Below are 57011 nucleotides of genomic sequence, written 5' to 3' on the forward strand. Positions count from 1 at the left end.
CGGCCGATCCAGTTCCTGTCGGGCGGCAACCAGCAGAAGGCGCTGCTGGCGCGCTGGCTGGCGACCGAACCGCGGCTGCTGATCCTGGACGAGCCGACGCGCGGCATCGACGTCGGGGCGCACGCCGAGATCATCCGCCTGATCGAGCGGCTGTGCGCCGACGGCATGGCGCTGCTGGTGGTCTCGTCGGAGCTGGAGGAGATCGTCGCCTACAGCCGCCGCGTCGTCGTGCTGCGCGACCGCCGCCATGTGGCGGAACTGAGGGGAGGGGAGGTCAGCGTGGAGCGCATCGTCGCCGCCATCGCGTCTGAAACCGGATCGGGAACGACTGCCGGAGCCGGACCTGCCGCGGAGGCGCGGCAATGAGCCTGTCCGTTCCCGGCGCGGCGCGCACCCTGCCGCAATATGGCGCGCTGGCCGCCGTGCTGCTGGTCAACTGGCTGCTGTTCCCCGATTTCTTCGCCATCCGCCTGCAGGACGGCCGGCTTTTCGGCAGCCTGATCGACGTGCTGAACCGCGGCGCCCCGGTGGCGCTGCTCGCCATCGGCATGACCATGGTCATCGCCACCCGCGGCGTCGACCTGTCGGTCGGCGCGGTGATGGCGATCTCCGGCGCGGTCGCCGCCACCATGACCGGGGCCGGATGGGGGCTGCCGGCGGTGCTGGCGGCGTCGCTGGCCGCCGGCCTGCTGTGCGGGCTGTGGAACGGGCTCTTGGTGGCGGTGCTGCGCATCCAGCCGATCATCGCAACCCTGATCCTGATGGTCGCCGGGCGCGGCATCGCCCAGCTGATCACCGAGGGGCAGATCGTCACCTTCACCAGCCCGGCGCTCGCCTTCATCGGCGGCGGATCCTTCCTGACCGTGCCGATGCCGGTGGTCATCGCCGCCGCGGTGCTGGCGGTGACGGCGCTGCTGGTGCGGGCGACCGCGCTGGGGCTGATGATCGAGGCGGTCGGCGTCAACCGGCTGTCGAGCGCCGGGGCCGGGGTCAACACCCCGGTCGTGCTGGTCGCCGTCTATGCCTGGTGCGGGCTGTGCGCCGCTGTCGCCGGGCTGATCGTCACCGCCGACATCCGCGGCGCCGACGCCAACAATGCCGGGCTGTGGCTGGAGCTGGACGCCATCCTGGCGGTGGTGGTCGGCGGCACCTCGCTGCTCGGCGGGCGGTTCGGGCTGCCACTGTCGGTGGTGGGGGCGCTGATCATCCAGGCGATGAACACCGGCATCCTGCTGAGCGGCTTCAAGCCGGAATTCAACCTGATCGTCAAGGCGGGCGTCCTGATGCTGGTCCTGCTGCTGCAATCGCCGACCCTGACCCTGTTCCTGCCGGCGCCGAAGGCCGGGCCGCGGACCGGGACCGTCAAGCCGCCGGTGGCGCCGACAAGCGGAGGGGTGAAGCCATGAGGGGAAGCCATACAACCGGTGCGCTCCAGCGCTTCCTTCCCCTGGTCGTCACCAGCGCGGTGCTGGTGGTCGGGTTCCTGCTGTGCGCCGCGCAGTTCCCCAACTTCGCCTCCTGGCGGGTGGTGGGCAACCTTCTGACCGACAATGCCTTTCTGGGGATCGCCGCGGTCGGCATGACCTTCGTCATCCTGTCCGGCGGGATCGATTTGTCGGTCGGGGCGGTGATCGGCTTCACCACCGTGCTGCTGGCGGTGCTGATCGAGCAGGGCGGCTGGCATCCCCTTGCCGCCTTCGCCGTGGCGCTGCTGGCGGCCGGCGGCTTCGGCGCGGCGATGGGGGGCGTGATCCATGTCTTCCGGATGCCGCCCTTCATCGTCACGCTGGCCGGCATGTTCATCGCCCGCGGCCTGGGCTTCGTCCTGACCACCGATTCGGTGCCGATCGACCACCCGCTCTATGGCGAGCTGAACGACATCGCGCTGCGCTTCGGTGCCGGCGGCAAGCTGACCCTGCCGGCGATGCTGATGCTGGGGGTGGTCGCCGGTGCGGTGGTGCTGGCGCACTGGACCCGCTTCGGCGCCAACCTCTATGCGCTGGGCGGCAACCGCCAGTCGGCGGAGCTGATGGGGGTGCCGGTCGGGCGGACGACGGTCGCGGTCTATGCCCTGTCCGGGCTGCTGGCCGGACTGGCCGGGATCGTCTTCTCGCTCTACACCGGAGCGGGCTATTCGCTGGCGGCGACCGGGGTGGAGCTGGACACCATCACCGCGGTGGTGATCGGCGGCACCCAGCTGACCGGCGGCTACGGCTATGTCGTCGGCACCTTCGTCGGCGTGCTGATCCAGGGGCTGATCCAGACCTACATCACCTTCGACGGCACCTTGAGCAGCTGGTGGACAAAGATCGCCATCGGCGTGCTGCTGTTCGTCTTCATCCTGTTGCAGAAAGGGCTGCTGACGGTCTGGTCCGGCCGCGGCGGCGAACCGGCGGAGGCGTGATGCCCATCGAGAGTTTCCTGTTCGACATGGTCGATGGCCAGCCGGTGGAGGGGTTCGTCCTGTCCGCCGGCGGGCTGGAGGCGACGGTGATCGCCCATGGCGCCCGCCTGGTGCGGATGATGGTGCCGGACCGCGACGGCAGGACGGCCGACGTCGTGCTCGGCTTCGACCGGCTGGCCGGCTATCTGGCGAGCGACGCCTATTTCGGCGCGACCTGCGGCCGCTACGGCAACCGCATCGGCGGGGCGGCCTTCACGCTCGACGGCGTGCGGTATGCGCTGAGCGCCAACGAGCCGCCCAACCACCTGCATGGCGGGGCCGACGGCTTCGACCGGCGGGTTTGGCGGGCGGCGGTGGAGGAGGCGGACAACGCCGTCACCTTCATGCTGGTTTCGCCCGATGGCGACCAGGGCTATCCCGGCACCCTGACCGCCACCACCCGCTACCGGCTGACCGCGGACGGGGTGCTGGACATCGAGATGACGGCGGCCAGCGACCGGCCGACCGTCGTCAACCTCGTCCATCACAGCTATTGGAATCTCGGCGGCCATGGCCCGGCCCCCGATCTGGGTGACGTGCGCGGCCACCGGCTGGCGGTGCATGGCGGCTTCACCACCCCGGTCGGCCCCGACCTGATCCCGACCGGGGAGGTGCGGCCGGTCGACGGCACCGCCTTCGACCTGCGCGGCATCGATTTTGGCGGCGTCGATCTGGGCGCGGCGCTGGAGCGGGCCGGCGGCTTCGGCTTCGACCACAATTGGTGCCTGGAGGGTCCGGCCGGCGAACTGCGCCCGGCGGCCTGGCTGGAGCATCCGGCGTCGGGCCGCCGGATGGAGCTGGAAACCGACCAGCCGGGGCTTCAGGTCTACAGCGGCGGCTATATCGGCGCTACGTCCGGCGGGCAGGTGGTGGGGAAGGGCGGACGGACCTATGGCCCCTTCGCCGGCCTGGCGCTGGAGACCCAGCGCTTTCCCGGCAGCCCCAACATCGGCCATTTCTCGTCGGCGCGGCTGGATCCCGGCGAGACCCGCCGGCACACCATGCGGTTGCGGTTTCTGACGGTCTGAGGGGCGGAGAAAAAATTTTCGGCAGAGGTGAATTCTGTGCTTGCCGGCCGCCGTCCATCCCGCTACATAAGCGCTCCCCGCGGCACCCAACGCGGTGCAGGGGGAAGCGCTCGTGGCGGAACTGGTAGACGCGCTAGGTTCAGGTCCTAGTGGCCGCAAGGCCGTGGGGGTTCGACTCCCTCCGAGCGCACCAACACCCCAAGTGTTGGTGTAGGGTAACAGAAGTATAGTGGGGCCATAGCTCAGCTGGGAGAGCGCTACAATGGCATTGTAGAGGTCATCGGTTCGATCCCGATTGGCTCCACCACTTCTGAATATTTAGGTCTTGTCTATCGGGGTGATGCCTTGTATAAGGCGCCGCTCCTCAGCGCGGGTGTAGCTCAGTTGGTTAGAGCGCCGGCCTGTCACGCCGGAGGCCGCGGGTTCAAGTCCCGTCACTCGCGCCACATTGCGGGCGTAGCTCAGGGGTAGAGCACAACCTTGCCAAGGTTGGGGTCGAGGGTTCGAATCCCTTCGCCCGCTCCAGTTTCCGGAGCGGAAGTTTGTAGAGTTCGGGGGTCCTGTAGCTCAGCGGGAGAGCACTACGTTGACATCGTAGGGGTCACTGGTTCAATCCCAGTCGGGACCACCATCCATGAAGGCCGGAACCCCCAAAGGGTTGCCGGCCTTCTCCAGTTCCGGGCCATCGCCGCCGGTTCTCCCCGATACCGGCAAGCGGGAGACGACGGTGGCGGCCCCGGTCAGCGCTGGGGGAACAGGAGCTCGTCGGCGACGATCGCGCCGCTCGCCTGCATCAGGTACAGGCCGATATGGTGGGCGACCATCTGCGGATGGGCGGCGCCGTCGGGCAGGCCGAGCGCCTGCGCCGTCGCCAGCGGCAGGTCGTAGGTGGCGCAGCCCGGCTCGTGGACGACGATGTCGCGCAGCGGCCCGGTCATGCCGTGGTTGCGCGCCGACAGCAGGGCCTGCACCGCCTGGAGCACGCAGATGTCGGTGCAGATGCCGTCCACCACCAGGATTTCGATGCCGTTGCCGGCGATCCACTCGAACAGCCGGTTGCGGCCGGTCGCAAGGTCGGTGGTGCCGACCACGCCGTTGATGCAGTCCTTGCGCATCAGCGTGACGCCGGGGGCGCCGTCGAGCCAGGCGAGCTCGTCGACCAGATTTTCCTCGCCGGTTCCGGCCTCGCAATGGGGCGGGTAGGGGTGTTCGGGCTTGCCCGGCTCATGGGTGTCGAGGAACACCGCGATGGGATGGCCGGCGGCGATGAACAGCCGGTTGGTGCGGTCGATCTCGGCGATCATGCGGGCGACCTGGGCGTTGGCGGCCGGCGGGGCCAGATTGCCGCCGCCGACGGCGGCGAAGCCCTTCACCGGATCGACGTCGAGCTTGCCGACCCTGCCGCCCGCCAGCGCGTAGCAGGCCCTGCGCACCGGCATGACGGCGGAAATCGCCGCCAGCGCGGCGGCCGGGCCGGCAAGCTCGACCTCGATCCGGCTGTCGATCCGGGTATCGGTCATGATGCGTCTCCTGCGGTTCAGACCAGCACCGGGACGTTCGCGACGCCCTCGGTGCCGAAGATGGCGCGGTAGCGGGCGATCTCGGACGCCGGGCCGGTGGCCTTCTCGTAATTGTCGCTGAGCTTGACCGCATCCTTCCAGGCGCCGTCGACCTCGACCGCCGTCACCTTGCAGACCAGGCTCAGCGGATCGAGCCCCTGGCCGTTGCGCGGGTGGCAATCCCGGAAATCCGAGGTCAGCAGGGTGCCCCAGCCATAGCCGTCGCGGATGCGGCCGCGGAAGGTCCGGTGCAGCCGCAGGATGGTCTCGACATCCAGCCCGTCGCTGAACAGCACGCGCTTTTCCCGGGGATCGCGGCCGAGCCTTTCCAGCCAGGCGATGTATTCCTCGCCCGCCGCCACCGGATCCTTGCTGTCCACCCGCATGCCGGTCCAGTCCGCCACCCAGCCCGGCGCGTTCTTCAGGAACTGGGTCGAGCCGAAGGTGTCGGGCAGGAACACCAGCATGGCGCCGCCATAGGTCTCCTGCCACAGCCGCAGCACGTCATATTGCGCCGCGCGCAGGTCGTCCCCGCGGCAGGCCAGCGCGGCGACGGTCGTCGGCAGCTCGTGCGCGTTGGTGCCGATGGCCTCCAGGTCGTGCTTCATCGCAAGATGGGTGTTGGAGGTGCCGATGAAGCGCGGGCCGAGCTCGGCCGCCATCGTCTCCACGACATATTCCTGCCAGAGGAAGCTGTGGCGCCGCCGGGTGCCGAAATCCGAGAGGCTGAGGTCGGCCAGCGGGCGCAGCATCTCGATCTTGTCCCAGAGCCGGACCTTGGCGCGGGCATAGAGGATGTCGAGCTCCGTCTCGGTCATGCCGGCCAGCGCGGCGCGGGTCTTCAACTCGTTGACGATGCTGAGCGCGTAGATCTCCCACATGGTCGTTTCCGGCCACGACCCTTCGAAATCCAGGCGCCACTGGCCGTCCTCCTCGGACAGCCGGTAGTCGGGCAGGGCGAAATCCTCGGACAGCCAGGCGACGAACTCGGGCCGGAAGATGCCGCGCTGGCCGTAGAAGGTGTTGCCCTGGAGCCAGACCGCTTCCGAGCGCTTCAGCCGCAGCGACCGCACATTGTCGAGCTGGCGGCGCAGTTCGGCCTCGTCGACGATGCGGGCCAGCTTCACCGACTTCGTGCGGTTGATCAGGCTGAAGCGCACCTTCACCTCGCGGAAATGCCGCCAGATGAATTGCAGCATCGCCAGCTTGTACCAGTCCGTGTCCAGCAGCGAGCGGACGATGAAATCGGTCGCGAAATTGTGGTTGTGGGCGCGGCCGCTGAAATTGACGAGCATGATGGCAAAGCTCCTTTGCCCACTGCCGCCGGTCTGTCCGGCGGGCTTGGAAGGCAGGGTAGGTCACGGGTTCATTCGTGTAAATGGCGAATGGATCGAGCGCCCGGATGCTCCGGTCAATTGTCGGACTGGGCGATCAGTGTTTGGATGATGTGGAAATGATCTTCGAACATGTGTTCGGGATCGATTTCCGCCATCGGCATCCAGCGGGCCGACTTGGCATCGCCGCCGCCGCGCACCTTGGGAAACCCCTCCTCCGTCGCCTTGAGCTGGATGAGGAAGGCCTGGGTCACCGTGCGCCCGCGCGACGAGCGGTAGGGATGGTCGAAGATCCGGCTGGCGCGGATGCCGCCCTCCAGGAAGCCGGCCGGAACCTTGAGCCTGGTTTCCTCGCGCAACTCCCGGATCATGGCATCCTTGATCCGCTCGTGCCGGCCGACGAAACCGCCGGGCAGGGCCAGCAGGCCGCGTCCGGGCAGCGCCCGGCGCTCGACGAGCAGGACATGGCCGGACAGGACGACCACGGCGTCCACGGTGAGGAAGGTGGGGGGATAGGGCGCGGCGGCCCAGCCGGCCTTGTATCGGGCGATGTAGGCGCTTTCCTCCGCCAGCCGCCGGTAGTCCGCGCCGTGGGCGAAGTCCGCCATGAAGGCGGCGACGTTCGCCGGCAGCGCGTCCTTCCACGCCTCCAGCGCCGCCGCGGCGTCGGCGAAATAGGCGTCGCGGATCGGCGTGGCCGAAATTCCGCCGACATTCGCGCAGTCCACCGCGCCCCATTGCGGGAACATGCGCAGGCAGTAGCTGCTGCGGTCCTTGGAATGGCCGATCAGGCCGACCGCGGGCCCCGGGCCATCGGCGGGACGGTGGTGCTGCCCGACAACGCCATGGATGACGTCCTGGACGGCGGCCTGGACATCGCGGATCCATTCCAGGTCGTTGTAACGGTCGATCAGGGGCAGGATCGCGATGCGCCCATGCTCCTCCGGCGGGATGGCGCCGAGGATGCAGGCGCGGACCTCCTCGAAGCGGAAGGGGTTGCGGTGGCTGCGCGCCTGGCGCGACGAGCCGACCAGCAGGATGAGATGCCGCCCCAGCGCCAGGGCCTGCCGCATCACGGCGAGATGGCCGAGATGCAAGGGGCGGAAGCGGCCGATGAAGACCATGAAATCATAGGGCGCGGCGCCTTGGGCTGCTGCGCCTGGGGCCGCGGTCTTCCTGGGCAGGGACAGGGTGCCGGACTCGCGCCCGGTGCTCTCGGACTGGGACATGCTCAGCAAGCTCCTTGCTGAAGGACTGCCGCGGTCTGTCCGTGGCAACAAGGACGATAGGGCGGCGGCGGGGGGTTCTCAAGGCCCCTGCGCCAACCCTTCGGGAGTAGAGAAACCTGTTCAGTCCGGCTGTTCCACCGTCGCCGGCAGGGACCGCAGCGGGCGGCGGGCGAGGTGCCGGGCAGCGGCCAGCGCAGCCAGCAGGGCCAGGGCTGCCGCCCCGGTCACGTTGGTCCTGACCGGCCCGACATAGACGTAGCAGGCGAGATAGACGGCCGCGATCAGCACCGTCATCGCCATCACCGGCAGGCCGAACGTCAGGAAGGCGACGAAGGGCATGTGGTGGCCGTCCTTCTCCAGGATCCCGACGGTCGTCACGTTGGCGCTCGCCCCGATCAGCGTCCCGTTGCCGCCCAGGCAGGCCCCCAGCGCCAGCGACCACCACAGCATGTCGGTCATCAGCCCGATGTCCGCCGCGGCCATTCCGGTCTCCTCGAACTCCGCCGAGAAGCCCGCCACCAGGACCCGCACGATGGTCACCGCCGCGATGGTGTAGGGGATGTTGTCGACCACCGCCGACGCGACCGCGCTGAACAGCAGGATCAGCAGCCCGGCCATCACCAGCTTCGCCTGGAGCCCGAGCCCGAGGCCGGCCGACACCGCCTCCACCAGATCCTGCAGCCGGGCGGCGGCGCTGGCGATCAGCCCGGTGTGCTCGGCCGCGCTGATGGCCATGAACAGGAAGATGAAGAAGCCCAGCGTCAGCCACTCGATGCCGCGCTCGAAGCAATGGGCGAAGGCGTGGTCCGCCGCCTTCGCGCCGAGCCGCCGCCGCAGGATCGCATGGCGTCCCAGCATGGCCAGCACCGCGCCGCCGAAGGCGATGACGCCGACCGGCAGGTGCGTCAGGCTGTGGGTGAAGAAGCCCAGGAAGGTCAGCCCGACCATGCCCAGCGTCCAGGCCAGCACGTCGGGGTCGCGCAGTTCCACCTCATCGCCGGCCGCCTCGTCGGCATGGGAACCGGCGAGGTCGCGGCGGTACCAGACGGCGGACAGCGCGCAGAGCGCCACGATCATGACGACGATCGGCACGGCCAGGAAGGCGATGAAGTCCATGAAGGTCAGGCCGCTGGCCACCCCGACGATGACGTTGGGCGGGTCGCCGATCAGCGTGGCGGTGCCGCCGATGTTCGCCGCCATGATCATCGGCATCGCCAGCGCCCACACCGACAGGCGCAGGCTCTTCGCCGCCTTGGAAACGACCGGAGCCAGGAACAGCACGGTGGTGACGTTGTCGGCAAAGGCGGAGAGCAGGGCGGTGGCGGCGATGACGATGTTGGCGAGCACGCCGGGTCGCCCCCCGGCCCAGCGCACCATGCGGGCGTTCAGCCAGTCGAACACCCGCGTCTCGATCAGGATCGAGACGATGGCCATCATGCTGCCGAGCAGGAAGATCACGTTCCAGTCGACCGCCTGGGCGGCCGTGGTGAAATCCATGATCTTCAAGGGCGTCGCCGCGGAGATGGCCAGCATCGTTCCAACCACCGCGGCGGCGGCCAGGGTCTTGTGGCAGACCTCGGCTATCAGCAGCCCGAACAGCGCGACGAGCAGCAGCCCGACGGTCGCCTGGGCGCCGCCGCCGGTGGCGTAGGCGACATGCCCGGCCTCGGCCGCAAGCGTGGGGGAGGGCAGCAGCAGGACCGGAAACGCCGCCATGGTGGCTGCTTTCATGATGCAACCTTTCTTTGTTTTTGTTCCTGGTGGAATGTATTCGCGATGTCCTGGGGAAGAGGGGAGCGAGGCTCCATCCACCTGGGGCGGGGGCAACTCTTGGGCGGGATGGGGAGCGATCTTATATATTAATCGGTAAAACGGTACTTGGTCGCCGGTACATTGTCGATGTTGGCGTTTGCGACATTTTGGCGTTTCCCGCGACGGCGAAGGGCGGTCGGCGCTGTCTCGCGTTGATCGTGCCGACGATATCTCGCACGCTTCAAGATTGCGGTGCCGAAGGCGAAATTCGCTGCCCGCGCCATTATCGGTCAGAGACTGACAAGTTGATTCAGCCATCAGTCGAGATCGCAGCAGATGTCGTTGAATGGATGCGGCATGCCGCCGCAGGTCGCCGGCTATGTGCTTAGGAATCAATCGGGTTATGGCTATTATTCGCTCAATCGAGCCTTCAGGCATGACTTTGGTCCATTGACTTGCCCGATCCGCCATGTCATTCGTTCGCCAGCCAGTCTTCGAGGTCGCGAGGTTGGCAAAGAGACAAGTGATCGACCAAATCGGACTCCGGCCCGCCTCGCATCGTATGAGATGATGGAGGGCTCGCCGGGTATTCACCAAGTGATACAGTGACTGCGTGACGGTGATCTCCCAACGACCCGTGTCGGATGACATGGACGTCGTTATTGGGTTCGTCTGCGGAGCGTGCCTCCGGCGGACGATGCCTGATGGATTGCCATCATGTATTTGTCACCTCTTGCCGGCCTTGCCGGACACAGACCCTCCCCGCACCGGCATGACGAGACGGCATCCGCCGTATGGACCATCGGTTCGGCCTGCCTGACCGGCATTCTCCTCGAGGTTTCCGTCCATCCCAAGCCCGGCCTCGTCACGCCGCGCTCGATGGGATCGCATGCCGACATGGATTTGCAGACGTTCATGCTGACGTCCGCAGCCATCGCCCCCTGTTTCCATCGCTGCGCCGCCATCGGGCTGGCCCATTCCGGGGCGGCCCCTTCCGGCGCGGCGGCCGTGCTGCCGCTGATCCGCGCCGTCGGCCGCGATTATGACCGGCGCCTGTTCGCCGCCTCCAACGGCGTCAACACCCAGCGCGGCGCGCTCTTCGCGCTCGGCCTCACCGCCGCCGCCGCCGGCCTTTCCAATGACGGCCACCGCCCCTGTTCGCCCGACCGCCTGTTCGCCGCCGCCGCCGCCATCACCCGCGGGATCGTCGAACGCGAACTGGAAGGCTGCGACCGCGAGCGCCTGACCGCCGGCGAGATCCTCTATGCCCGGCATGGCGCCACCGGCATCCGCGGCGAGGCCGAGGCGGGTTTCCCGACCGTCGCCAAGCACGGCCTGCCGGCCCTGCGCGCCGCCCTGGCGCAGGAAGCCGGGCTCAATCGTGCCCTTCTCCATGCGCTCGTCGCCATCGCCGCCGAGGCCGAGGACACCACCGTCCTGTGGCGCGGCGGACCCGATGGCCTCGCCTTCGTCCGCGAGCGCGCCGCCGCCGTGCGCGATCTCGGCGGCGCGCTCACCGGGCGCGGCCTCGCCGAGATCGACCGCTTCGCCGACGACTGCGTCGCCCGCCGGCTCAGCCCCGGCGGCGCCGCCGACCTGCTGGCGGTCACCGCCGCCGTCCATCTGCTCGAAGCGGAGAGCTTCCCGGCTTCGGCCACCTCCCGCTTCGACCCGCCCCCCGCCCCTGTTCCCGGAGAAAATCCATGAACGTCGTCACCTACGCGCTGATGGCCTACGGCCTCACCGCGGTGATCGCCTACGCCGTCATCGGGGTGATCGTTCTGCTCAACAAAACCATGGCTGGTTCGGCCGAATAAGCCGTGCGCTGAGGAGATCACCCCCATGCTACAGCAACTTTTCACCGTCTTTCCCGGCATCGGCACGCTGTTCGTCCAGGATCCGACGATTGCCTTCGCCCGCATCGCCCTGATCGCCTTCGGCTTCTTCCTGGCCTATCTCGGCTTCAAGCGCACGCTGGAGCCGCTCATCATGGTGCCGATGGGCATCGCGATGATGTGCGTCAACGCCGGCGTCATGTTCCTGCAGGCCCAGAAGATCGGCACGCTGATGCTGGATCCGATGATCTCGGACCCGATCCAGCTCGTCAACGACATGCAGATCTACTTCCTGCAGCCGATCTACAACTTCGCCTTCTCCAATTCGCTGGTCGCCTGCATGCTGTTCTTCGGCATCGGCACCATGGCGGACATCTCCTTCATCCTCGCCCGTCCGTGGGCGGCGATGACCTGCGCGATCTTCGCCGAGATGGGCACCTTCGTCACGCTGGTGATCGGCTATTACTGCGGCCTGACCCCCGGCGAAGCGGCCGCGGTCGGCTCCATCGGCGGCGCCGACGGCCCGATGGTGCTGTTCGCCTCGCTGATGATGGCCAAGGAACTCTTCGTTCCGATCTCGATCATCGCCTACCTGTACCTGTCGCTGACCTACGCCGGCTATCCGTACCTGATGAAGCTGCTGGTGCCGGCCAAGTACCGGGCCATCGACGTCGAGATGAGCTTCCCGGAAGTCTCGTCCAAGTCGAAGTTCATCTTCACCATCGTCGCCGCCGCCCTGCTCTGCCTGCTGCTGCCGGTCGCAGCGCCGCTGATCATGTCCTTCTTCCTCGGCGTCGCCATCAAGGAAGCGGAGATCGAGCCGTACCAGGAGCTGCTGGAAAAGACGATCACCTACTCCTCGACCCTGATGCTCGGGCTGGTGCTCGGCGTGCTCTGCGAAGCCTCGACCCTGCTGGACGGCCGCGTCGCCATCCTGCTCGTCCTCGGCATCACCGCGCTGCTGGTGTCCGGCATCGGCGGCCTGCTCGGCGGCTGGGTCGTGTGGATGTTCAACAAGAACGGCTTCAACCCGCTGGTCGGCATCGCCGGCGTGTCCTGCGTGCCGACCACCGCGAAGCTCGCCCAGAAGGTCGCCGCCGAGGACAACCCCTACGCGATGGTCCTTCCGGTCGCCATGGGCGCCAACGTCTGCGGCCTGATCGTCTCGGCCATCGCCGTCGGCATCTTCGCCTCGACCATCGGCCTCGTCGCCGCGCACTGACCCGGGCCTTGCCTCGGAGATCGATCCCATGCCAACCGTTCCCTTCCAAGATCCTGGTGCCACGCGGCTTTCCGCGATCGAGCGGAGCGACGGCATCGGCCGGATCGTCATCGAGGCCGACCGGCTCGACAGCACCAACCGCCGGCTGGTCGAAACCGGCCGGACCGGCGCCCCCCACGGCACGGTGCTGATCGCCCGCGACCAGACCGCCGGCCGCGGCAAGGGCGAGCGGGGGTGGTTCTCCACCCCCGACGGCAGCCTCTGCCTGTCGGTCCTGGTCAGGACCGGGCGCGGCCTGCGCGAGGCGGCCCAGCTGCCGCTGCTGGCCGCGGTCGCGCTGCGCGAGGCGATCCTCGCGGCGACCGGGGTCGAGGCCGGCGTCAAATGGCCGAACGACCTGCTGGCCGGCGGCCGCAAGATCTGCGGCATCCTCGCCGAGGCGGCCTGCGACGGTGACGGCGACCTCGACTTCGCGGTGATCGGCATGGGGATCAACCTTGCCATCCCCGACGCCGGCTTCCCGGCGGAGCTGCGGGACAGGGCGGTTTCCCTGGCGACGCTGGCGGGCCGCCCGGTCGACCGCGGCGCCTTCGTGGAAGCCCTGTGTGCGGCCTTCGACCGCTGGGTGAGGCTCTGGGAACGGCAGGGGCTGTCCGCCTTCGCCGCGACCTGGACCGACCACGCCCTCCATCTCGGACGGGTCGTCCGGCTGGACGACGGCGACGAGGAGATCTGCGCCACCCTCATCGGCCTCGCGGGCGACGGGGCGCTGCGCATCCGCGACGCCGCCGGGACCGTCCGCGACATCCATTCCGGCGAAATCCATTCCGGGGAAATCGGCACGGCTCCGCCCGTGGCCCCGATCCCCCCGCACCTTCACAAGACCCACATGGGGGCATTCTCATGAAGACCGAACAACGGTGGGACAAGCTCGCAGCCGACACCCGCCAGCGCATGGAGGCCGCCGCGCCCTATATCGGCGCCGGCAAGCGGGTGAAGCCGGAGGACACCGTCTCCCTGCTGAAGGCGGTGATCCGCTCCGGCGACCGCGTCAACATCGAAGGCAACAACCAGAAGCAGGCCGACTTCCTCGCCGACTGCCTGAACAAGGTCGACCCGGCCGAGATCCACGACCTGCACATGGTCCAATCCTGCGTGCCGCTGGCCTCGCACCTGGACATGTTCGAGCGCGGCATCGCCAAGAAGCTCGACTTCGCCTTCGGCGGGCCGCAGTCGGGCCGCGTCGCCAAGTTCATCCGCGAAGGCAAGATCCAGCTCGGCGCCATCCACACCTATCTCGAGCTGTTCGGCCGCTACTTCCTCGACCTGACGCCGCGCGTCTCGCTGATCTGCGCCTATGAGGCCGACCGCGAAGGCAACCTCTACACCGGCTTCAACACCGAGGACACGCCGGTCATCGTCGAGGCGACCAAGTTCCGCCAGGGCATCGTCATCGCCCAGGTGAACAAGATCGTCGACAAGCTGCCGCGCGTCGACATCCCGGCCGGCTGGGTCGACGCGGTGGTCGAGAGCCCGAAGCCCTTCTTCATCGAGCCGCTGTTCACCCGCGACCCCGGCCTGGTCACCGACAACCACATCCTGCTCGGCATGCTGGCCCTGAAGGGCATCTACGCCGAGTACAAGGTCAAGCGGATCAACCACGGCATCGGCTTCCTCACCTCGGCCATCGAGCTGATCCTGCCGACCTACGGCGCCGAGCTGGGCCTCAAGGGCGAGGTCTGCACCCACATGGTGCTGAACCCGCACCCGACGATGATCCCGGCGATCGAGGACGGCTGGGTCGACACCATCCACTGCTTCGGCGGCGAGCTGGGGATGGAGGAGTATGTCAAGGCACGCTCCGACATCTTCTTCACCGGGCCGGACGGCTCGCTGCGCTCCAACCGCGCCTTCGCCCAGACCGCCGGCCATTACGCGCTGGACATGTTCATCGGCGGCACGTTGCAGATCGACCCGTGGGGCAACTCCTCCACCGCGACGGCCAACCGCGTCTCCGGCTTCGGCGGCGCGCCGAACATGGGCTGCGACGCCAAGGGCCGCCGCCATGTGACCGAGAGCTGGCTGAAATGCGGCCAGGAAGTCCCGCACATGGCCGACCAGATCGGCACCATGCCGCGCGGCAAGCGGCTTGTCGTGCAGGGCGCCGAGACCTTCGGCGAGGCCCGCGCCCCGACCTTCGTCGAGAAGCTCGACGCCTGGCAGCTGGCCGAGAATGCCGGCCTCGAGCTGCCGCCGGTGATGATCTACGGCGACGACGTCACCCACATCGTCACCGAGGAAGGCGTCGCCTACCTCAACCGCGCGCCGGACATGGCCGCCCGCATGGCCGCCATCCGCGCCGCCGCCGGCTACACCGAGGTCGGCATGAAGGCCGATCCGGCCGAAACCAGGCGCCTGCGCGAGGCGAACATCTTCAAGACCCCGGAAGACCTCGGCATCGACCGCAACCGCGCCAACCGCGACCTGCTCGCGGCCCGCTCGATGCGCGACCTCGTCGACATCTCGGGCGGCCTCTACAACCCGCCGGCCCGCTTCCGCAACTGGTGATCGGAGTCCCTCATGTCTCTGGAAACAATCGAATTCACCGTCGACGGGGATGGCCGGTCGGTCTCCCTTCCCGGCCGGGCCCATTGCGGCGTGGTCGGCTCCGGCGACCTTGAAGTGCTGCTCGAACCCAAGGCCGCCGGCAGCGCCGTGTCGGTGCGGATCGTGACCCCGGTCAAGGGCTTCGACGCGCTGTGGAAGCGCGTGGTCGAGCATTTCGTCGCCGAGACCGGGCTTGCCGGCCTGTCCATCGAGATCAACGACAACAACGCCTCGCCCGCCATCGTCGCCCTGCGCCTGCGTCAGGCGCTGGCCGAGGCGCGGGCCTGAAGCCGGGAGTTCAGAGCATGCCCAACTGGAGCAGACTCCAGACGAATTCCTTCCTGGAATCCAGCGCCCGCGACCGCGCCGTCGGCCTTGTCGACGAGGGGAGCTTCGTCGAGCTCGGCGGTCCGTTCGACCGTCTGGTCAGCCCCCACCTCGTCGCTCTCGGCGAAGCGGTGGAGAACGATGACGGCATCGTCACCGGCGTCGGCCGCATCGGCACCCGCCCGGTCTTCGTCATCTCGCAGGAAGGCCGCTTCATCGGCGGGTCGGTCGGCGAGGTCGGCGGCGCCAAGATGGTCGGCATCATCGACATGGCCATCGAGTTCAACGACCGCCTCGTCGCCGAGAACCCCGGCCTGCCGGCGTCGGCGCGTCCGCTGGTCGCCATCTCCTTCGAGACCGGCGGCGTTCGCCTGCACGAGGCCAATGCCGGCCTGCTCGCCCATGCCGAGGTGATGGACGCCCTGCAGCGCGCCCGCCACAAGGTGCCGGTCGTGGCGCTGATCGGCTCGCGCATCGGCTGCTTCGGCGGCATGGGCTTCGTCGCCGCCGCCACCGACGCCATCGTGATGAGCGAGTTCGGCCGCCTCGGCCTGACCGGCCCGGAGGTGATCGAGCAGGAGATGGGCAAGGACGAGTTCGACGCCTCGAACCGCGCCCTGGTGTACCGCACCACCGGCGGCCGTCACAAATACGTGATGGGCGACGCCAATTTCCTTGTGGACGACAGCGTCGCCGCCTTCCGCGCCCAGCTCGCCGATCTCTGCGCCCTGCCGGTTTCGTCCTTCGAGGCGATGCGCCGGATCGGGTCGCCGGAGCTGGTCGAGAAGCAGCTGCGCGGCGTCGCGCTGGCCGCGGAGCTGAAGCCGGACGATGCGCGCGACGTCTGGCGCCATGCCGGCAACAACGACCCCGTCGGCCTCGCCGACGGACCGCTCGCGGACTTCCGCAAGTCCGTCCGCCGTCTGGCCCTGTGATCGGGAGAAAGACCCCATGGAAACACTTTTGGGACAAGGCCGCGCGGCCATCGACCTGATCGTCGACGCCGGCAGCTTCACCGAGGGCACCGTCGGCGCCCGGACCTTCGAGGACCCGGATTTCGGCCCCGGCGCGGTGGTCGGCACCGCCCTGCTGGAGGGGGAGACGGTCACCGTCATCGCCTCTGACGCCGAGGCCTTCAACGAGAAGTTCCCGGTCGTCTATTCGGGCATCATCGGGCTGGAGGAAGGCTACAAGATGGCGCAGGCCGTCTACGCCACCCTTGCCGCCGATGCGGAAAAGGAAGCGGCCAAGAAGCGCGCCATCGTGCTGATCGTCGACACCCCGGGCAACGGTCCGGGCAAGGTCGAGGAGATCTTCGGCATGAACAAGGCGACCGGCGCCTATCAGCTGGCGCTGGCCGAGGCCCGGCTCGCCGGCCATCCGATCGTCGCCATGGTGGTGGGACGGGCCATCTCCGGCGCCTTCCTCTGCCATGGCCTGCAGGCCGACCGCATCCTGTCGCTGACCTCCGAATTCCAGACGATGATCCACGTCATGCCGATCAGCTCGGTGTCGCGGATCATCAAGAAGGACGTCGAGCTGCTGGAGGAGCTGGCGAAGGCGAACCCGGTCTTCGCCGCCGGCCCGGCCTTCTTCTTCAAGCTCGGCGGGGTGGAGCAGCTGGTCGAGACCATCGCCGGCATGCGCCCGGCCATCGCCGCCCAGATCGCCGACATCCGCAAGGCCAAGTCCGATGCCACGGCGCTGACCGGTCCGCGCGGCCGCGGCGCCCTCGGCGCCGAGCGGGGCGGACGCACGGTGCGCCCGACGGTCCAGGCGCTGCTGCGCACGGAGTTCGCCGCCGTCGAGGACCGCTTCCGTCCGCAGGCCGGCTGACGACGCGCAACGGGGCGTAGAGGAAAGGGGTGTGTCATGTCCGAGATCTTCGAACAATACGCGGCGGTCGCCGACGCCTTCTCGACCGTGCCGACCTTCGCCGAGATGCCGCGCCGCACGCTGGCGGAAAAGGGCATCGCCGGCCCGACGGCCGCGCACATCGTCGAGGAGGTGCACACCCCCTTCAACCTCGCCTACCTGACCTTCACGACGGGATCGTCGGCGTTCCAGAACATCGTCGGCGTCGCCCACAGCGAGCTCGAGGCACGCTGCGACGCGACCCGCCGGGTGATGGAGGCCATCGGGGCGAAGCCGGGCGACCGGATGCTCGTCACCTACCCGCCGCTGGTCAACGTCTTCTCCCGCCTGGCGCTGGAGCGCTGCGGCATCGAATGGTCCTTTCTCGACCGGTCGAGCCGCGGCGCCTTCATCACCGCCTTCTGCCGGCAGCGTCCGGACATCGTGCTGGGGGAATCCTCCTTCATCCGGGCCAGCATCGGCGAGGCGCTGTCCCTCGGCCTCGCCGCCGACCTCCCCGAACGGTGCCGCATCGTCGTGGCGGGCACGCCGCTGGATCTCGACCTTCTGAGCCGGGTCGAGCCCTTCGGCTGGCCGGTCCACGACCTCTACGGCTGCCAGGAGTTCGGCTGGCTCACCCTCGACGGCCATCCCGTGCGCGACGATCTCACGCTCGCGCCGTCGCCGGCCGGCGAGGGATGGGCGGAGCTGGTGGTCGGCGGATTGCCGACGGGCGACAGTTTCCCGATCTCGGAGACCGGCCATGCCTGCTCCCCGACCGGGCGGATCGTCACCTATCGCCGCCGCCGCACCCATCCGGAATACGAGGTCTTCGTCCGGGCCACGACCCTTGCCAACCGCGAGACCGTCGAACGGGCCGCCCGCACCATCCTGCGCATCAAGAGCCGGGTGGTGAAGGTGGAGGCCGACCTGCAGACCTCGGCCCCGGCCACGGTCCTGCATCTGGTTCCCGGCATCGGTGGCGGGCAGGGGGCGGAACCCTTCGAGGTGCGCGGCCCGGTCGCCACCCGTGCCTTCGACGATCTCGTCCGCGCCCAGACCGACGTCCAGGCGATGGCGAAGACCGATCCGACCTGGACGAAGACGCGATGACAGCCCTGTCGACAACCCCATCGACCCTGCCGGCGCTGACCCGGCACGTCATGATCGACATCGGGCCGGCCCACCGCCGTCCCGTCGCCGATGCGCTCCGCGACGGCCTGTTGCCGATGCATCGCCGCCCCGATGTGGCGGAGCGCATCCATGACGTCTTTCTCGCAACGGCGATTCCCGGAATCGTCTGCGCGCCCAAGGCGCCGTTGCCGGCAGGGTCGATCCAGATCGGCGTCTCCTTCCCCTTCCGCGAGGACGGGGTGCGGGTGCGCTCCGCCGTGACGTTGCCTTTCGGCGGCGTCGGCGCGGTCCATACGCCCTGGGAAGTCGCCGGCCGCATCGCGGCGGGCGCCTTCCCGGAAGCGGACCAACTGCTGGAACTGGCCGAACTCGGCCGCGCCCACGGCGTCGCCGTCGGCCTGTTCGGATCGGCGGCGCTCCAGGCGCTGACCGGCCTGCCCTACATGGAGCCGTGCTCCGACATCGACGCGGTCGTCATCGCCCGCTCGGTTGCCGGACTGCGCTCCTTCCATGCCGCGCTTGCGGGGTTCGCAAGCCGGCACGACCGATCCTGCGACGTCGAGGTCGCCACCCCCGGCGGCCTCGGCATCAAGCTCAAAGAACTCGTGTCGGACGTCACCGCGGTCGCAGGCCGCGGCATGGACGGCGTCCGTCTCGTCGAGCGGCGCCGGGTGCTCGACGAGATCGACACGATGCCCCCCATCGGCCCGGCGCCGTGAACCAGGGCCGCGAGGCCCGTCATCCAACCAACCGGGGCCGCGAGGCCCCTCATCCAACCAACCAGGGCCGCGAGGCCCGTCATCAGCCAAGGAAAAGACACCATGGAACTCAAGTCGAAGATGCCGTCGAAGATCGAAGCCATCAAGGTCGCGGTCGGCGACGCCGTGACCAAGGGCACCGAGCTGGCGGTGCTGGAAGCGATGAAGATGAAGAACCCGCTGATCTCCCCGGTCGACGGCACCGTCAAGTCGATCGCCGTCGCGGTCGGCGACCGCGTCAAGCCGGGCGCCCTGCTGATGGTCGTCGAGTGAGCTGAGCAAAGCGCTTCCGGGGCCTGTTTCGGCACGTCCCGGAAGCCCGGCTTCCATCGAACAGTTCTGACAGAATTGGCGAGCGGTGAAGTCGATGTGGTTTCACAGAAAATAAACCACCCTTGAATGTCGGCCACCAACCCTTCGGGGCCCATGCCGCCATTCTCTTCGAGGAATACGCCAAATGATCATCTACGGTGTGATGGTCCTGGGCCTGTGCATGTTCATTGGAACATCCATCGGCCTTACTCTCGGTATTCTGCTCGGAATTCCCGGCGACATCGGCGGTGTCGGCTTCGCGATGCTTCTGCTCGTCTTTGTGACGCCATGGATGAAGAAGAAGGGCTGGCTGCCCAAGGCGTCCGAAGACGGCATCATGTTCTGGAACGCCATGTACATTCCGGTCGTCATCGCCATGGCGGCGACCCAGAACGTCGCGGCAGCCCTGTCGGGGGGCTGGATCGCCTTCCTCGCGGGAATTCTCTCCGTCGTCGCATGCTTCGTGCTGATCCGCCCGCTCGCGGCGCTCGCAGGATCCTCGACCTCAACATTCGGCGACGACGCCGAAGCCAAGAAAGCCTAGTCGGGGAGCAATCGCCATGAGCAACGCATTCCTAACCTCCCTGATCGGCGACCGTCCGCTGATCTTCGCCTTCGTGGTCGTCGGCATCCTGACCTGGCTCTGCTACGCCTTTTCCAAGAACATCACCAAGGGCCGCATCCACGGGTCGGCGGTGGCGATCATCATCGGCCTGATCCTCGCCTATGTCGGCGGCATCTCCACCGGCGGCAAGAAGGGCATCGCCGACCTCTCGATGTTCGCCGGCTTCGCCCTGATGGGCGGCGCCATGCTGCGCGACTTCTGCATCGTCTCGACCGCCTACGGCGTCAATCTGGAAGAGCTGAAGAAGGCCGGCCTGGGCGGCGTCCTGTCGCTGGTCATCGGGACCAGCATCGCCTTCGTGATCGGCGTCGCCGTCGCCTATGGCTTCGGCTACCGCGACACCGCCTCGCTGACCACCATCGGCGCCGGGGCGGTGACCTTCATCGTCGGCCCGGTGACCGGCACGGCGGTCGGCGCCTCCTCGACCGTCATCGCGCTGTCCGTCGCCGCCGGCGTCGTGAAGTCCATCGCGGTGATGATCCTGACGCCGTTCCTGGCCAAGCCCTTCGGCCTGACCAACCCGGCCTCGGCGATGGTCTATGGCGGACTGATGGGAACCACCAGCGGCGTCGCCGCCGGCCTGGCCGCCACCGACTCGCGCCTCGTGCCCTACGGCGCGCTGACCGCGACCTTCTACACCGGCTTCGGCTGCCTGGTCTGCCCGTCGGTCGGCTTCATCGCGATGAAGGCGATCTTCGGCTGAGATCCCGGTCCCGAGAGTTCCGTTCCCGAGAGTTCCGTTCCTGAGAGTTGCCGACCCGCGGCGGTTGGTGTGTCCCGACGCCAACCGGGAGGAAAGTCACCATGAGCCTGATGCATCGATTGCCGGACCTGCTGCGCCGCCTGCCCAAAGCCTTCGGCGAGGGCGTCGGCCGGACCGCGGTTGCCGGCGGGGGTGGCGGCGGGTCGGTCCTGCTCAGCCGGGGATCGATCCGCCATGTGGCCTTCTACCCGGTGCCGCCGCTGAAGACGGCCGAGGCCGTCCCGGAAATGGCCGGGATGCCCGCCGCCGAAATGCCTTGCGAGCCCGGTTCCGCCGGCCAGACCATCGTCTTCTCCGGCGTCCGGCTGGACCGCGGCGGCATGAGGACGCTTGCCGGGATCGATCTGGTGCTCGGCGAGCGTCGCATCGGCCTGCTCGGCCTCAACGGCTCGGGCAAGTCGAGCCTGCTGAAACTGATGGTGGGGCTGCTCGCGCCGACGTCGGGCAGCGTCAGCATCGACGGGCTTTCGCCCATGGCCGATGCCGCGGCGGTCCGGAGGCGCACCGGCTTCCTGTTCCAGAGCGCCGACAACCAGATCGTCTATCCCATCGTGCGGGAGGATCTGGCCTTCGGCCTGGAGGGCGATGCCGAGGCGGTCGCCGCTGCCATCGCCGGGGCGCTCGGCCGGCTCGGCATCGGCACGCTGGCGGGCCGGCGCATCCACGAGCTTTCGGGCGGCGAGCGCCAGCTGGTCGCGCTGGCCGGCGTCATGGCGCGCGACCCGCGCACCATCCTGTTCGACGAGCCGACCTCGCAGCTCGACCTCGCCAACCGCAACCGGCTGTGCGGCGTTCTCGACGGCCTGCCGCAGCAGGCGGTCGTCGTCACCCACGACCTCGACCTCGTCGCCGGGTTCGACCGGGTGCTGGTGGTCGGCGACGGCCGCATCGTCGCCGACGGCGATCCGGCCGAGGCGGTCGCCTTCTATCGGCGGAGGTACGGATGAGCGGAATTTCCGGCACATTTTCCGGCACATCCTGCGGCAAGCCGGCCGGAGGGTCGGGAGCGGTCGCCGCGCTGTGCATCCTCGCCGGCCTGGGCACGCTGCTGGCCTGGATCGACCGCTTCGAGCTGCTGGCGATGGTCGCGGCCGCCGCCGCCGCCGGGCTGGCCGTCGCCGACGGCTCGGTCCGGGATGCGTTCCGGCAGGTCAGGGCCGCGCTGCTGGTCGTCGCCGTCACCGCGCTGTTCGATGCGGCGACGGGGGACGGGCTCAGCGGCCTGCGCCTCTTCCTGCGCTTTTCGGCGCTGGTCTGCGCCGCCCAGATCGTCACCACGCTGTGGAGCTGGGCCGAGCTCTGCGCCGCGCTGGCCGCGCTGCTGCGCCCGCTGGAGCGTATCGGCCTGCTCGATGCCGGGCGGTGCGCCTTCACCCTGATGCTCGCGGTCCGCTTCGTGCCGGTGATGGCGGAGGAGATCGCGGAGATCCGCGAGGCCCAGGCGCTGCGCGGGCGCAACCGCTCCGTCCTTGCCCTTGTCCTTGCCCTGGCGGTTCCGCTCGGGCTGCGCATCCTGCTGCGTGCCGGGGAGATCGCCGACGCGGTCGACCTGCGTTCCATATCCCCGGTGGGCACCGGCCGTCGCGACGGGCGCAGGTCCGTCGCGGCGCAACCCCTTTCCCCGCGAGCCGTCCCATGACCAGCGTCGCCCCCTCCCTCGGTTTCCGTGACCTGACCCTGGCGGCGCTGGGCGCCGGACTGGTGGTGGCGCTCGGCGCCACGCCGCCGATCCCGCTCGGCATCCTGCCGGTTCCGATAACCTTGCAGACCTTCGGCGTGATGCTGGCCGGCCTGCTGCTCGGCCCGCGCCGGGGGGCGACGGCGATGGCGGTGTTCGTCGCGCTGGTCGCCATCGGGCTGCCCGTCCTTGCCGGCGGCCGCGGCGGCTTCGGCGTGCTCGTCGGGCCGACCGCCGGGTTCCTCTATGGCTGGATCCCGGCCGCCTTCCTCATCGGCGTCCTCGCCCGCCGCTTCGCGGGGATCGGCAGTCCTGTGACGCGCGGCCTGGGCAATCTCGCCGCCTGCCTGCTCGGCGGGGTGATCGTCATCCACGCCTGCGGGGTGGCCTGGCTCTCGCTGGTCGTCGGGCTGGGCTGGTGGAAGGCCCTGTCCGGAACGCTGCTGTTCGTGCCCGGCGACATCGTCAAGGCCATCCTCGCGGCCATCGTGTGCCACCGGATCGAGAGCTTCATCACGCTCGACCGCCGCTGAACGGCGCTCTTATCGGGATCATTCGACATGAAGCACCTGTCCGTGTTCTGGCGCCTCGCCGCGATCATCGGGATTTCGGCGGTCGCCTTCTGCGCCGTCTCGGCCGGCGAAATCATGAGCCTGCGGCAGACCATCCTGACGGAGCGCCAGGAGAAGCTGCGCGACATGGTCGGCAGCGTCCTCAAGATGGTCGGAACCTATGACGAGGACGTGGCGGCCGGCCGCCTGACGACGGAGCAGGCACAGGATCTCGCCAAGCGCGCCCTGCGGTCGATGCGGTGGGGGGATGGCGACTATTACGGCGTCTACCGGTTCGACGGCGTCACCCTCGTCCACAGCAATCCGCGGAACGAGGGCGTCAATCGGATGGACTACACCGATTCGAGCGGCCGGCGGCTGGTCCATGACATGATCGGGATCGCCCGGCAGGGCAGCGGCTTCACCGAATATGCGGTTCCGCGCGGCGGTGGCACCGAAGCGCTGCCCAAGCTGAGCTATGTCGGCGGCTATGCGCCGTGGCAATGGGCGATCCAGGCCGGCGTCTATGTCGACGACGTGGATGCGGCGGTGCGCAAGCGGGCCGTCGACCTCGCCGGCACCGGCCTGGTGGCGCTTCTGCTGACCGGCGGCGGCGCGGCCCTTCTCGGGCGCGGCATCACCCGGCCCTTGTCCGCCCTGTGCGGCACGCTGGACAGGCTGGCCCATGGCGACCGCACGGCGCCGGTCCCCTTCACCGACCGCCGCAACGAGATCGGGCGCATCGCCCGGGCGGTGGAGGTGCTGAAGACGAGCGCGCAGGAGGCCGACCGGCTGCGCGGGGAGCAGGAGGACGCCAAGCGGCAGGCGGTCGAGCGGCAGCGGGAGGAGATGGAGCGCGTCGCCCGGGAGTTCGAGGAGAGCGTCGGCGCCATCTCCCGCACCCTGAGCGCCGCCGCGTCGGAGATGCAGGACACCGCGCAGGCGATGTCGCTCAGCTCCGGCCGGGCCAGCGAACAGGCGACCGCGGTGGCGGCAGCGGCGGCGCAGGCGACGACGAACGTGCAGACGGTCGCCGCGGCGTCCGAGGAGCTGACCGCCTCCATCGGCGAGATCGGCCAGCAGGTCGCCCGGTCGGCGCAGATCGCCGGCAAGGCGGTCGAGGAGACCCGCCGCACCGACGCGACGGTCGAGGAGCTGTCGGCTGCCGCCGGCAAGATCGGCGAGATCATCGGCCTGATCCAGTCCATCGCCTCGCAGACCGACCTGCTGGCCTTGAACGCGACCATCGAGGCCGCCCGCGCCGGCGTGCATGGCAAGGGCTTCGCCGTGGTCGCGAACGAGGTCAAGGCGCTGGCCCGCCAGGCCTCCCAGGCCAGCGGCGACATCGCCCAGCGGATCGCCGCCGTCCAGGGGATCTCGAAGGACGTGGTGGGCGCCATCCGCGGCATCGGCGGCACCATCGCCGAACTGAACGGCATCGCGTCGACCATCGCGTCGGCGGTCGAGGAGCAGGCCGCCGCGACCCACGAAATCGCCCGGAACGTCAGCCAGGCCGCCGAGGGCACGGGCGAGGTGTCGGCCAACATCGCCGGCGTCACCCGATCCTCGGCCGAGGTCGGGGACGCGGCCGGATCGGTTCTCGCCGCGGCCCGGACCCTGGCCCGGCAATCCGACAGGCTGCAGGGGGAGGTCGACGGCTTCCTGGCCTCGATCCGCCGGGGCTAGGAGGCTGGCCGGTCAGATGTGCATGACGCCGAAGCCGACCCGCTCATGGTTGGTTTCCGGGTGGAAGGCGGATTCGCCATAGGCGGCGACGACGAGCCAGCGGCCATCCGTCGCGATGGCGACCTTCACCTTCAGGCTCGATTCGGCGGCGACGTCCGAGCTGAGGCCCTTCAGGCACTCCAGCCCGGCATGGATCACGGCATGAATCTCGTTGTGGTGGTGGTGGATGAGGTTCGTCTGCAAGGCACACCCGACGATCGACTTGACGAATGTCCGGGTCACGTCGGATCTTGATCCGGAAACCATGGTGAAGCCCAGCTTGACCTTCGTGTTCTTGGCAATGTGCTCCTTGAATATATCCTCTTCCTCCCGGGAACTGATCGCTGCAAGAATAGCGATCTTGCCGAGACGGTCGGGGTGGATGTCCATTCAAGAAACTCCCTCATAAAGTGCGTTCGTCAAAAGTCATGGACGAGAATCGGCTTATAGCCGAAAACAAGCCCATGGTTCCATGGTGTAAATATTTCGCTATGGAAAAATTTGCATTCAATATCTTATTGTAAGCAAAGTGCATTGTAGACTGTCTGATGGAATTTTCAGGATTTCCCAAGGGAAAAAATGTGAAACTCTGATCTTTTAAAATAAATAAATCGGGAATTCCGCGAGCCCGCGAGCGCGTGTCCCTGCCGCCGGCATGATACGTGCCGGAACGCTGCGGCATGCGGTCCATAGGGGTGGCGGCAGGCATGCAGGCACGCAGGCGCACGGCGGGGCGGGGCGGGGTGTGGGGGCGGGAGGCCGCCCCTCCCCTCAGATCATCGCCAGCGGCTGCTTGCGGCGCGGCGGCGGGTAGGCCCGGTCGATCTCCGCCAGATCCTGGGCGGTCAGGGTCAGGCGCAGGGCCGCGGCATTTTCGACGGCATGGGCGGCGGTGCCTGCCTTGGGGATGGCGATCACGCCCTGCTGCCGCAATGCCCAGGCCAGCGCAACCTGCGCCGGGCTGGCGTCATGGCGCTTCGCCACCGCCAGCAGCGCCGGGGAGCGCAACAGGCCGCCGCCCTGGCCGATGGGGGAATAGGCCATCGCCGGCATGCGCGCGGTGTGCTGGAAGGGCAGCAAATCGTATTCGATGCCGCGGTGTTCGGGATTGTAGAGCACCTGGTTGACGGCGCAGCCGTGCAGGTCGGCGACCTCGGCCAACTCCTCCAGGTCGTCGACGTCGAAGTTGGAGACGCCCCAGCGGGCGATCTTGCCGGTGGCGCGCAGGGTCTCGAACGCCTCCACCGTTTCGGCCAGCGGCACGCCGCCGCGCCAGTGCAGCAGATAGAGGTCGATGCGGTCGATCCCCAGCCGCTTCAGGCTGCGCTCGCACGCCTTCACCGTGCCGGTGCGCGACGCGTTGCTGGGCAGCACCTTGGTCACGATGAACAGCCCGTCGCGCCGGCCGGCAATCGCCTCGCCCACCAGCGACTCCGAGGCGCCGTCGCCATACATCTCGGCGGTGTCGATCAGGGTCAGGCCATGGTCGATGCCGGCCCGGAGCGCGGCGATCTCGGCGGCGCGGTTGCCCCGCCCCTCCGCCATCATCCCCTCCGCCATCATCCAGGTGCCCTGGCCGAGAGCCGGGACGTCGGTGCCGTCCGGCAGGGTCACGCGCTTCATCTCCTGTCCCCCCGTCTGTCCTGAAGGTCGAAAGACGATAAGCTGGCCCCGCGGGGCCGGCTTGTCGATGGTGCTTCGGTGGGGTTTCCGGATGGCGGTGCTCTCCGAGACCGGATGGCGCGCAGGGGCGGACAGGGATTAGGGACGGTCAGTCCTGCGCCGTCGGCCGGATCACGATGCTGCCGACATCGACATCGTCCGGCTGCTCGATTGCATAGGCGATGCCGCGGGCGATCGCCTCCGGCGGGATCGCGATATCGGCGGCGCGCTTTGCAATCGCCTCCCTCATCGCGGCATCGGTCATGGAGCTTGCGAAATCGGTTGCAACGAAGCCCGGGGAAACCTCGGTCACCCTCAGATGCGGCCCCGCTTCCTGCCGCAGGGCTTCGGTGACGGTGCGCACCGCGTTCTTCGTCGCGGCATAGACCCCCATCGTCGGAAGGATCTTGAGGCCGGCAGTCGAAACGATGTTGATGATGTGGCCGGACCGTTGACGCTGGAAGACCGGCAGCACGGCAGCGATCCCATAGAGCGTGCCGCGCAGATTGACGTCGATCATGGCATCCCAATCCTCGACACGGAGCGCGTCGAAGCGGGAGATCGGTCCGATCCCCGCGCTGTTCACCCAGACGTCGAGCCTGCCGCCCCGGGTGACGGCAAGCTCGACGAGTTCGTCGAGATCGTCGCGCCGGCGAACGTCGGTCACCTTGTGGACGGCCGTCCCGCCGGCGGCGGCGATCTCGCCCGACACGTCGGCCAGCACGCTTTCCCGGCGGGCGCCCAGGACGACGACCGCACCCCGGTCAGCCAGCAGCCTCGCGGTGGCGCGGCCTATGCCGCTGCTTGCGCCGGTGATGACGACGACCTTGCCTTCGATACCCATTGTCCTTCTCCTTCGCATGCACAGTTCAGGGATGCTGCAGGATTGTCTGTGGGAGAGGGTCCGTGATTTTGTCGCAATCGTCTCGGGAGGCCGCCGATCCCCTGTCGGACGTCCTCGACGTCCTCGGCCCCAGGATCAGCCGCCTGACGCGGCTGGAAGCCGCGAACGACTGGTCGCTGGAATTTCCGGCGCTCGACCGGCTGAAGTTCGTGGCGCTGCTGAAGGGCACGAGCTGGTTGATCCTTCCGGATCATGCCCCCTTGTTGATGGGCGCCGGGGATGTCTGTCTCATCGGACGCACGCCCTATGCGGTCGCCAGCGATCCGGCGTTGCCCCGCACCGATGGCCGGAGCCTCTTCGGCAGTCCCGGCCGCGACGCCGTGCAGCTTGGCGGCAGCGATATGATCTCGATCGGCGGCAGTGTCTCCTTCGCCGAGGGGAACGCCGATTTCCTGCTCGACATGCTGCCGGATTTCCTGCCGATCCCGCGATCCTCCCCCGGATCGGGATCGGTGGCGACGATCCTCGCCCTGCTGGGGGACGAGATGGCCCAGGCCCGCCTGGGCCGTGGCATCGTGACCGCCCGCCTTGCCGACGTGCTGCTGGTCGAGGCGGTCCGAGCCCATGCCGACGGTGGCGAGGCGGTCGGGATGGGCTGGCTCGGCGCCCTGTCCGATCCCCGGCTCGGCCGGGTGCTGCGCGCCGTCCATGACGACATTGCGCGACAGTGGACCGTGGCGCAGCTCGCCTCCGTCGCCAACATGTCGCGCGCCGCCTTCTCCGCGCACTTCACCCGCCGCGTGGGGCAGGCGCCGCTCGCCTATGTGCGGGCCTGGCGTCTTACCCTCGCCCGTGCAGCGTTGGGACGGGGTGACGCCGATGTCGCCAGCATCGCGAGCAAAGTCGGATACACCTCGCAGAGCGCTTTCGGCCATGCCTTCCGCCGCTCGTTCGGGATCTCTCCAAGGGACTGCCGTCAAGGCAGGCCGCTTGCCGACAGATGATGAGCGGACCGATGGTCAGGGCGCGGTGTGCGGCAGTAGCCGACGCCTCACCATCGGGAATCCGCGCAGCCCGTGAACTCGATGCCTTGATCGCTCGGCGCGGCAAGCCGCGGTTGATGGTCAGCGACGATGGGACCGAATTGACCAGCATGGCGCTCCTGCGCTGGAGCCAGGAGCATCAGGTCGAGTGGCACTACATCGCCCCCAGCAAGCCGATGCAGAACAGATTCGTGAAAAGCTTCAATGGGCGGCTTCGGGATGAAAAGCTGAACGAGATGCTGTTCACGTCGCTGTCTCACGCCCGGGTCGTCCTTGCCGCCTGGAAGGAGGACTAACAACCACGTCCGGCCGCATTCCGGTCTCGGTGGAGCCACGCTGGCTGAGATCGCTGTTGCGGTTCAGCTTGCCATCACCGCCTGATTAGAGCATCACAACTCACAGAGAATCTGAAAACGACCGGAGGAACATCCGGTCGCAGGTCAACAGATATGAGCGATCAAAATTCTTTGTTGACTACAGTACGCGTGATTATTCTAATATTTTCAGACATAGTTCTCAAAAAAACGGGCGCTCACTCGATCTTTATGTGCGCAAGAGAGGATAAATTCTCCAATAACACTCATTACTTGCAGGAAACCATTATATATCCTAAACGGAAGGTGGGGTGTCAGAGATATAAAAAACTAGCTATACATGTTGACTTGCGCTCGGTTTCAGGGTTATCGAACACACAATACACAACTGCAATAAATGGAAGTGTATATGCCTACCGTCGCTCAGTCCGCTTCAGATCCTTGGCTCTCAGCCTTCCGTGAGCGTTCCGACCTCGAAGTCTATGGTGATAACGCGATCGGCTTGTTCGCTCTGGCGCTCAAGTTCGGACTAGACGACCTTGAGACAGTCGCTGCCGAGTCAATTACAGACGGACATGATGACAAGAAGTGCGATCTTCTTCATATCAGTAAGGAAGACGGCGTTGCTGTTATTGCTCAATGCTACTACTCTACTAAGGTAAAGCAGTCTGCGCCAGCTAACAAAGCTTCCGATCTCAATACCGCTGTTGCTTGGCTTCTCCAAAGAGAGTTAAAGGACCTTCCTGATCGAATCAGTGTAGCTGCACAAGATTTACGTGAAGCGATCAGTGGTGGTGAAGTAACCCAACTCTATATCTGGTACATTCATAATCTTCCTGAGTCGGAGAACGTTCGTAACGAACTGCGGTCGGTTGAAGCAACAGCTATTGCGGCCTTGAAGCACCACCATCCGGACGATAACGTTCGCGTTCAGGTGTTGGAGGTGGGTGCCGGTCAGTTCAATGAGTGGTATAACGACACTCAATCTCCAATCCTCGTGAATGAAGACTTCTCCCTTCAAGTTAGCGATGGCTTCGAGATTGCTGGTCCGGAATGGAAGGCATACGTCACGGCTATCCCTCTTGCCTTCCTTCGAGCGGAGTTTAAGAAGTATAACGTCAAGTTGTTCTCTGCAAACGTTCGGGACTATCTTGGTTCCAAGGAATCCGATAACAACATTAACCACGGAATAAAAAAGACTGCAGAATCAGAGCCGCAGAATTTTTGGGCTTATAACAACGGGCTGACTATACTCGTCCATTCATTTGAGCCGCCGAGTCCGACAGCAAAGCGCCGGGTATTTCAGTTTAAGGGCATGTCTATTGTAAACGGAGCTCAGACGACCGGGGCAATTGCCTCCACCGGTGGGCGTCTCGATGCAGCCGCGAAAGTAGCTGCCCGCTTTGTGCAAACTAGTGACCAGCAGCTTTTGTACAGCATCATTCGCTATAATAATTCGCAGAACAAGGTCACTGCCTCAGACTTTCGGAGCACTGACGCAACACAACGTCGGCTTAGGGAGGAGATCAAGCAAATCCCTTCTGCAGAATATGAGGGTGGTAGACGCGGGGGCCTTGCTGACGCGATCCGTCGACGGTCGAACCTGCTTCCTTCCTACACTGTCGGTCAAGCCCTAGCGGCTTTGCATGGCGATCCCGTGGTTGCTTATAATCAGCGTGCTGATATTTGGGCAGTGGACCGTCTATACGCTCGGTATTTCACCGAGAGTGTCACAGGCAGCCACATTGTGTTCGCATACTCGCTGTTGAAGGCAGTTGAGAGCACGAAAATGGCGCTGGTAACCCGAGCGAAAAAAGAGCCCGATACACTGACGGAAGATGATAACCAGCAGCTTTCCTTTTTTAGAAAGCGAGGATCGACCTACCTCATGGTTGCAGCCCTAGCTGCATGTCTTGAAACATTTCTTGACAAGAAGATTTCTAATCTGGCGAGAGTCTCTTTTGGTTCAAAAATTGCCCCTAAGCGTGCGCAGCAAATATGGATGGAGTTAATAGAGGTGAATATGCCGCTATGTATCTACCTCGAAGAAGCTTTCACTTATGGCCTCAAAAGTCCTGAAAAGGCAAAGGGAGCGATTCTAAAATTCAGGAGTCTAGTTCAAGCAACTAAGAAATCGAACTCTGCAACATATCGGAAGTTTTCTAACCACATTGTAATTATATAGGCTCATTCCAAAACAGAGACAAATCTTGGAAAATGGTGTTGGGCCATCTGATGTGGCAAGCGCATCTCATGCAACATGTCATCTGAGGGGCCCTTTCACACGACGTTTAGGACATTTTTTCATGAACCGGCGTTGGGCGCTTTCGGTTTCGATGCTCCGGCGGCTGTCCGAAGCGCTCCAGATTCCTCCCGAGATCCTGATCCGGTCCTACGACCCTCAACGGGCTGCCTGAACCGTCCAGAAGAGGAGCCAAAACTGGATGTCGGTCATCAATCAATGGCTTTGAAGGTCCGCTTCTGGCGCTTTGCGGTCCTGTACGATGGTCCGCTCCCAGTCAACAGCGGAAGCGTGATGGCCCTGTCCGTCAAGGGGCGGCAAAGCGGACCCCCCGATCCGACGGGATCGGAGGGTCGTGAAAAGGACTGCCGGAGGGCCGGCCGAACTCACGCCGATGCCGTGCCCTCACGTCCCGGACGATTGCGCACCATCATGCAGTGACCCCAAGCTCCGCCGACCGCGGGGGGACGCAGGAGAGGGCGGTCAGGCCGCCTTCTTCGGCGCTCCGGCGTGGCCGCCTTCCAGGAAGTTCAGCAGCTCCTCGCGGTACTCGTAATAGCGCGGGTGCTCCAGCAGGGCCTGACGGGTGCGCGGGTGGGGGATGTCGACCTCCAGGATATGGCCGATCTTCGCGTTCGGGCCGTTGGTCATCATCACCACCCGGTCGGCCAGCAGAAGCGCCTCGTCGACGTCGTGGGTGACGCAGACCGCCGTGACCTTGGTGCGCGCCCACACCTCCATCAGCACCTCCTGCAACTCCCAGCGGGTCAGGCTGTCGAGCATGCCGAACGGCTCGTCCAGCAGCAGCAGCTTGGGCGACAGGGCGAAGGCGCGGGCGATGCCGACCCGCTGCTTCATGCCGTTGGACAGCTCCGACGCCTTGCGGTCCATGGCATGGCCAAGCCCGACGCGGGCGAGGTAATAGCGGGCGACGTCGGCGCGCTCGCCCTTGCTCGCATGGGGGAAGACGCGGTCGACGCCGAGCATGACGTTTTCGAACGCGGTCAGCCAGGGGAACAGGCTGGGGGCCTGGAACACCACGGCGCGGTCGGGGCCGGCGCCGTCGACCTCGCGGCCGTCCAGCACGATGCCGCCGCTGGTCACGTCGGCCAACCCGGCGACCATCGACAGCACGGTGGACTTGCCGCAGCCGGAATGGCCGATCAACGACACGAACTCGCCCTTGCGCATCTTCAGGTCGAAGCCGTCGACCACGGTCAGCGGCCCCTTCGGCGTGGCGAAGGTCTTGGTCAGGCGGGTGAATTCGAGATAGCGGTCCTCCATCCCGCGCCCACCCATCGCCTCGATGTAGGCCTTGGGAGGAGGGGCGGCGGTGATGGGCTTCAGGTCGGGCAGGGCGAGATCTTCGCCGCCGCCGGTGGCGCGGGCGACGCCGACCTCCATCAGGTAGGCGGTGACGGCGGCGCGCAGGCGCTTGAAATCCTCGTCATGGTTGACGGCGGTGCGGTCGCGCGGGCGCGGCAGGTCGACCGCGAAGGCGGGGCCGAGCGTGGCGTTTGGGCCGGGGGTCAGCGGGATGATGCGGTCGGCCAGCAGGATCGCCTCGTCCACATCGTTGGTGATGAGGATGACGGTCTTGCGGTCCTTGCGCCAGATCGCCTCGATCTCGTCCTGCAGCTTGGCGCGGGTCAGCGCGTCGAGCGCCGACAGCGGCTCGTCGAGCAGCAGCATCTCCGGGCTCATGGCGAGCGCGCGGGCGAAGCCGACGCGCTGGCGCATGCCGCCCGACAGCTCCTTCGGCCGGCGGTCGGCGGCGTGGCCCAGGCCCACCGTCTCAACCGCCCGGCGGGTCAGCACGCCGCGCTCCGACCCGATCCTGTCCTTGTGGACGGCATCGACGGCGAGCGCGACATTCTCCTTCACGCTGAGCCAGGGCATCAGCGAATAGGACTGGAAGACCAGCCCGCGCTCCGGGCCGGGGCCGCTGACCGGCTTGCCGCGGTAGAGCAGCTCGCCGGCATCGGGCATCGCCAGCCCGGCGATCAGGTTGATCAGCGTCGACTTGCCGGAGCCGGAGAAGCCGACGATGGCGACGAACTCGCCCTCTTCGATCGACAGGTCGATGTCGCGCAGGATGGTCGTGCCGCCGTAGGATTTCGACACACCCTTCAGGTCCAGGATCGCCATGGTCGTCGTCTCCTATGATGACGGGGTCAGCGGGCGGGGCTGTGGCTGACGGCGGACTGGAACGCCAGCATCACGCGGTCGAGCAGGAAGCCGATCAGGCCGATGGTGAAGACGGCCACCATGATCTTGGCCAGCGAGCTGGAGGAGCCGTTCTGGAACTCGTCCCAGACGAACTTGCCGAGGCCGGGGTTCTGGGCCAGCATCTCCGCCGCGATCAGCACCATCCAGCCCACGCCCAGCGACAGCCGCAGGCCGGTGAAGATGTAGGGCAGTGCCGACGGCAGCACGAGGCGGCGGACCATGGTGAAGCCCGAGAGCTGGAGCACCTTGCCGACATTCATCAGGTCGCGGTCGATGGAGGACACGCCGACCGCGGTGTTGATCAGCGTCGGCCACAGCGAGCACAGCGTGACGGTGATGGCCGAGGTCAGGAAGGACTTCTCGAACAGCGGGTCGCTGCCCGACACGGTGGCGCTGACCACCATGGTGACCAGCGGCAGCCAGGCCAGCGGCGACACCGGCTTGAAGATCTGGATCAGCGGGTTGAGCGCGGCGTTGACGGTCGGCGACAGGCCGCTGGCGACGCCGAGCGGCACCGCCACCAGCGCGCCCAGCAGGAAGCCGGTGAAGACCGTCTTCAGGCTGGTCAGGATCTGGTCGAGATAGGTCGGCTTGCCGGCATAGGGGCGGGTCTTCACCTCCGCCTTCGGGTCCTTGGCCAGGATCTCGGCGTTGCGCTTGGCCTGCCGGTCGTAGAAGGCGGCCTCCTTGGCGCGTTCGGCCTTGTGGTCGGCGTAGAGGTTGGTCGCCTGCTCCCACACCTGGGCCGGGCCGGGGATGGCGCCGAGGCTGGTCTGCACCTGCGGGGCGGCCCAGCCCCAGGCGGCGAGGAACAGCAGGATGGCGGTCAGCGGGATGCCCATCTGGCGCCACAGCTCGACGCCCTGCTGGCGCGGGTTCTCGCCGGCGGCGAGCCGCAGCAGCGGCGCCAGCCAGCCGAGCCCGACGGCGGTCAGGGCGGAGGCGATGCGGTTCAGGGAATGGGCGCGGCGGGCCTTGCGCTCGGCGCGGGCGAGGTCGGCGGAGCTGTCGGTCAGGCTGGTCATGGCGGGGTGTCCTGAGCTGTCGGCGGGCGTGGGAGCGTCGGCTGCGCGTTGCCCCCTCCCCGACCCTCCCCCGCCCTCGGTCGGCCGAAGGCCGATCCGATGGCGGGAGAGGGGGCCTAATGGGGAGGCGGCGGCAGTCCCCTCTCCCGCAAAGCGGGGGAGGGTTAGGGAGGGGGCGATACTGCTCAGCCGCCCACCACCTGACCGCCCTCGACCTTCTGTTCGCCCTTCAGGCCGATGGGCTGCTTGGCGAGGTAGTCGTTCGGCTTGCGGCCGTCATAGGGGATGCCGTCGATGAAGCCGGTGTCGACCGGCTTGTAGCCGTCGCTCTTCCACGGGAAGTCGGCCTCTTTCGATTTGCCCTCCTCGACCAGAAGCTTCGCGGCCTGGAGATAGACGTCCGGCTTGTAGACCTTGCGCGCGGTCTCGTCGTACCAGGCGTCGGGCCTGGGCTCGGCGATCTGGCCCCAGCGGCGCATCTGGGTCAGATACCACACGGCGTCGGAATAGAAGGGGTAGGTCGCGTTGTAGCGGAAGAAGACGTTGAAGTCGGGAACCTCGCGCTTGTCGCCCTTCTCATACTCGAAGGTGCCGGTCATCGAATTGGCGATCACCGCGGCGTCGGCCCCGACATACTCGGACTTGGCGAGGATCTTCACCGCCTCGGCGCGGTTGGCGTTGTTGTTCTCGTCCAGCCACTGGGCGGCGCGGATCAGCGCCTTGACGACGGCCAGATGGGTCTTGGGATTCTTCTTCGCCCACTCGTCGGTGACGCCGAACACCTTCTCGGGGTTGTTCTTCCAGATCTCGGTGTCGGTGATGACCGGCACGCCGATGCCCTTCATCACCGCCTGCTGGTTCCACGGCTCGCCGACGCTGTAGCCGTAGATGGTGCCGGCCTCCAGCGTCGCCGGCATCTGCGGCGGCGGGGTGACCGACAGCAGCGCGTCGGCGCCGATCTGGCCCGACACGTCGGTCGGGCTGTAATAGCCGGGGTTGATGCCGCCGGCCGCAAGCCAGTAGCGCAGCTCGTAATTGTGGGTCGAGACCGGGAAGACCATGCCCATGTTGAAGGGCTTGCCCTCGGCCTTGTACTGGGCGATCACCGGCTTCAGCGCGTCGGCCTTGATCGGGTGGACCGGCTTGCCGTCGGCCCCCATCGGAACGTTGGCCTTCATCTTCCGCCAGACGTCGTTCGACAGGGTGATGCCGTTGCCGTTCAGGTCCATCGAGAAGGCGGTGACGATGTGCGCCTTGGTGCCGAAGCCGATGGTCGCGCCCAGCGGCTGGCCGGCCAGCATGTGGGCGCCGTCCAGCTCGCCGGAGATCACCCGGTCGAGCAGGACCTTCCAGTTCGCCTGCGGCTCCAGCGTGACGGACAGCCCCTCATCCTCGAAGAAGCCCTTTTCGGCGGCGATGGCGAGCGGCGCCATGTCGGTCAGCTTGATGAAGCCGAGCTTCAGCTGCTCCTTCTCCACGTCGAGCGGGGCGGCGAGGGCGGAGGCCGCCGCGGTCAGAGCGATGGTGGCGGCAGCGGAGGCGAGAAGCTGGCGGAGGGTGCGGGAGGTCTGGGCCACGTCGGTTGCTCCATCTCTGATGGCCGGCTCCGAGAGCCGGCGCTGATAACCGGACCAGCGGGCGGGTGGGGCGACACCGGTGTCGATTTTCTGGGCAAGTCCCGGACTGGCTGTTCTTTGGGCAGATGGCTTTGCGGGCATCTCGGCCGTCGAACGGGTCCAGCGGGATCGACCTGAAAAGCCTTGGGAAAAGGCCTGTCGATACCGGGTCGGCAACACTGCCGGGGGCTGGCCCATCATTGGACGCTTGGGATGCACGCACCGTCGTTGGCGCGTCTCTGGCCCCATCCTTCGCAAGCCTCATGCCAAAGGATGGGTTTTGCCGAAAGATGGGCCGGAGAGCTTGATTCCTCTGGGCAAGACCCGGCGGAAGGTATGAGGCGCCGGCCATGTCCCCACCGTGCCTGCCGCTTTTTGCGGCGCACACAAGCCGGTGTGACCATCCCATAGGCAATACCTTGGGATGGTATGAAAACAGGCACCTTGGTATGGGGGCGGTGGAGGGGCCGGGCCCGGCGGAATCGTTGGGGCCGGGCGGGACGGCGGGGATTTTGCGGCGATTGGCACGCGGATTGCGAAGGGAGCGGCGAGACATCAGCGGGCACCGGCAACGTCGCCGGTTCCCGCGACACCGGCCGACACCGCGCGACGATGCGCGGGATCGGCCCTGGTTCGACGACGAACCGCCCGGACAACGGCGTCCGAACAGGTCTGCAGCCTGACCGTCGCGAGACTTCGCGGGGGCGGAGTCGCGGCCCGTTCGGACGCCTTTCTTTTTGGCCCCGTGCCTGACCCTGCGGCAGGCCGGACTGGAGACGAGGCAGACGCGCCATGGACATGCATCTCTCATCGAACAACGGGCCCGCCGCCGAACCTGATGCCGCCCAACCTGATGCCGTCGAACTGAACGAGGCCGCACTGCGCACCCCCGATCCCGCCAAGGAGCGGCTGGTGGTGGTCGGCAACGGCATGGCCGGCATGAAGACGGTGGAGGAGCTGCTGGCCAAGGCGCCCGGCCGCTTCGAGATCACCGTCTTCGGGGCCGAGCCGCACCCGAACTACAACCGCATCATGCTGTCGCCGGTGCTGGCGGGGGAGAAGACCTTCGACCAGATCGTGCTGAACAGCCGCGAGTGGTACGACGCCAACGGCATCGCGCTGCTGACCGGCGAGGCGGTGGAGGGGATCGACCGCGAGGCAAAGACCGTGGTTTCGCAGTCCGGCCGCGTCGTTCCCTACGACAGGCTGCTGATCGCCACCGGCTCGATGCCCTTCATCATCCCGGTGCCGGGCTCGACCCTGCCGGGCGTCGTCGGCTTCCGCGACCTGGCCGACGTCGACGCCATGCTGGCGGCGGCGGCGAAGGGCGGCCGCGCCGTGGTGATCGGCGGCGGCCTGCTGGGGCTGGAGGCGGCCAACGGGCTGCGGGTCAAGGGGATGGACGTCACCGTCATCCACCTGATGCCGACGCTGATGGAACGCCAGCTCGACCCGTCGGCCGGCATGCTGCTGCAACGCGAGCTGGAGCGCCGCGGCATCGCGGTGCTGACCGGCGCCGACACCGCGGAGATCGTTGGAGACAGGCAGGGCGGCGAGGAGCGGGTCAGCGCGGTCCGGCTGAAGGACGGGCGCGAGCTGCCGGCCGACATCGTCGTCATGGCGGTCGGCATCCGCCCGAACATGGCGCTGGGCAAGGCGGCCGGGCTGGAGTGCGGGCGCGGCATCCGCGTCGACGACCGCATGCGCACCAGCGACCCGTCGATCTTCGCGGTCGGCGAATGCGTCGAGCATCGCGGCCTGACCTATGGCCTCGTCGCCCCGCTGTTCGAGATGGCGAAGGTGCTGGCCCACGACCTCGCCGGCGGGGAGGATGGCGCCTACACCGGCTCCGTCACCTCGACCAAGCTGAAGGTGACGGGCGTCGACGTGTTCTCGGCCGGCGATTTCTCGGGCGGCGAGGGGACCGAGGACATCGTGTTCCGCGACGCCGCCCGCGGCGTCTACAAGCGCCTCGTGCTGAAGGACAACCGGCTGCTGGGCGCCGTGCTGTACGGCGACACCAAGGACGGCGCCTGGTACTTCTCGCTGCTGAAGGACGGCGCGGATGTGTCGGCCGAGCGCGACACCATGATCTTCGGGCAGGGTTTCGGCAGCGCCGATGGTGGAGACCCCAACGCCGCGGTTGCCGCGCTGCCCGACAGCGCGGAGATCTGCGGCTGCAACGGGGTGTGCAAGGGCACCATCGTCAAGGCGATCACCGAGAAGGGCCTGACCAGCCTGGACGAGGTCAAGGCGCACACCAAGGCCTCGGCCTCCTGCGGCGGCTGTTCGGGCACGGTCGAGGCGCTGCTGGCGGCGACGCTGGGCGACGGCTTCAAGGCCGCGCCGACGGTCAAGCCGATGTGCAAATGCACCCACCACGGCCATGATGCGGTGCGGGCATCCATCGTGGAGCGCGGGCTGAGGACCATGGCCGACGTGTTCCAGGCGATGGACTGGACGACGCCCGACGGCTGCGCGTCGTGCCGGCCGGCGCTGAACTATTACCTGCTGTGCGCCTGGCCGGGCGAATACAAGGACGACTACCAGTCGCGCTACATCAACGAGCGCGCCCACGCCAACATCCAGAAGGACGGCACCTATTCGGTGGTGCCGCGCATGTGGGGTGGCCTGACCAGTGCGGCGGAGCTGCGCGCCATTGCCGACGTGGTCGACAAGTTCGCCATCCCCACGGTGAAGGTCACCGGCGGCCAGCGCATCGACCTGTTCGGGGTGAAGAAGGAGGATCTGCCGGCGGTGTGGGCCGATCTGAACGCCGCCGGCATGGTGTCGGGCCACGCCTACGCCAAGGGGCTGCGCACGGTGAAGACCTGCGTCGGGTCGGAATGGTGCCGCTTCGGCACGCAGGACTCGACCGGGCTGGGCGTGAAGCTGGAGCGGATGACCTGGGGCACCTGGACCCCGCACAAGGTCAAGCTGGCGGTGTCCGGCTGCCCGCGCAACTGTGCCGAGGCGACCATCAAGGATTTGGGCGTGGTCTGCATCGACAGCGGCTACGAGCTGCATGTCGGCGGCAACGGCGGCCTGCATGTCCGCGCCTGCGACCTGCTGGTCCGGGTGGCGACGGAAGAGGAGGTGCTGGAATACACCGGCGCCTTCATGCAGCTCTACCGCGAGGAGGCCCGCTACCTGGAGCGCACCGCGCCGTGGGTCGAGCGGGTCGGTCTCGACCGCATCAAGGCGGCGCTGGTCGGGGATGCGGAGCGGCGGCGGGCGTTGAACGCGCGCTTCCTGTTCTCGCAGAGCTTCTCGCAGGACGACCCGTGGGCCGAGCGCGCCGCCCAGGGCGTCGACCGTCACGAATTCAAACTGCTCGCCGACGTGGGGTAAGGGATCATGGACAGCATCATCATGGAAACCGCCGCTCCCGGAACCGCCATCTCGGAGATCGCTTGGACCCATGTCGGCAGCATCGACGACATCCCCGTGCTGGGCTCGCGCGTCGTCCGCACGGCGCAGGGCGACATCGCCCTGTTCCGCACGGCGGCCGACGAGATCTTCGCGCTGGAGGATTCCTGCCCGCACAAGAACGGGCCGCTGTCCCAGGGCATCGTCCATGGCCGCCGCGTCACCTGCCCGCTGCACAGCTGGGTGATCGAGCTGGCGACCGGCGAGGCCGTCGCCCCCGACGAGGGCCGCACCGGCCATGTCCCGGTCAAGGTCGTGGGGCGCGGCGTCTCGCTGGCGCTCGGCGAGGCGAAGCTGTCGCGCGGCGGCTGCCGCAAGGCCTGCGGCCATGTTTGACGGGCCGGAGCATGGAATGGAGCGGGCCTCCGGCCGTGACCGGGAGGTGAGGACCACCTGTCCCTATTGCGGGGTCGGGTGCGGGGTTGTCGCCACCGTCGCGGCGGATGGCGCCGTCAGCGTGCGCGGCGACGCCGACCATCCGGCCAACCGGGGCCGGCTCTGCTCCAAGGGATCGGCGCTGGCCGAGACGCTGGTGCCGGACGGGCGCCTGCTGCATCCGGAGATCGACGGGCAGCGGGTCGGTTGGGACGCGGCGCTGGACGCGGTGGCCCGGCGCTTTTCCGACACCATCGCCACGCATGGGCCGGAGTCGGTGGCCTTCTACGTCTCGGGCCAGCTGCTGACCGAGGATTACTATGCCGCCAACAAGCTGATGAAGGGCTTCATCGGCTCGGCGAACATCGACACCAACTCGCGCCTGTGCATGGCCTCGTCGGTGGTCGGGCACAAGCGGGGCTTGGGCGCCGACGCGGTGCCGGGGACTTACGAGGATTTCGAGTGCGCCGATCTGGTGGTGCTGGTCGGCTCCAACCTCGCATGGTGCCATCCGGTCCTGAACCAGCGGCTGCTGGCGGCGCGGGCGGAGCGCGGCACGCGGATCGTCGTCGTCGATCCAAGGCGGACCGACTGCGTCGACGCCGCCGACCGCCATCTGGCGCTGAAGGCGGGGACCGATGCGGTGCTGTTCAACGGGCTGCTGGTCTATTTGGATGATCATGGCCATCGCGATGCCGGCTTCGTCGCCGCCCATGCCGACGGGGCGGAGGAGGCGCTGGCCGCCGCCCGCGCCGATGCGCCGGACGTGGCGACGGTCGCCCGCCGCTGCGGGGTGACGGAGGCCGAGGTCGCCGCCTTCTATGCCGAGTTCGCCGCGACCGGCCGGGTCGTCACCGTCTATTCCCAGGGCGTCAACCAGTCGTCGCAGGGCAGCGACACCGTCAACGCCATCCTGAACGTCCATTTTTTGACAGGGCGCATCGGCCGTCCCGGCTGCGGCCCCTTCTCCGTCACCGGGCAGCCGAACGCCATGGGCGGACGCGAGGTCGGCGGGCTCGCCAACCAGCTCGCCGCCCATATGGGGTTCACGGCTGAGGAGGTCGAGCGGGTCGGACGTTTCTGGAAAGCGCCGTGCATTGCCGACAGGCCGGGGTTGAAGGCCGTCGATCTGTTCCGCGCCATCGAGGACGGGACGGTCAAGGCGGTGTGGATCATGGCGACCAACCCGGCGGTCAGCATGCCCGACGCCGGCCGAATCCGCCGGGCGCTGGAGCGTTGCGACACGGTGGTGGTCTCCGACTGCATCCGCGACACCGACACCGGCCGCCTCGCCCATATCCGCCTGCCGGCGATGGGCTGGAGCGAGAAGGACGGCACCGTCACCAACTCCGACCGGACGATCTCGCGCCAGCGCGCCTTCCGCGACGGGGCGGGGGAGGCGCGGGCCGACTGGTGGATCGTCACCCAGGTTGCCCGCCGCATGGGCTTCGCCGGCGCCTTTCCGTACGAGAGCGCCGCCGACCTGTTCCGCGAGCATGCCGCCCTGTCGGCCTTCGAGAATGACGGGGCGCGGGCCTTCGACATCGGCGCGCTCACCGGGCTGGACGATGCCGGCTATGAGGCGCTGGCGCCCTTCCCCTGGCCCTGGCGCGCCGGGGAGGAGCCGAAGATGCGCCTGTTCGGCGACGGCCGTTTCTTCACTGCTGGCGGCCGCGCCCGGATGCTGCCGATCACAGCGAAGCCGATGCCGCGCAGCCTGCCGGACGGGGCGCTGCTGCTCAACACGGGCCGGCTGCGCGACCAGTGGCACACCATGACCCGCACCGGCCTGTCGCCGCGCCTGTCGGCCCATGTGCCGGAACCGCGGCTGGACATCCACCCGGCCGACGCCGCGGCGCGCGGGCTGGCCGCTGGCGGGCTTGCCCGCATCGTCACCGGGACGGGCGAGGCGCTGGCCCGTGTCCGCCTCACCGATGCCCAGGGCGAAGGCACGATGTTCCTGCCGATGCACTGGACCGACCGCTTCACCGGCGCCTGCGTCGTCGGTCGGCTGATCGACGACGAGGCGGTCGACCCGCTCTCCGGCCAGCCCGATTTGAAGCGGATGCCGGCGGCCGTCCAGCCCTGGCGTCCCGACTGGACCGCCTTCCTGCTGACCCGGCACCCGCTGGAGCCGGGCCATGGCGGTTATTGGGCGCGGCGCGCGGTGGCCGGCGGCCATCTGGTCGAGATGGCGGGCATCGGCGCGATTCCGGAGATCGGCGGCTGGCTGCCGGGGCTCGACCCCGCCGGGGCGGCGGTGGAGTATCGCGACGGCGCCCGGGGCAGTCTGCGGATGGCGTGGCTGGAGGGCGACCGGCTGGAGGCCTGCCTGTTCGTCGCCGCCGACGGGCGGCTGCCGCCGCGCGGCTGGCTCGCCGGGCTGCTGGAGGCGGGCGGGCTGGACGACGGTGCCCGCAGCGGTCTGCTCGCCGGCCGGGCGCCGGGCGCGCAGGCCGACGAGGGGCGGATCGTCTGCGCCTGCTTCAGCGTCGGCATCAACCGGCTGATGGGCGCGATCCGCGACGGCCGGCTGACCAGCGTGGCGGAGATCGGCGCCGCGCTGAAGGCCGGCACCAATTGCGGATCCTGCGTCCCCGAACTCAAGGAGGTGCTTCGTCATGCCCATCGGCACGAAGTGGCGTGAAGCTGTGATGCTCCCTCTCCCCCCCCGGGGAGAGGGGGAAAACGGCGGGGGAGGGTCAGGGTGGGGGCAGCACGGATCCGGCACCGTCACCCTCGTCGGCGCCGGGCCCGGCGATCCCGACCTGCTGACCGTCGCGGCGGTCAAGGCGCTGGCCGCCGCCGAGGTGGTGCTCTACGACGCGCTGGTCGGTGACGGCATCCTCGACCTCGCCCACCCCAAGGCCGAGCGGATCTGCGTCGGCAAGCGGTCCGGCCGGCATTCGCTGCCGCAGGGCGAGATCAATGCGCTGATCGCCTTCCATGCCCGGCGCGGCAAGCGCGTTGTCCGGCTGAAGGGCGGCGACCCGATGGTGTTCGGCCGGGCCGGCGAGGAGATCGGGCATCTCGACAGCCTCGGCATCCCGGTGCGGGTGGTGCCGGGCATCACCGCGGCACTGGGCTGCGCGGCGTCGGCCGGGCTGTCGCTGACACGGCGTGGGGTGTCGCGCGCCGTCACCTTCGTCACCGCCCATGGCCGTGACGGCGAGCGGTTCGAGCCGGATTGGGCGCGGCTGGCCGATCCGCAGGGCACGCTGGCGATCTATATGGGGCGCGAGCAGGCCCGCGCGGTCGGGCAGGGGCTGACCGGGGCCGGGCTGCCCGCCGCCACGCCGGTGCTGGCGGTCGAGAACGGTTGCCGGCCCGACGAGCGGCGCTACTGGAGCACGTTGGGCGAGATGGCGGAGCAGGGCGTGGCCGCCGGCAAGGGGCCGACCCTGCTGCTGGTGGGGGAGGCGCTACGCCCTCGTCAGGTCGGGACGGCGGACGCCCTGGCCGGGACGGCGGACACCGTTGATCTCGGCGCGTTTGGCGACCTCGGCCAGCGGTTCGGCCACGACTGACATGGTGAAGACGGTGGCGTGCAGCAGGGTCGCCCCGTCCAGCATCAGCCCGACATGGCCGGGGAAGAAGACGATGTCGCCGCGTTCATAGGCGACGTCCCGGCCGTCATCGGAGACCCAGGCGCCCAGACGGTCGTCCTTGCGCTGCATGCCGCTGCTGTGGTGGGAGACGATGCCCGCCGCCGCCATCGCGGTCAGCACCAGCCCGGAACAGTCGATGCCGAAGCTGCTGCGCCCGCCCCAGACATAGGGCGTCTCCAGGAAACGCAGCGCGGTGGCGACGTGGTCGGGCGCCGGGGCCGCCTCGACCGGCTCCAGCCAGCCGGCGAACAGCCACAGCCCGTCGCCGACCCCGACCCAGCCGTTTTCCGCCATGCCGTCCAGCGTCACCAGCGATCCGAAGCTGAGCGTCGCCACCGGCGGCGCCCGGTGGGTCGGCGCCGGGTGCAGGTCGGCGCGCAGCGCCCGCACGCGGTGGGTCGGGGCCACCGGCGCGGCATGGCGGGTGCCGGGCGGCAGCCAGCCGACATGACCGTCGAAGCCGTTCTCGGCGTGCAGCCAGCCGTCACGCTCCTCCAGGATGCGGAAGCGCTCGCCGCGGATCATCTCGCTGGTCTGGGGAACGCCGTCGCGCGGCTCCTCCAGCAGGACGGCGTGCGGGGCGGTCAGTTGGCGGTCAGTCATGGCGGTCGGTCGCGGTTGGGGAAAACCGGCTCGGACCATAGCTTTCGCCCCGCCGGCTTGCGAGGGATAAAGCGGGTCCGTCATTTCAACGGACATCCCGTCGTTTCGCCGGAAAACTCCGGCCCAACCGGCGCATTGGGCGGTTCTGCCCGGCGGCCCGGGCCGACATGTTTCGTGTGCGAGCGAAACTCGCCAACGCATGAACGGCCGAACACGGGAACGGGAGAGATGGCGATGATGAAGGTACTGGTTCTGGGCGCCGGCAAGATCGGCTCGATGATCGGCACGCTGCTGGCGGAAACCGGCGATTTCGCCGTCACCATCGGCGACCGCGACGAGGCGTTGCTGCAGCGCGCCGAACGGGCCGGGCTGCGGGTGATGCGGGTCGACGTGGAGGATCCGCAGTCGCTGCGCGCCGCCATGCAGGGCCAGCGCGCGGTGCTGAGCGCCTGCCCCTTCACCCTGACCCCGGTCATCGCAACCGCCGCGGTGGCGGCCGGCGCGCATTACCTCGACCTGACCGAGGATGTCGCCGCGACCCGCAAGGTGAAGGCGCTGGCCGAAACCGCCGATACGGCGCTGATCCCGCAATGCGGGCTGGCGCCGGGCTTCATCTCCATCGTCGGCCACGACCTCGCCCGCCGTTTCGACGAGCTGCACAACCTGCACCTGCGCGTCGGCGCCCTGCCGCAATATCCGACCAACGCCCTGAAATACAATCTGACCTGGAGCACCGACGGGCTGATCAACGAATACTGCAACCCGTGCGAGGCCATCGTCGACGGCCGCCCGCGCGAGGTCATGCCGCTGGAGGGCGACGAGCGCTTCGCGCTGGACGGCGTCGATTACGAGGCGTTCAACACCTCGGGCGGGCTGGGCTCGCTGTGCGAGACGCTGGCCGGCAAGGTGCGCAACCTCGATTACAAGACGGTTCGCTATCCCGGCCATCGCGACATCGTCCGCCTGCTGATCCGCGACCTGCGGCTCGGCGAGCGGCGCCACCTGCTGAAGGACGTGCTGGAAACCGCGGTGCCGCTGACGCTGCAGGACGTGGTGCTGGTGGTGGCGACCGCCACCGGCATGCAGGACGGCGAGCTGCGGCAGGAGACCTTCGCCACCAAGATCTACAGCAAGCCCATCGCCGGCCGGACCTGGAGCGCCATCCAGGTCACCACCGCCGCCGGCATCTGCGCCGTGCTCGACCTGCTGCGCGAGGGCTCGATCCCGCAGGCCGGCTTCGTCCGGCAGGAGCAGGTGCCGCTGGACGCCTTCCTCGCCAACCGCTTCGGGCGGCATTACCGGGGCTGAGGCTCGGTCAGGCGCTTTTCCAGCTCGACCAGCAGGAACAGGGCGGCGCCCGCCGCGATCATCGCCGCCCAGTCGGCGGCGCCGACGGCGGCGGTGCCGAACAGGGACTGGAGCGGCGGGGCGTAGGTGAAGGCCAGCTGCAGCAGCGCCATCAGCGCGATGGACAGCCAGACCGGGCGGCTGCCGGCAATGGCGGACAGCAAGCCGGCCCCGCCCTGGCCCCCGGCCCCGCCATGCAGGCCGCGGGCGTTCAGCAGGAAGAAGATCTCGCCGACCACCAGGGCGTTGACCGCCATGGTCCGCGCCGTCTCGATGCCGTCGCCCTGGAGCCGGTGGAAATAGAAGAAGCCGAAGCTGCACGCCACCAGCAGCACCAGCGCCAGCAGCATCCGCCGCAGCATCCGGCCGGTCAGGATCGGCTCGTGGCGCGGGCGGGGCGGGCGGGCCATCACCCCCGGTTCCGGCGCCTCGAAGGCCAGCGCCAGCCCCAGCGTCACCGCGGTCACCATGTTGACCCACAGGATCTGCACCGGGGTGATCGGCAGGATGGTGCCGGACAGCACCGCCGCCAGGATGACCGCCGCCTGGGCGCCGTTGGTCGGCAGCATGAACAGGATGGTCTTGCGCAGATTGTCGTAGACGGTGCGGCCCTCCTCCACCGCATGGACGATGGAGGCGAAATTGTCGTCGGCCAGCACCATCGCCGCCGCCTCCTTCGCCGCCTCGGTGCCGTCGCGGCCCATGGCGACGCCGACGTCGGCGCGCTTCAGCGCCGGGGCGTCGTTGACGCCGTCGCCGGTCATGGCGATGGTGCGGCCGTCCGCCTGGAGCGCGGCGATCAGGCGCAGCTTGTGCTCCGGCGTGGTGCGGGCGAAGACGCTGTTGGTGCGGGCCGCGGCGGCGAAGCCGTCATCGTCGAGCCGGTCCAGCTCCGGCCCGCTGGTGACGCCGTCGCCCAGCCCGAAAATCCGGCCGATGGCGGCGGCGGTGGCGGCATGGTCGCCGGTGATCATCTTCACCGTGATGCCGGCGTCGCGGCAGGCGGCGACGGCGCGCAGCGCCTCCTCCCGCGGCGGGTCGATCAGGCCGCACAGGCCGAGCAGCTCCAGCCCCTCCTCGCGCAGGTCGTCCAGGTTCAGTTCGGACAGGTCGATCGGGGTGCGGCGCATCGCCAGCGCCAGCACCCGCTGGCCCCGGCCGGCCAGTTCGGCGGTGAGCGCGGTCCAGCGCCCGCGGTCCAGCGGGGCGCTGCCGCCGGCCCGGCGCTCGCGCTCGCAGAGATCAAGCACCCGCTCGGGAGCGCCCTTCACCAGCAGGAGGCCATGGCCGGCATGGTCGTGGTGCAGGGTGGCCATGAACTGGCGCTCGGATTCGAAGGGGATGGCGTCGCGGCGCGGGCAGCGCCCGAGCTCGACCGCCGGGTCGAGCCCGGCCTTCATCGCCAGCGCCAGCAGGGCGCCGTCGGTGGGGTCGCCGGTCATCCGCCATGTGCCGTCGGCGTCGCGGTGCAGGCCGGCGTCGTTGCACAGCAGGGCGGCGCGCGCCAGCGCGGCCAGCACCGGCTCCTGCGCCGGGTCGACGAGGCGGTTTCCGTCGCTGAACTCGCCTTCCGGGGCGTAGCCGCTGCCGCCGACCGTATAGCCGCCGTCGGCGGTGACGACGCTCTGCGCCACCAGCTCGTTGCGGGTCAGGGTGCCGGTCTTGTCGGTGCAGATGGTGCCGACCGAGCCCAGCGTCTCCACCGCCGGCAAATGGCGGATGATGGCGTTGCGCCGGGCCATCCGGGTCACGCCGACCGCCAGCGTGATGGTCATCACCGCCGGCAGCCCTTCCGGGATCGCCGCCACCGCCAGCCCGACCGCGGCCAGCAGCATGTCCTGCCACGGCTCGCCATGCACCAGCCGGCCGAAGGCGAAGGTCAGCGCCGCCAGCGCCAGGATGCCGCCGGTCAGCCAGCGCCCGAAGCGCGCCATCTGCACCAGCAGCGGCGTCGCCACCTGGGCGACGGAGGCCAGCAGATGGCCGATTCGCCCGATCTCCGTCGCGTCGCCGGTCGCCACCACGATGCCGGTGCCCTGGCCCTGGGCGACGATGGTCCCGGCATAGGCCATGCCGGCGCGGTCGCCGAGCGCCGCATCGGCGGCGACCGCCGCCGTCGCCTTGGCGGCGGGCACGGATTCGCCGGTCAAGGCCGCTTCCTGCACCAGCAGGCCCTTGGCGCGGACGAGCCGCAGGTCGGCCGGCACCCGGTCGCCCGACGCCAGGAAGACGCGGTCGCCCGGCACCAGCGCCTCGGCCTCCAGCGTCACTGCATGGCCGTCGCGCAGCACCACCGCGTGGGGCGACAGCATGTTGCGGATCGCCTCCATCGCCTGTTCGGCCTTGCCCTCCTGGAGGTAGCCGATCAGCGCGTTGACCAGCACGACGCCGAAGATCACCCCGGCATCGGTCCAGTGCCGCAGCGCCAGCGCCACCGCGCCCGACGCCAGCAGGACATAGATCAGCAGATTGTGGAACTGGGACAGGAAGCGCAGCCAGGCCGGCCGCCGCCGGGGCGGGGTCAGGCGGTTGGGGCCGAAGCGGCCGAGCCGGGCCGCCGCCTCCGCCCCGTCCAGCCCCCCGGCCGGGCTGCCGAGCCGGCCGGCGACCGCGTCCGCGTCCAGCGCGTGCCATGCGGCGGTATCGGCTGGAGGCGCTTCCGATGGGCCGGTGTCTGCCAGCGGTGCCATGGTTCTGTCTCCCCGGTTGCCGATGCCCATTACAACAGCGGCCGGGCGGGTGCGTCTTTAATCTGGCTCAATTCTTAACCGACGTTAAGGCCGCCCCGCCGCCCGGCCGCCAGGATGGCGGTACGGACCGGCGGACGACCCCGGCCGGAACGGTGGATGGGAGGACGCGGTCATGGATATCCGCAAGATGCTGGTGCTGACCGGCGACGATCCCGCCTCCTGCCCGGTGCTGTCGGTGGCGCTCGCGCTCGGCCGCCTGCTCGGGGCCGGGGTGACGGCGCTGCACAGTTCGGTCTGGCGCGAGCCCTCCTGGGTCGCGGATGCGGCAACCCGGCCGCCACGGGCGGGGCCGGCGGCGGAGGCGCTGGACGCGGCCTTCCAGGAGCGTTGCGCCGCCGCCGGCATCGCCGGCACCTGGCTGGAGGACCGCGGCGACCCGGTCGAACGGCTGGCCGCCCACAGCCTCTATGCCGACCTCGTGGTGGCGGAGCGCGGCAACCCGGCGGTCATCGACGGCACCCTGACGGCGCCGGAGGCGGGACGGCTTGCCCTGACGGTCGCCCCGTCGCTGCTGATCGTCCCGCCCGGCTACGGCCGCGAGTTTGCGCCCGGCCGGGTGCTGGTGGCGTGGAACCGGCGGCGCGAGGCGGCGCGGGCGATCCGCGGCGCGCTGCCGCTGCTGTGCCGGGCGCGGCAGCCGGTGCTGCTGTCGGTCTACCCGCCCGGATGGGACGACCGGCCGGACCAGCGCATCGCCGACCATCTCGCCGCGCATGGCGTGCAGGCCGACGTCCGCATCAACTTCGCCGCCGAGTTCGAGGCGCCCGGCGCCATCCTGGCCCAGGCGCATGCGCTGGACGCCGACCTGATCGTCATGGGCGCCTACGGCCATTCCCGCTCGTTCGAAACGGTGCTGGGCGGCGTCACCCGCCACATGCTGGAGAATGCCGACCTGCCGGTCTGGACCTGCCACTGACGCGCACATCCTCATTCCAAGGAGAAGAGCCATGGCGATGGCCGAGCTCGAAACCGTCCCGCCTGCCACCCTTGCCGCAACTCAGCCTGCCGCACTTCCGCCGGCCCGTCCGCCGTCCGAACCGGCAGGGCATGGCGCAGGCGAGCTGCGCAGCCCGGCCTACGGCTTCCCCTACCTGCCCTTCAGCGGCGAGATCCTCGACCGGCTGGTCCATGCCTGGCAGGGCCGCTTCACCCTGTCGGTGTCGCCGGCGGCGGTGGCGCTGGCCTTCGCCGACTGGGCGATGCATCTGGGCAACGCGCCGGGCAAGCAGGCGATGCTGGCCGACAAGGCGATGCGCAAGCTGGTGCGGCTGGCGGTCTATGCCGGTGCGGCGGCCATCGACCGCGACACCCCGCCCTGCATCGAGCCGCTGCCGGGCGACCGCCGCTTCTCCCATCCGGACTGGCGGCTGTTCCCCTATGCGCTCCATGCCCAGTCCTTCCTGCTGGCGCAGCAGTGGCTGCACAATGCCACCACCGGCGTCCCCGGCCTGTCGCAGGCGGATGCCCGCATCGTGCCCTTCGTCGCCCGCCAGATCCTGGACGTCTTCGCCCCGTCCAACACCCCCTTCACCAACCCGGAGATCCTGCGTGCCGCCATCGCCACCGGCGGGATGAACTTCGCCCAGGGCGTGGCGAACTGGGCAGAGGACGTGCTGCGGCTGGCGACCGGGCGGCGGGCCGTCGGGGTGGACAGGTTCCAGGTCGGCCGCGACGTGGCGGTGACGCCGGGCAGCGTCGTCTTCCGCAACGAGCTGATGGAGCTGATCCAGTACGCCCCCGCCACCCCGTCGGTCCATGCCGAGCCGGTGCTGATCGTGCCGGCCTGGATCATGAAATATTACATCCTGGACCTGTCGCCGGAGAATTCGCTGGTCCGCCATCTGGTCGCGCGCGGCTTCACCGTCTTCATGATCTCCTGGCGCAATCCGGGACCGGAGATGCGGGACACCTGCTTCGACGATTACCGGCGGCTGGGGGTGATGGCGGCGCTCGACGCCATCGGGGCGATCTGTGGAACCGGAGGAGCGCCGCCGCCGGTGCATGCCTGCGGCTATTGCCTGGGCGGCACGCTGCTGGCGATCGCGGCGGCGGCGATGGCGCGCGATGGCGACGCGCGGCTGAAGACGGTGACGCTGCTGGCCGCCCAGACCGACTTCACGGAAGCCGGCGAGCTGATGCTGTACATCAACGAAAGCCAGGTCGCCTATCTGGAGGACGTCATGTGGCAGTCCGGGTATCTCGACACCGGGCAGATGTCGGGCGCCTTCCAGATGCTGCGGTCGAACGACCTGATCTGGTCGCAGGCGGTTCGGCAGTACCTGCACGGCGAGCGGCCGGAGATCACCGACCTGATGGCGTGGAACGCCGACGGCACGCGGCTGCCCTTCCGGATGCATTCCGAATACATGCGCCGGCTGCTGCTGGGCAACGAGCTGTCGGAAGGGCGCTACCGGGTGGAGGGGCGGCCGGTGGCGCTGTCCGACATCCGGGCGCCGGTCTTCGCCGTCGGCACGCTGCGCGACCATGTGGCGCCCTGGCGCTCGGTCTACAAGATCAACCTGCAGATCGATACGGAGAGCGTGTTCCTGCTGACCGACGGCGGCCACAATGCCGGCATCGTCGCCGGCCCCGACCGTCCCGACCGCCGCTACCGCATGGGCGCGCGCGGGCCGGACGACCGTTACGTCGACCCCGACCTGTGGCTGGAGTCCACGCCCGCCCGCAGCGGCTCGTGGTGGCCGGCCTGGACCGGCTGGCTGGAAAGCCGGTCGGAGACGGGGCGGGTGGAGGCGCGCGCCGTCGGCGCGGCGGAGCGCGGCTACCCGCCGCTGTGCCCGGCACCGGGGCGGTATGTGCTGGAGGGATGAGCGTTTGGGGTGGAGGGCCGCGGTCTGTCTGCGCCATTGGGCGATTGGGGTATGGCAAATCTCCGGCTTGCGCCGTCCGGGGCGGTCCATACACTCCGCACGACTATGAATTCTGGTCGAGCGGGGGCGGCGCGGCGAGTGGATCCCATCACGGAAGAACAGGGTGACGGTGTGGCCGGCAACGGTCCGGCCGCCGGGGCGGTGATCGAGGTGCCGGCCGAGGTGCCGGCCGAGGTGCCGGACGGCAGCGGCCCGGGTTTTCTCGCCGGCGGGGGAGAACTCGGCGCATTGATGCGCGGCCATGACTGGGCCGCGACGCCGCTCGGCCCGCCCGACGGCTGGCCGCAGAGCCTGAAGACCGCGGTGCGGATCATGCTGACGTCCCGGCAGCCGATCTGGATCGGCTGGGGACGGGAGCTGACCTATCTCTACAACGATCCCTACAAGTCGATCATCGGCGGCAAGCATCCCCGGGCGCTCGGCCAGCCGACCTCCGCGGTCTGGAGCGAGATCTGGGCCGACATCGATCCGCTGCTGACGACGGCGATGACGGGGGTGGAGGGAACCTACGTCGAAGACCAGCTCCTCATCATGGAGCGCAACGGCTATCCGGAGGAAACCTATTACACCTTCTCCTACAGTCCCATTCCCGACGACGACGGCAGCCCGGGGGGGATCATCTGCGCCAACACCGACGTCACGGAACGGATCATCGGCGAACGCCAGCTCGCCCTGCTGCGCGAGCTTGCCGCGCGCACCTCGCGCGCCCAGACCTGGCAGGAGGTCTGCGGCCGCAGCGCCGAGGCGCTGGCGACCGACCCGAAGGACGTGGCGTTCGCCCTGATCTATCTGGCGGAACCGGGCAGCGCCGAGTTCGCCCTGGCCGCCGCCACCGGCATCGCCGCCGGACATCCCGCCGCCCCGGAGATGCTGGCGGCGGAGGCCCTGGCGGCGGATGCGCCGGCACGGCCGCCGGTATGGCCGCTGGTCGATCCGGCCGGCGGACCCGTGCATATCCCCGACCTGCGCGCCCTGGCCGCAGGCCCCCTGCCGGACAGCGTGTGGAACCGCCCGGCGACGCAGGCGGTCGTGCTGCCGCTGCCGGCCAGCGGCGAAACCGGCCGGTCGGGCCTGCTGGTCGTCGGGCTCAACCCGTACCGCCTGTTCGACGACGGGTATCGCCGCTTCCTGGGTCTGGTCGCCGGGCAGGTCGCCGCCGCCATCGCCAATGCCGAGAGCTATGAGGCGGAGCGCCGCCGGGCCGAGGCGCTGGCCGAGATCGACCGCGCCAAGACCGCCTTCTTCTCCAACGCCAGCCACGAGTTCCGCACGCCGCTGACCCTGATGCTGGGGCCGCTGGAGGAGATGCTGCACGGGCCGGCCCCGCAGGCCGGCCGCTCCGTCACCGTTTCCCGCGACGAGCTGGAGATGGTCCAGCGCAATGGCCAGCGGCTGCTGCGGCTGGTCAATGCGCTGCTCGACTTCTCGCGGATCGAGGCGGGACGGATGCGCGCCAGCTTCGTCCCCGTCGACCTTGCCGCCTTCACCGCCGATCTGGCGAGCAGCTTCCGCTCGGCGATGGACAAGGCCGGGCTCGCCTACCGGATCGACTGTCCGGCCCTGCCCGAACCGGTCTGGATCGATCGCGACCTGTGGGAGAAGATCGTTCTCAACCTGATCTCCAACGCCTTCAAATACACCCTGCGGGGCGAGGTCGCGGTGACGCTGGAGGCGGTCCGGGGAGCTGCCGTGCTGAAGGTCCGCGACACCGGGACCGGCATCCCCGAGGCCGAGCTGGACCGCGTGTTCGACCGCTTCCACCGGATCGACGGGCAGGTCGGGCGCACCCATGAGGGAACCGGGATCGGGCTGGCGCTGGTCAAGGACCTGACCGCGGTCCATGGCGGCGCCGTCCGGGTCGAGAGCCGCGTCGGCGAAGGGACGGTCTTCACGGTCTCCCTGCCGTTCGGCAGGGCGCATCTGGCGGCGGCCGATACCGATGGCGGGACGGCGCAGGCGCCCACCGCCACCCGCGCCGAAATCTTCGTCTCCGAGGCGATGCGCTGGCTGCCCGAAGCGGCTGCGGCGGCGCCCGCCGGCCTGCCGGCTGCGGCGGCTGCGGATACGGCGGCTGTGGCAGCGGCATCCGACCGGTCGCAGGGCGAGACCATCGTGCTCGCCGACGACAATGCCGACATGCGCGGCTATGTCGAACGGCTGCTGGCCGGGGCCGGCTACCGGGTGGTGGCGGTCGGGGACGGGCGGTCCGCCGTGGCCGCCGTCCGCGCCGTCCGTCCCGATCTCGTGCTGTCCGACGTGATGATGCCCCATCTCGACGGGTTCGGCGTGATCGACGCCCTGCGCCGCGACCCCGACACCCGCGACCTGCCGATCATCCTTCTGTCGGCGCGTGCCGGCGAGGAGTCGGCCATCGACGGGTTGCAGGCCGGGGCTGACGATTACGTGGCCAAGCCCTTCAGCGCCCGCGAACTGATCGCGCGGGTGGAGGGGACGCTGCGCCTGGCCAGGCTGCGCCGGGAAACCAGCGCCATGCTGCGCGCGGCGAACGAGGAGCTGGAGCGGCGGGTGGCCGAGCGGACGCGCGAGCTCAACCAGGTCTGGCGCAATTCCCGCGACCTGCTGGCCGTGGTGGGGACCGACGGCCTGTACCGGGCGGTCAATCCGGCCTGGACCGAGATCCTCGGCTATCGGCCGGAGGAGATGGTCGGGTGCAGCTTCCGGCACTTCGTCTGGCCCGAGGATCTGGAATGGACCCAGGGCGGGCACGAGGATGCGGTCACGCGCAACCTGACCAACTTCGAGAACCGTTTCCGGCACAGGGACGGCACGCCGCGCTGGATTTCCTGGCACAGCTCGGTGGAAGGCGACCTGGTCTATGCCTACGGCCGCCACGTCACGGCGGAGAAGGAGCAGGCGGACGCGTTGCGCCAGACCGAGGAACAGCTGCGCCGGGCCCAGAAGATGGAGGCGGTCGGGCAGCTGACCGGCGGCGTCGCCCACGATTTCAACAATCTTCTCCAGGTGATCGGCGGCAACCTGCAACTGCTCGCCAACGAGGTGGGCGGCAACCCGCGGGCGGCGGACCGGGTGCGCAACGCGCTGAGCGGCGTGTCGCGCGGCGCCAAGCTCGCCTCGTCCCTGCTGGCCTTCGCACGGCGCCAGCCGCTGGAGCCGCGGGTGGTCAACCTGGGCCGGCTGATCCGCGGCCTCGACGACATGCTGCGCCGGGCGCTGGGCGAGGAGATCAGGATCGAGGTGATCAGCGGCGGCGGGCTGTGGAACACGGTCGTCGATCCGACACAGGTCGAGAACGCCGTGCTCAACCTCGCCATCAACGCCCGCGACGCGATGAACGGCCACGGACAGCTGACGATCGAGGCCGGCAATGCCGAGCTGGACGAGGCCTATGCCGCCCGGCACAGCGACGTGCAGGCCGGCCAGTACGTGATGCTGGCGGTGACCGACACCGGCAGCGGCATGCCGCCCGAGGTGCAGGAGCGGGCGTTCGACCCCTTCTTCACCACCAAGCCGGAGGGGCACGGCACCGGCCTCGGGCTCAGCATGGTCTATGGATTCGTCAAGCAGTCGGGCGGGCATATCAAGATCTACAGCGAGATGGGGCACGGAACGACGATCCGCCTCTATCTGCCGCGCACGCAGGATGCCGAGGACCTGCCGGTCGCGGTGGACAGCGCGCCGGTCGGCGGCGGCAGCGAGACCGTGCTGGTGGTGGAGGACGACGAGGAGGTCCGCCAGACGGTGGTGGCCTTGCTGGCCGACCTCGACTACCGCGTGCTGCAGGCGCGCGACGCGCAGAGCGCGCTGGCCATCCTGGAGAGCGGCGTTCCGATCGACCTGCTGTTCACCGACGTGGTGATGCCCGGACCGCTGCGCAGCCCGGAGCTGGCGCGCAAGGCGCAGGAGCGCCTGCCCAACCTGGCGGTGCTGTTCACCTCCGGCTACACCCAGAACGCGATCGTCCATGGCGGCCGGCTGGACCCCGGCGTTGAGCTGCTGAGCAAGCCCTATACCCGCGAAGTCCTCGCCCGCAAGATCCGGCAGGTGCTGAACGGCCGCAAGCCGGAGCGGGCGGAGCCGGCGGTTTCCGCCCGCGCCGCGCCGGCCGATGCATCGGGCAAGGCGTCCATCGGAAGCCTGACGGTCCTCCTGGTCGAGGACGATGCCCTGATCCGCATGTCGGTCGCCGAGATTCTGGCCGATCTGGGCCATCGGGCGCTGGAGGCCGAAGGGGTGGAGGACGCGCTGCGCATCGTCGGTGCGGGGGAGGGCTTCGACCTGCTGTTCACCGACCTGACCCTGCCCGACGGGCGCGGGGAGGAGCTGGCGGCGGTGCTGAGCCGGCGCATGCCGGGTCTTCCGGTGGTGTTCGCGTCCGGCCGGATGGCGCTGAACGATGCGGAGATCGCGGCGTTCGGCGGGAAGGCCGTGCACCTGCAGAAGCCCTATGACCTGCCGGCCCTGGAACGGGCGATCCTCGCGGCGACGGCACCAGCGAGGGCAGGGGGGGCGGTGACAGGGCGGTGACAGGGCGCGGCGGTGACGGCCCGGCCTACCGGTCGCGCAGCAAGGCCGCCAGCCTCGCCGCGCGCGCCGCGTCCGGCAGGGCGAGCAGGTTGCGGGTCTCTTCGCGCACCAGCAGGGCGCAGGCGGCCGGCAGGAGCGCGCGTTTCAGCGCATGCAGGGCCGGCAGAGGAGCCACCAGCATCAGGGAGCCGAACAGGCCGAGGGCCGCCGCCTCGTTGAGGATGCCGGCCATGTCCGGCACCGGATCCCCGCCGCAGCCGCCCCCGCCGCAGCCGCACGGCAGCGGTTCGATGGCACCCGGCATGGCGGCACCCGTCATGGTGGCGCCCGTCATGGCGGCCCGGCGGCGGTACAGCCGGGCGCCGGAGCTGTCGGCCAGGACGATCCAGAGGTCGCCGTGTCGGATGTGGCCGTGTCCGATGTGGCCGTGCCTGCGCATCGGGCGCCCTTCCGGTCCGCATCCTCACCGGCCGGCCAGCCGGTTCAGATAGGCGGCCACGTCGTCGATCTCGGCCCGCGTCAGCGAGAGGTCGGGCATCGGCGGGTGGGGGGCGTTCAGCCAGGCCCGGACCCAGCCGGGGCCGCGGCCGGGATCGCGGGCGATGCCGGCCAGTGCCGGGGCGGCGTCGCCGCCGCTCCGGCGGCCTTCCACCATGTGGCAGGAGGCGCACCATTGCTCCGCGATGCGCCGGCCCGCCTCCGCGTCGGCCGCAGCCGCCGGGCCGGCCGCCGCAACCATCGCCGCAACCATCGCCGCGATGGTCGCCGCAAGGATGGCGGCGGCCGGCGGTGGAACGGCCCGAAGGCGCGGCGGCTGCCCTGCCGGCATCCGGGGGCTCATGGTCGGTCCTCCTTCAGGGTCAGGAGGTAGGCGACGATGTCGTCGGTCTCCCCACGGGTCAGCCGGATGTTGGGCATCAGCGGATGGGAGGTGCGCAGGTGGCTGCGCAGCGCCAGTTCGGTCATCGCGGGATCCTGCATCCGCTCGACCAGATCGGGGCCGGCGAGATCGGGACCGGCCGGCTGGCCGGGCGCCGCGACGTGGCAGTCGCCGCACAGCGCCAGCGCCAGCGACCGGCCGTCGACCGCGCTGGCCGATCCGTCCGGCGTGCGCGGCCCGGCAGCCGCCGCGCCCAGGGCGAGGGGCAGGCCGGCAGCCAGCAGGGCCGCCAGCAGGAGGGCCGGCGCCCGTCGCATCGCCGGCCAATCCGGCATCCGGTCCTGCCGGCGCTGGCCATGCCGTCGCTCAGGGCCGCGCATCGCGGGCCTTCCCACCGCCTGCGGCCGCATGCTCCCCGCCCCCATGCTCCCCGCCCCCATGCTCCTTGAGGAAGTGGCAGAGCGTCAGCGTCAGCACGGCGACGCGCTCCCGCTGTCCATGCGCCCGGGCGGCGGCGATGTCGTCCTCGATCATCCGGCGGATTTCGCGCCGGCCGTCCCCGGTGGCGTCCAGGTAGTTGCCCAGTTCGGCGGCGACGATCTCGGGCAGATGCTCATGCTCCGCGATCGCGTCGATCTCCTCACGGGTCAGCCCGCTCAGTCCGATGCAGTCCTCGATGGTGATCATGGCCGTGCCCTCCCTTTCGGGACAGTTTATGCCGGCGGCGGCAGTGGCCATTAACCTGCATCAAGGAGGCGCAGGAGAGGCCGGATCTTCTCCCTATGCGGCTGCCCCTATGCGACGGCCCAGGGGGCGGGCGGCGGTAGCACGTTCACCGGCCGGTCGGGGTCGAGCTGGGCGATCTCCGCCAGCCGGTCCGGGTCGAGCAGGACGAGGCGCCCTTTCTGGAAATC

The 57011-nt window shown here is 68.8% G+C and carries 48 protein-coding genes, 5 tRNA genes and 1 pseudogene (2 of these 54 running past the window's edge); 36 read left to right on the forward strand and 18 right to left on the reverse strand.

Annotated elements, in window-relative coordinates; all coding sequences use genetic code 11:
* The 9 genes from ytfR to ABMY26_RS11690 all read left to right on the forward strand — a co-directional run.
* Positions 1-366: the final stretch of a galactofuranose ABC transporter, ATP-binding protein YtfR gene (gene ytfR, locus ABMY26_RS11650; RefSeq protein ID WP_372396436.1), read on the forward strand. Its footprint begins 1209 nt before the window's first position; the window shows 366 of its 1575 coding nt (coding positions 1210-1575); the start codon falls outside the window, past its left edge; it ends in the stop codon at positions 364-366.
* Positions 363-1406, forward strand: coding sequence for an ABC transporter permease (locus ABMY26_RS11655; protein ID WP_372396437.1), 1044 nt, complete (start codon positions 363-365; stop codon positions 1404-1406). The genes ytfR and ABMY26_RS11655 overlap by 4 nt, the downstream gene beginning before the upstream one ends.
* The gene (gene yjfF / locus ABMY26_RS11660; protein ID WP_372396438.1) at positions 1403-2404 is read left to right on the forward strand and encodes a galactofuranose ABC transporter, permease protein YjfF; all 1002 of its coding nucleotides are present in this window, start codon (positions 1403-1405) and stop codon (positions 2402-2404) included. Before ABMY26_RS11655 ends, yjfF begins: the two co-directional genes overlap by 4 nt.
* Positions 2404-3471, forward strand: coding sequence for an aldose epimerase family protein (locus ABMY26_RS11665; protein WP_372396439.1), 1068 nt, complete (start codon positions 2404-2406; stop codon positions 3469-3471). Before yjfF ends, ABMY26_RS11665 begins: the two co-directional genes overlap by 1 nt.
* Before the next feature lie 106 nt (positions 3472-3577).
* A tRNA-Leu gene (locus ABMY26_RS11670) sits at positions 3578-3664 on the forward strand.
* Positions 3665-3702: 38 nt separating this feature from the next.
* Positions 3703-3778: transfer RNA gene (locus ABMY26_RS11675), tRNA-Ala, on the forward strand.
* Between the two features lie 62 nt (positions 3779-3840).
* A tRNA-Asp gene (locus ABMY26_RS11680) sits at positions 3841-3917 on the forward strand.
* A 4-nt stretch (positions 3918-3921) separates the two neighbouring features.
* Positions 3922-3996, forward strand: a tRNA-Gly gene (locus tag ABMY26_RS11685).
* A 31-nt stretch (positions 3997-4027) separates the two neighbouring features.
* Positions 4028-4102, forward strand: a tRNA-Val gene (locus tag ABMY26_RS11690).
* Between the two features lie 109 nt (positions 4103-4211).
* Here ABMY26_RS11690 and ABMY26_RS11695 read toward each other — a convergent pair.
* From ABMY26_RS11695 to ABMY26_RS11710, 4 genes are all read right to left on the reverse strand, one after another.
* The gene (locus ABMY26_RS11695; RefSeq protein WP_372396440.1) at positions 4212-4991 is read right to left on the reverse strand and encodes an isochorismatase family protein; all 780 of its coding nucleotides are present in this window, start codon (positions 4989-4991) and stop codon (positions 4212-4214) included.
* A 17-nt stretch (positions 4992-5008) separates the two neighbouring features.
* Positions 5009-6325, reverse strand: coding sequence for a nicotinate phosphoribosyltransferase (locus tag ABMY26_RS11700; protein ID WP_372396441.1), 1317 nt, complete (start codon positions 6323-6325; stop codon positions 5009-5011).
* 116 nt (positions 6326-6441) lie between these two features.
* Positions 6442-7593: a bifunctional nicotinamide-nucleotide adenylyltransferase/Nudix hydroxylase gene (locus ABMY26_RS11705; protein ID WP_372396442.1), complete on the reverse strand. Its 1152-nt coding sequence runs from the start codon at positions 7591-7593 to the stop codon at positions 6442-6444.
* A gap of 120 nt (positions 7594-7713) precedes the next feature.
* Entirely contained in the window at positions 7714-9324 is a 1611-nt protein-coding gene (locus tag ABMY26_RS11710; protein WP_372396443.1) for an SLC13 family permease, read from the reverse strand.
* Positions 9325-10062: 738 nt separating this feature from the next.
* On the opposite strand from ABMY26_RS11710, the gene mdcB reads away from it, so the two are divergent.
* From mdcB to ABMY26_RS11790, 16 genes are all read left to right on the forward strand, one after another.
* Complete coding sequence (gene mdcB / locus ABMY26_RS11715) at positions 10063-11052, forward strand: triphosphoribosyl-dephospho-CoA synthase MdcB (RefSeq protein WP_372396444.1); 990 nt, start codon at positions 10063-10065, stop codon at positions 11050-11052.
* Between the two features lie 135 nt (positions 11053-11187).
* Complete coding sequence (gene madB / locus ABMY26_RS11720) at positions 11188-12402, forward strand: Na+-transporting malonate decarboxylase, carboxybiotin decarboxylase subunit (protein WP_372396445.1); 1215 nt, start codon at positions 11188-11190, stop codon at positions 12400-12402.
* Positions 12403-12430: 28 nt separating this feature from the next.
* On the forward strand, positions 12431-13309 hold the full coding sequence (locus ABMY26_RS11725; protein WP_372396446.1) for a biotin--[acetyl-CoA-carboxylase] ligase: 879 nt from the start codon (positions 12431-12433) through the stop codon (positions 13307-13309).
* Positions 13306-14970: a malonate decarboxylase subunit alpha gene (gene mdcA, locus ABMY26_RS11730; RefSeq protein ID WP_372396447.1), complete on the forward strand. Its 1665-nt coding sequence runs from the start codon at positions 13306-13308 to the stop codon at positions 14968-14970. The genes ABMY26_RS11725 and mdcA overlap by 4 nt, the downstream gene beginning before the upstream one ends.
* Before the next feature lie 12 nt (positions 14971-14982).
* Positions 14983-15297, forward strand: a complete 315-nt coding sequence (gene mdcC / locus ABMY26_RS11735; protein WP_372396448.1) for a malonate decarboxylase acyl carrier protein — start codon at positions 14983-14985, stop codon at positions 15295-15297.
* Between the two features lie 17 nt (positions 15298-15314).
* Positions 15315-16271, forward strand: coding sequence for a biotin-independent malonate decarboxylase subunit beta (locus ABMY26_RS11740; protein WP_372396449.1), 957 nt, complete (start codon positions 15315-15317; stop codon positions 16269-16271).
* Between the two features lie 16 nt (positions 16272-16287).
* Entirely contained in the window at positions 16288-17172 is an 885-nt protein-coding gene (gene mdcE / locus ABMY26_RS11745; RefSeq protein WP_372396450.1) for a biotin-independent malonate decarboxylase subunit gamma, read from the forward strand.
* A gap of 36 nt (positions 17173-17208) precedes the next feature.
* Positions 17209-18303: an acyl carrier protein gene (locus tag ABMY26_RS11750; RefSeq protein ID WP_372396451.1), complete on the forward strand. Its 1095-nt coding sequence runs from the start codon at positions 17209-17211 to the stop codon at positions 18301-18303.
* Positions 18300-19043, forward strand: a complete 744-nt coding sequence (mdcG, locus tag ABMY26_RS11755) for a malonate decarboxylase holo-[acyl-carrier-protein] synthase (protein WP_372396452.1) — start codon at positions 18300-18302, stop codon at positions 19041-19043. Before ABMY26_RS11750 ends, mdcG begins: the two co-directional genes overlap by 4 nt.
* 102 nt (positions 19044-19145) lie before the next feature.
* The gene (locus ABMY26_RS11760) at positions 19146-19355 is read left to right on the forward strand and encodes a biotin/lipoyl-containing protein (RefSeq protein WP_045584825.1); all 210 of its coding nucleotides are present in this window, start codon (positions 19146-19148) and stop codon (positions 19353-19355) included.
* A 184-nt stretch (positions 19356-19539) separates the two neighbouring features.
* On the forward strand, positions 19540-19938 hold the full coding sequence (madL, locus tag ABMY26_RS11765; RefSeq protein WP_372396453.1) for a malonate transporter subunit MadL: 399 nt from the start codon (positions 19540-19542) through the stop codon (positions 19936-19938).
* Positions 19939-19954: 16 nt separating this feature from the next.
* Positions 19955-20722, forward strand: a complete 768-nt coding sequence (gene madM / locus ABMY26_RS11770; protein WP_372396454.1) for a malonate transporter subunit MadM — start codon at positions 19955-19957, stop codon at positions 20720-20722.
* A 101-nt stretch (positions 20723-20823) separates the two neighbouring features.
* Positions 20824-21729: an energy-coupling factor ABC transporter ATP-binding protein gene (locus ABMY26_RS11775; RefSeq protein WP_372396455.1), complete on the forward strand. Its 906-nt coding sequence runs from the start codon at positions 20824-20826 to the stop codon at positions 21727-21729.
* Positions 21726-22421 carry a CbiQ family ECF transporter T component gene (locus ABMY26_RS11780; protein ID WP_372396456.1) on the forward strand — a complete coding sequence of 232 codons (696 nt, stop codon included), beginning with the start codon at positions 21726-21728 and terminating at the stop codon, positions 22419-22421. The genes ABMY26_RS11775 and ABMY26_RS11780 overlap by 4 nt, the downstream gene beginning before the upstream one ends.
* The gene (locus ABMY26_RS11785) at positions 22418-22993 is read left to right on the forward strand and encodes a biotin transporter BioY (RefSeq protein WP_372396457.1); all 576 of its coding nucleotides are present in this window, start codon (positions 22418-22420) and stop codon (positions 22991-22993) included. Before ABMY26_RS11780 ends, ABMY26_RS11785 begins: the two co-directional genes overlap by 4 nt.
* 27 nt (positions 22994-23020) lie before the next feature.
* On the forward strand, positions 23021-24697 hold the full coding sequence (locus tag ABMY26_RS11790; protein ID WP_372396458.1) for a methyl-accepting chemotaxis protein: 1677 nt from the start codon (positions 23021-23023) through the stop codon (positions 24695-24697).
* 12 nt (positions 24698-24709) lie between these two features.
* Here ABMY26_RS11790 and ABMY26_RS11795 read toward each other — a convergent pair whose 3' ends face one another.
* The 4 genes from ABMY26_RS11795 to ABMY26_RS11810 all read right to left on the reverse strand — a co-directional run bounded on the left by ABMY26_RS11795 (position 24710) and on the right by ABMY26_RS11810 (position 27242).
* Entirely contained in the window at positions 24710-25126 is a 417-nt protein-coding gene (locus ABMY26_RS11795) for a HutP family protein (RefSeq protein ID WP_372396459.1), read from the reverse strand.
* 13 nt (positions 25127-25139) lie between these two features.
* Entirely contained in the window at positions 25140-25445 is a 306-nt protein-coding gene (locus ABMY26_RS11800) for a hypothetical protein (protein ID WP_372396460.1), read from the reverse strand.
* Positions 25446-25507: 62 nt separating this feature from the next.
* Positions 25508-26359 (reverse strand): aldo/keto reductase, encoded by an 852-nt coding sequence (locus ABMY26_RS11805; protein WP_372396461.1) that lies wholly within the window; start codon positions 26357-26359, stop codon positions 25508-25510.
* Between the two features lie 148 nt (positions 26360-26507).
* Positions 26508-27242, reverse strand: a complete 735-nt coding sequence (locus ABMY26_RS11810) for an SDR family oxidoreductase (RefSeq protein WP_372396462.1) — start codon at positions 27240-27242, stop codon at positions 26508-26510.
* A 62-nt stretch (positions 27243-27304) separates the two neighbouring features.
* On the opposite strand from ABMY26_RS11810, the gene ABMY26_RS11815 reads away from it, so the two are divergent.
* The 3 genes and pseudogenes from ABMY26_RS11815 (at position 27305) to ABMY26_RS11825 (ending at position 30784) form a co-directional block, all read left to right on the forward strand.
* A complete protein-coding gene (locus tag ABMY26_RS11815) occupies positions 27305-28246 on the forward strand; it encodes a cupin domain-containing protein (RefSeq protein ID WP_372396463.1) in 942 nt (313 codons plus the stop codon).
* Positions 28247-28269: 23 nt separating this feature from the next.
* A pseudogene (locus tag ABMY26_RS11820) lies at positions 28270-28636 on the forward strand (integrase core domain-containing protein); the annotation flags it as partial.
* A gap of 372 nt (positions 28637-29008) precedes the next feature.
* Positions 29009-30784, forward strand: a complete 1776-nt coding sequence (locus ABMY26_RS11825) for an AIPR family protein (RefSeq protein ID WP_372396464.1) — start codon at positions 29009-29011, stop codon at positions 30782-30784.
* Between the two features lie 540 nt (positions 30785-31324).
* On the opposite strand, the gene ABMY26_RS11830 is transcribed toward ABMY26_RS11825, so the two are convergent.
* From ABMY26_RS11830 to ABMY26_RS11840, 3 genes are all read right to left on the reverse strand, one after another.
* Entirely contained in the window at positions 31325-32989 is a 1665-nt protein-coding gene (locus ABMY26_RS11830; RefSeq protein WP_372396465.1) for an ABC transporter ATP-binding protein, read from the reverse strand.
* A 26-nt stretch (positions 32990-33015) separates the two neighbouring features.
* The gene (locus tag ABMY26_RS11835) at positions 33016-34095 is read right to left on the reverse strand and encodes an ABC transporter permease (RefSeq protein ID WP_372396466.1); all 1080 of its coding nucleotides are present in this window, start codon (positions 34093-34095) and stop codon (positions 33016-33018) included.
* Between the two features lie 185 nt (positions 34096-34280).
* A complete protein-coding gene (locus tag ABMY26_RS11840) occupies positions 34281-35672 on the reverse strand; it encodes a CmpA/NrtA family ABC transporter substrate-binding protein (RefSeq protein ID WP_372396467.1) in 1392 nt (463 codons plus the stop codon).
* Positions 35673-36503: 831 nt separating this feature from the next.
* On the opposite strand from ABMY26_RS11840, the gene nirB reads away from it, so the two are divergent.
* The 4 genes from nirB to cobA are packed head-to-tail and all read left to right on the forward strand — an operon-like array spanning position 36504 to position 43042.
* A complete protein-coding gene (gene nirB / locus ABMY26_RS11845) occupies positions 36504-39062 on the forward strand; it encodes a nitrite reductase large subunit NirB (protein ID WP_372396468.1) in 2559 nt (852 codons plus the stop codon).
* Positions 39063-39068: 6 nt separating this feature from the next.
* Complete coding sequence (nirD, locus tag ABMY26_RS11850) at positions 39069-39476, forward strand: nitrite reductase small subunit NirD (protein WP_372396469.1); 408 nt, start codon at positions 39069-39071, stop codon at positions 39474-39476.
* A gap of 16 nt (positions 39477-39492) precedes the next feature.
* Positions 39493-42162 carry a molybdopterin-dependent oxidoreductase gene (locus tag ABMY26_RS11855; RefSeq protein ID WP_372396470.1) on the forward strand — a complete coding sequence of 890 codons (2670 nt, stop codon included), beginning with the start codon at positions 39493-39495 and terminating at the stop codon, positions 42160-42162.
* Between the two features lie 7 nt (positions 42163-42169).
* Complete coding sequence (cobA, locus tag ABMY26_RS11860; RefSeq protein WP_372396471.1) at positions 42170-43042, forward strand: uroporphyrinogen-III C-methyltransferase; 873 nt, start codon at positions 42170-42172, stop codon at positions 43040-43042.
* On the opposite strand, the gene ABMY26_RS11865 is transcribed toward cobA, so the two are convergent.
* Positions 42938-43726, reverse strand: a complete 789-nt coding sequence (locus ABMY26_RS11865) for an NlpC/P60 family protein (protein ID WP_372396472.1) — start codon at positions 43724-43726, stop codon at positions 42938-42940. The genes cobA and ABMY26_RS11865 overlap by 105 nt on opposite strands.
* Before the next feature lie 234 nt (positions 43727-43960).
* Between ABMY26_RS11865 and ABMY26_RS11870 the strand changes: the two genes are divergently transcribed.
* The gene (locus tag ABMY26_RS11870; RefSeq protein ID WP_372396473.1) at positions 43961-45034 is read left to right on the forward strand and encodes a saccharopine dehydrogenase NADP-binding domain-containing protein; all 1074 of its coding nucleotides are present in this window, start codon (positions 43961-43963) and stop codon (positions 45032-45034) included.
* Here the strand turns inward: ABMY26_RS11870 and ABMY26_RS11875 are convergent.
* Complete coding sequence (locus tag ABMY26_RS11875) at positions 45022-47763, reverse strand: HAD-IC family P-type ATPase (RefSeq protein ID WP_372396474.1); 2742 nt, start codon at positions 47761-47763, stop codon at positions 45022-45024. The genes ABMY26_RS11870 and ABMY26_RS11875 overlap by 13 nt on opposite strands.
* A gap of 172 nt (positions 47764-47935) precedes the next feature.
* Between ABMY26_RS11875 and ABMY26_RS11880 the strand changes: the two genes are divergently transcribed.
* The 3 genes from ABMY26_RS11880 (at position 47936) to ABMY26_RS11890 (ending at position 55217) form a co-directional block, all read left to right on the forward strand.
* Positions 47936-48739, forward strand: a complete 804-nt coding sequence (locus tag ABMY26_RS11880) for a universal stress protein (RefSeq protein WP_372396475.1) — start codon at positions 47936-47938, stop codon at positions 48737-48739.
* A gap of 31 nt (positions 48740-48770) precedes the next feature.
* Entirely contained in the window at positions 48771-50651 is a 1881-nt protein-coding gene (locus tag ABMY26_RS11885; RefSeq protein ID WP_372396476.1) for a PHA/PHB synthase family protein, read from the forward strand.
* Positions 50652-50789: 138 nt separating this feature from the next.
* On the forward strand, positions 50790-55217 hold the full coding sequence (locus ABMY26_RS11890) for a response regulator (protein WP_372396477.1): 4428 nt from the start codon (positions 50790-50792) through the stop codon (positions 55215-55217).
* A 25-nt stretch (positions 55218-55242) separates the two neighbouring features.
* Here the strand turns inward: ABMY26_RS11890 and ABMY26_RS11895 are convergent, their stop codons facing one another.
* The 5 genes from ABMY26_RS11895 to ABMY26_RS11915 all read right to left on the reverse strand — a co-directional run.
* Positions 55243-55656, reverse strand: a complete 414-nt coding sequence (locus ABMY26_RS11895; protein ID WP_372396478.1) for a hypothetical protein — start codon at positions 55654-55656, stop codon at positions 55243-55245.
* Positions 55657-55680: 24 nt separating this feature from the next.
* Positions 55681-56058, reverse strand: a complete 378-nt coding sequence (locus tag ABMY26_RS11900) for a cytochrome c (RefSeq protein WP_372396479.1) — start codon at positions 56056-56058, stop codon at positions 55681-55683.
* Positions 56055-56414: a c-type cytochrome gene (locus ABMY26_RS11905; protein WP_372396480.1), complete on the reverse strand. Its 360-nt coding sequence runs from the start codon at positions 56412-56414 to the stop codon at positions 56055-56057. The genes ABMY26_RS11900 and ABMY26_RS11905 overlap by 4 nt, the downstream gene beginning before the upstream one ends.
* Positions 56415-56463: 49 nt before the next feature.
* Positions 56464-56784 (reverse strand): hypothetical protein, encoded by a 321-nt coding sequence (locus ABMY26_RS11910; RefSeq protein ID WP_372396481.1) that lies wholly within the window; start codon positions 56782-56784, stop codon positions 56464-56466.
* A gap of 107 nt (positions 56785-56891) precedes the next feature.
* On the reverse strand, positions 56892-57011 hold the 3' end of the coding sequence (locus tag ABMY26_RS11915; RefSeq protein ID WP_372396482.1) for a Crp/Fnr family transcriptional regulator. 738 nt of this gene lie beyond the right edge of the window; only the last 120 of its 858 coding nucleotides appear in the window; its start codon lies beyond the right edge, outside the window — the gene reads right to left on this strand; the stop codon is at positions 56892-56894.

Source organism: Azospirillum sp. HJ39 (assembly GCF_041507355.1).
GTDB lineage: Bacteria > Pseudomonadota > Alphaproteobacteria > Azospirillales > Azospirillaceae > Azospirillum > Azospirillum thiophilum.

Coding starts and splice junctions, on each gene's coding strand:
- ABMY26_RS11655 (WP_372396437.1), top strand. CDS start 363: ATGAGCCTGTCCGTTCCCGGCGCGGCGCGCACCCTGCCGCAATATGGC.
- yjfF (WP_372396438.1), top strand. CDS start 1,403: ATGAGGGGAAGCCATACAACCGGTGCGCTCCAGCGCTTCCTTCCCCTG.
- ABMY26_RS11665 (WP_372396439.1), top strand. CDS start 2,404: ATGCCCATCGAGAGTTTCCTGTTCGACATGGTCGATGGCCAGCCGGTG.
- ABMY26_RS11695 (WP_372396440.1), bottom strand. CDS start 4,991: ATGACCGATACCCGGATCGACAGCCGGATCGAGGTCGAGCTTGCCGGC.
- ABMY26_RS11700 (WP_372396441.1), bottom strand. CDS start 6,325: ATGCTCGTCAATTTCAGCGGCCGCGCCCACAACCACAATTTCGCGACC.
- ABMY26_RS11705 (WP_372396442.1), bottom strand. CDS start 7,593: ATGTCCCAGTCCGAGAGCACCGGGCGCGAGTCCGGCACCCTGTCCCTG.
- ABMY26_RS11710 (WP_372396443.1), bottom strand. CDS start 9,324: ATGAAAGCAGCCACCATGGCGGCGTTTCCGGTCCTGCTGCTGCCCTCC.
- mdcB (WP_372396444.1), top strand. CDS start 10,063: ATGTATTTGTCACCTCTTGCCGGCCTTGCCGGACACAGACCCTCCCCG.
- madB (WP_372396445.1), top strand. CDS start 11,188: ATGCTACAGCAACTTTTCACCGTCTTTCCCGGCATCGGCACGCTGTTC.
- ABMY26_RS11725 (WP_372396446.1), top strand. CDS start 12,431: ATGCCAACCGTTCCCTTCCAAGATCCTGGTGCCACGCGGCTTTCCGCG.
- mdcA (WP_372396447.1), top strand. CDS start 13,306: ATGAAGACCGAACAACGGTGGGACAAGCTCGCAGCCGACACCCGCCAG.
- mdcC (WP_372396448.1), top strand. CDS start 14,983: ATGTCTCTGGAAACAATCGAATTCACCGTCGACGGGGATGGCCGGTCG.
- ABMY26_RS11740 (WP_372396449.1), top strand. CDS start 15,315: ATGCCCAACTGGAGCAGACTCCAGACGAATTCCTTCCTGGAATCCAGC.
- mdcE (WP_372396450.1), top strand. CDS start 16,288: ATGGAAACACTTTTGGGACAAGGCCGCGCGGCCATCGACCTGATCGTC.
- ABMY26_RS11750 (WP_372396451.1), top strand. CDS start 17,209: ATGTCCGAGATCTTCGAACAATACGCGGCGGTCGCCGACGCCTTCTCG.
- mdcG (WP_372396452.1), top strand. CDS start 18,300: ATGACAGCCCTGTCGACAACCCCATCGACCCTGCCGGCGCTGACCCGG.
- ABMY26_RS11760 (WP_045584825.1), top strand. CDS start 19,146: ATGGAACTCAAGTCGAAGATGCCGTCGAAGATCGAAGCCATCAAGGTC.
- madL (WP_372396453.1), top strand. CDS start 19,540: ATGATCATCTACGGTGTGATGGTCCTGGGCCTGTGCATGTTCATTGGA.
- madM (WP_372396454.1), top strand. CDS start 19,955: ATGAGCAACGCATTCCTAACCTCCCTGATCGGCGACCGTCCGCTGATC.
- ABMY26_RS11775 (WP_372396455.1), top strand. CDS start 20,824: ATGAGCCTGATGCATCGATTGCCGGACCTGCTGCGCCGCCTGCCCAAA.
- ABMY26_RS11780 (WP_372396456.1), top strand. CDS start 21,726: ATGAGCGGAATTTCCGGCACATTTTCCGGCACATCCTGCGGCAAGCCG.
- ABMY26_RS11785 (WP_372396457.1), top strand. CDS start 22,418: ATGACCAGCGTCGCCCCCTCCCTCGGTTTCCGTGACCTGACCCTGGCG.
- ABMY26_RS11790 (WP_372396458.1), top strand. CDS start 23,021: ATGAAGCACCTGTCCGTGTTCTGGCGCCTCGCCGCGATCATCGGGATT.
- ABMY26_RS11795 (WP_372396459.1), bottom strand. CDS start 25,126: ATGGACATCCACCCCGACCGTCTCGGCAAGATCGCTATTCTTGCAGCG.
- ABMY26_RS11800 (WP_372396460.1), bottom strand. CDS start 25,445: ATGCCTGCCGCCACCCCTATGGACCGCATGCCGCAGCGTTCCGGCACG.
- ABMY26_RS11805 (WP_372396461.1), bottom strand. CDS start 26,359: ATGAAGCGCGTGACCCTGCCGGACGGCACCGACGTCCCGGCTCTCGGC.
- ABMY26_RS11810 (WP_372396462.1), bottom strand. CDS start 27,242: ATGGGTATCGAAGGCAAGGTCGTCGTCATCACCGGCGCAAGCAGCGGC.
- ABMY26_RS11825 (WP_372396464.1), top strand. CDS start 29,009: ATGCCTACCGTCGCTCAGTCCGCTTCAGATCCTTGGCTCTCAGCCTTC.
- ABMY26_RS11830 (WP_372396465.1), bottom strand. CDS start 32,989: ATGGCGATCCTGGACCTGAAGGGTGTGTCGAAATCCTACGGCGGCACG.
- ABMY26_RS11835 (WP_372396466.1), bottom strand. CDS start 34,095: ATGACCAGCCTGACCGACAGCTCCGCCGACCTCGCCCGCGCCGAGCGC.
- nirB (WP_372396468.1), top strand. CDS start 36,504: ATGGACATGCATCTCTCATCGAACAACGGGCCCGCCGCCGAACCTGAT.
- nirD (WP_372396469.1), top strand. CDS start 39,069: ATGGACAGCATCATCATGGAAACCGCCGCTCCCGGAACCGCCATCTCG.
- ABMY26_RS11855 (WP_372396470.1), top strand. CDS start 39,493: ATGGAGCGGGCCTCCGGCCGTGACCGGGAGGTGAGGACCACCTGTCCC.
- cobA (WP_372396471.1), top strand. CDS start 42,170: ATGCTCCCTCTCCCCCCCCGGGGAGAGGGGGAAAACGGCGGGGGAGGG.
- ABMY26_RS11865 (WP_372396472.1), bottom strand. CDS start 43,726: ATGACTGACCGCCAACTGACCGCCCCGCACGCCGTCCTGCTGGAGGAG.
- ABMY26_RS11870 (WP_372396473.1), top strand. CDS start 43,961: ATGATGAAGGTACTGGTTCTGGGCGCCGGCAAGATCGGCTCGATGATC.
- ABMY26_RS11875 (WP_372396474.1), bottom strand. CDS start 47,763: ATGGCACCGCTGGCAGACACCGGCCCATCGGAAGCGCCTCCAGCCGAT.
- ABMY26_RS11880 (WP_372396475.1), top strand. CDS start 47,936: ATGGATATCCGCAAGATGCTGGTGCTGACCGGCGACGATCCCGCCTCC.
- ABMY26_RS11885 (WP_372396476.1), top strand. CDS start 48,771: ATGGCGATGGCCGAGCTCGAAACCGTCCCGCCTGCCACCCTTGCCGCA.
- ABMY26_RS11895 (WP_372396478.1), bottom strand. CDS start 55,656: ATGCGCAGGCACGGCCACATCGGACACGGCCACATCCGACACGGCGAC.
- ABMY26_RS11900 (WP_372396479.1), bottom strand. CDS start 56,058: ATGAGCCCCCGGATGCCGGCAGGGCAGCCGCCGCGCCTTCGGGCCGTT.
- ABMY26_RS11905 (WP_372396480.1), bottom strand. CDS start 56,414: ATGCGACGGGCGCCGGCCCTCCTGCTGGCGGCCCTGCTGGCTGCCGGC.
- ABMY26_RS11910 (WP_372396481.1), bottom strand. CDS start 56,784: ATGATCACCATCGAGGACTGCATCGGACTGAGCGGGCTGACCCGTGAG.